We start from the raw sequence: 57,163 nt of genomic DNA, 5'->3' as shown, positions 1-57,163 counted from the left end.
GGCCTGGAATAATGGGGAGGGTGAAATAGACCGGAAGCAATACGAGAAAAGCAAAAACATAGCTTTTGCAAGCGGCTGTGCGTTATGGATTAGCAAAAAAGTAATTGAAGATATTGGTTTGTTTGATGAATCATACTTTTGTTATTATGAAGATGTGGATTTTTCAATGCGTGCAAGAAGGAACGGATTCTCAATATCATACATACCTGAAGCTGTCGTCTATCATAAATCCGGGGTTAGCTCTGGGGGAAATAAAAAAGCGATGTATAGAAGTGCCTTGGCTGACCTGTTGACTTTGAGAAACAGAATTATATTTACGAATAAATATGTGCGAAATAGAATTATAGTTACTTATTCTTCATTATTTGTTTCTTTTTTACTAAGGATATTACGGAAAAAAACAAAACGAGCTAGGTTAATTCTGAAATTTATGTGGTTTGGACTTAAAGGAAACGGAAAATTAATTAGAGAATACCCGATTACATCAATTATGACTTATAAAGATTGAATTTATTAGTCAATCGAAAATAAAGAATAGTTCAAAACAAAGGGTGAAATATACACGATGCGGATAATCTTTTTGCTGCCCGGAAGTAGCCATAAACCAATTGGTGGTTTTAAGGTTGTTTTTGAGTATGCTAATAGATTGATAAAAAATGGACATAATGTTACTGTAATATGTCCAGCTATAAGCGATATTAATGCGTCGATGGGGGAACGTTTAGTTAGATATTTATATTATATTTATCGTTGGCTTACAAAAACATATTTACCGAGCAAATGGTTTAATCTCGATCCCAATGTAAGGTTTCTCTGGGTGCCATCTCTCAATCCTTCTTGGTTTCCACAAGCAGATGTTATTATATCTACGGCGTGGAAGACTGTGGAATATATTAATAAATTTCCTTTCGAGCAGATCAAAAAAGTAATATTATTTATGGACTATGAATATTATAGGTCTGCTGATGATACCTTGAAAAAACGAATTAAATCTTCCTATCCGCTAAACGAAAAATATATATGTATATCATTAGTTATCAAGGAATTGTTACAGAGCTGGGGAATAAAAGAGGTTGCATATATTCCCGTTGGATTAGATTTTTCAATATTTTATAAAGAAATAGAAATTGATGCACCTGAAAGAGTATGGATAGGTTTTCCTACACGACCGGAATTATTTAAAAGAACGATTATGGCTATCGACGCAATAGATATTGTTAAAAATAAGTTTCCAAACCCAATATTTGTCTGGTCATATGGCGGGAATTCAAGAATAAAGATGCCTAACTGGATAAAATATTTTAAAAGACCAACCGATGCAAAATTAAGGACTTTATATAATCAAACAGCAATTTTTATAACACCTTCACAATTTGAAGGTTGGGGATTGCCGGGAGCTGAAGCCATGGCTTGTGGTTGTGCTCTAGTGTCGACAGATCATGGTGGCATCAATTCATATGCACTAAACGATAAAAACGCAATTATCTGTCATGAAGATACTACTTATCAGGTTGCTCAAAATATTATTAGCTTGCTAAAAGATAAAGAAAAGAGAATCACATTGGCCCAAAATGCCATAGAAGACATTAAGATATTTACGTGGGATAAGTCGGTTGCGTTGTTTGAATCAGTGTTGAAAAGTATATAAATATGGACAGGAAAGAAAAAAGCAAATATATTTCAGTTGTCATTTTAAATTGGAATAATTTGAGTGATACAATAGAATGCATAGATTCGCTTCTAAAAAATGTTCATCCAGTTAATAAAATAGTTATTGTTGATAATGGATCAACCGATGGTTCAGGCAAGATGTTGGCAGAAAAATATTCAAAGGATCAATTAATAGAATTATTTTTCAATGAAGTAAACGAGGGGTTTAGTAAGGGTGTTAACCTCGGAGTGAAAAAAGCTCTAAAAAGCAATCCGGATTATATCCTTTTGTTGAATAATGATACAGTTTTAGACCGTGACTGCATAAAAAAAATGGTAGATGCTTGTGATTTGAACAACAAGTGTGGTATTGCTGGCCCGAGAATATTCTATAACCATAAAAAGGAAATTGTCTGGCAGGGTGGCGGGTACTTTAATTATTACACCGGTGGGAATGTGGTCCCTGAAAAAAATAAAAAACCAAAGGTATATAAAACTAATTTTGTGTCCGCTACTTTTTTAACCGGGTGTATTATGTTAATAAAAACCGTAGTATTCGACAAAATAGGACTATTGGATGAAGATATATTCTTTTATGAAGAAGATGTAGATTTCTGTTTACGGGCAGTAAAATCCGGGTACAATTTACAATATGTCCCAAGTGCCGTTGCTTGGCATAAAGTGGAAGGCATCAGGTTGACACCGTTTGCCTTTTATAATAGAGCGAGAAGCAGGATAATTGTATTAAGGAAGAATTTCAATAAAATATATGTTGCCTATGGCATTTTGTCGCACTTTTTATTATTTACGCCATATAAAATATATCAATCAATTAATGCTGAGAAACCTTGGGAAACCTTGCGTGCCTGGTTCAAAGGAAGTATTGAGGGGCTTTTTGCGAAATTAGATTATAAAACCAACAAACCAAATTAGAAATCAAATGAACATCTTGCTATTAAATCCCCCGTTTCTGGCCAAATTCTCCCGGGAGCAGCGCAGCCCGGCCGTCACCAAGAGCGGCACCTTCTATTACCCCATGTGGCTGGCCTTTGCCGCCGAGGTGCTGGACCAGAAGGGCCACCAGGTCAAACTGCTGGATTGCCCGGCCTCGGGCATGGAGTGGGACCAGTTGGAGCCGATAATAAGGGAATTCTGCCCAAGCCTGGTGGCCATCGATACCAGCACCCCCAGCATCTTCAGTGATGTAGAGACCGGGGCCAAAATAAAGAAGCTGTTCCCCGATTCGTTCGTTATATTGGTCGGCCCGCACGTCTCGGCCCTGCCGGAGGAAAGCCTGGGGATCAATGATGCCATCGATGCCGTGGCTTTGCGGGAGTACGAGGATACTTTGGCCGAGCTGGCGGAAAAATTGGGCTCCGGGCATACCGCCCAGGGTGTCAGGGGACTGGTATTGCGGCAAAACGGGAAGATCATCAGCACCGGGGAAAGGGAATTGAGGGACGATGTCGATTCCCTGCCCTTCGTCAGCCGGGCCTACCGCAAGCACCTTGACTACAAGGATTATTTTTACGCCCACAGCCAGTATCCCATAATCACCATCATCACCGGCCGGGGCTGCCCCTACCAGTGCGTCTACTGCGTCTACCCCCAGGTGTTCTGCAGCCGCAAGCCCCGCCTGCGCTCCATCGCCAACGTGGCGGACGAGATAGAATACATCCTGGAAAACTTTCCCGACGTCGAGGAATTGATGTTCGAGGACGACACTTTGACCTTCGACAAGAAAAGGTGCCTGGAGTTTGCCGAAGAGATCATCCGGCGCGGCATCAAGATCAAGTGGTCGGCCAATTCCCGCTGCGATGTGGACCTGGAGACGATGCAAATGCTTAAAAAAGCCGGAGCCCGGCTGTTCTGCGTGGGGGTGGAGAGCGGCGACCAGGCGGTGTTGGATCAGATGAAAAAATCCATGAAGGTGGAGCGGGTCCGGCAGTTCTTCCGGGATGCCAAAAAGGCCGGCATCAAACTGCACGGCTGTTTTATGGTGGGCAACCCCGGCGAGACCAAGGATACCCTGGAGACCACCCTGAAATTCGCCAAGGAGCTCAATCCGGACACCGCCCAGTTCTTCCCGATAATGGTATACCCGGGGACCGAGGCCTACCAGTGGGCCAAGAGCAACGGCTACCTGACCACCAGCGATTTCCGGGAATGGCTGACGCCGGACGGCCTGCACAACAGCATCGTCAGCCGGCCGGGGCTTTCCAATACCGAGCTGGTGGAGTTCTGCGACCGGGCCCGAAAAGAATTTTACATCCGGCCGTCGTATATCCTCCGCAAATTGCTGGACGGCCTGACCGATCCCCGGGAGTTCAAGCGTCTGGCCAAAGGGGGGCTGACCCTGGGCAGGCATATATTTAGGGGCACATACGGGGGGGGCAAATAGTGAGGGCCTCGGTGATCATTCCGGCCTATAATGCTGAAAGGACCATCGGGCAATGTCTGGAGGCCTTGGCCAGCCAGACCATCGGCCGTTCCGATTACCAGATCCTGGTGGTGGACGACGGCTCCACCGATGGGACCTCCGGGATAGTTGGCAAATACCCCGGCATCAGGCTGATCAGGCAGGGGAATGCCGGCCCGGCGGCAGCCAGGAACAACGGCGTCACCCAGGCCGAGGCCCCGGTGGTCGTGTTCACCGATTCCGACTGCGTTCCCCAGCCGGACTGGCTGGAAAAGATGATCGGCCCTTTGGAGGCCGACCCGAATGTAACCGCGGTCAAGGGGGCCTACCGCACCAAACAGCATCAGATCGCCGCCAGGTTCGTTCAGCTGGAATATGAGGACAAGTACCAGCTTTTAAAGAAAAGACAAAATATCGATTTTATCGATACTTATTCGGCGGCCTTTCGTCGCGATATTTTCCTGCAATTCGGGGGATATGATACCAGTTTTAAAGTAGCCTGTGCCGAGGATGTCGAACTCTCATACCGGATGCACAATGCCGGCCATAGGATGATCTTCGCACCGCAGGCTTTGGTTTATCACCTCCATCCGGAAACCCTGGGGGCCTATTTCAGGAAAAAATATAAATTTGCCTACTGGCGGATGCTGGCGGTCAGGAAGAATCCCAACAAGCTGGTCTCCGATTCACACACCCCGCAGGTCATGAAGCTACAGCTGATGCTGGCTCCGATGGTGATCTTGCTTTTGAGCATGGGTTTATTCAACCGGCTTTTCTGGTACGTTTCCCTTGTGGCCGCCTTGGCATTTTTGATGATATCACTGCCTTTCACTATGAAGGCTTTGGCAAAGGATCCGGTGGTGGGATCTCTTGCGCCGCTTATATTGCTGGGGCGGGGGCTGGCCCAGTTTGCCGGGGTCTTTAGGGGGCTGATCGACTGGTATTTGGTGCGAAAATCCTAAGCAACAACAGATCAACGGGGTAATTGAACATGAACCGCAGATGGCAACTGACATATTCCGGGATGATCATGACCGCCGATGTATTGGTCATCGCACTGGCCTTCATCCTTTCCTTCTGGGTGCGGTTCGATTCCCATCTGTTTCCCATTCCTCTGGGCCGTCCGCCTTTCCGGCCGTATTTCGTCGGATCCCTGGTGGTGGCCTTTTTATGGGTCAGCATCTTCTGGCTGCTGGGGCTTTATGAGAACCGCAGCCGGTTCGCCCCCGACGAGGAGATCTACCGGGTGGCCAAGGGCACTTTTGTGGGGATCGTGGCCATCATGGCCTTTTCCTTTTTCTACCGGGAGGTGGTCTGGTCCCGGCTGGTGCTGGCCATGGCGACGGTGTTGTCCTTCTTCCTGCTCTCGGCCCAGCGGATCATGGCGGTAAGCATTTTCAGGCGGATCGTGGCCAAACATGGCGTCGGGCTGAAAAGGACCGCCATCATCGGCAGCGGGGACATCGCCCTTAAGATCATCGAACAGCTGAAATTCAATCCCGAGTACGGCTACGGGATAGAATGCCTGATCTCGGCCAACGGAGCCGACGAACCGGCCTTGGGCGAGACCTCGGTCAAGAAACTGGCGGTCAAAAAATACAGCGAAATATCCCGGCTGATAGACGAATACCGGCTGGATGCCCTGTTCATCGTCCTGCCGCATGACATGCAGTCCGACCTCAACGAGATAGTCAACTCCGCGGAACACCGGCCGGTGGAGGTAAAATTCGTGCCCGACCTGATGGATATGATCGGCCGGGACACCAGCATCTCCCAGCTGGGCAACATACCGGTGATCGGCCTGCGGGAGATCCCGCTGACGGAATGGGACCTGATCAATAAGAGGATCTTCGATCTGGCCGCTGCCACCCTGGGATTGGTGGTCCTTTCGCCGCTGTACCTGCTGCTGGCCGGGCTGATCAAGCTTACCTCCCCGGGGCCGGTATTCTACGCCCAGGAGCGGGTGGGATATGACGGGGAGACTTTTAACATGCTGAAATTCCGCTCCATGCGGCTGGGGGCCGAGGACCGGACCGGGCCGGTGTGGGCCAAGCCCAACGACGACCGCCGGACCCGGCTGGGCGCCTTTCTGCGCAAATACAGCCTGGACGAGCTGCCCCAGATCTTCAATGTCATCATGGGGGATATGAGCCTGGTGGGGCCTCGGCCGGAACGGCCGTTCTTCGTGGAGAAATTCAAGGCCCAGATCCCGCGCTATGCCTCCCGGCACAAGATGAAATCCGGCGTCACCGGCTGGGCCCAGGTCAACGGCTGGAGGGGGGATACCTCGATCGTGGAGCGCACCAAGTGCGACATCTACTACATCGAGAACTGGTCGCTGTTCCTGGACATCAAGATACTGATCCGGACCGTGCTGCAGGTGATCTTCCCCCGGAATGCCTATTGATAAACCTATAACGGAGGGCGCCATGGAAAACCCGAACGACCGGGAGCTAAAGGACCTGTGGCAACAGGTATTCCGGGGCTGGATGATCATCGGATCGGCCATGATCCTGGCCGCCCTGGCGGGGCTGCTGGTCTCATTAGCCTCCCCCAAAATATACCAGGCCGAAGTTTTGGCGGCCGTCCCGGAAAGCGGCAAACTGACGGCCATCTCCTCCGAATCCAAAGGAACCCTGTTCGTCCTGGTGAATGTGGGCGGGACCAGCCCCCTTAAATCGAAGCCCACCACGGTCTCTCTGGTCAACATCCCCGAGACCAAGGCCATGATAAACCAGCTATGGGGCCGCATCAAATCGGGCCCGCCGGGGCTGACGTTCCCCCTAGGCGAAGCTGCGATCATCGAGGGGATAAGGTGCGAGGAGATAAGGGGATCGGAGAATATCTTCAGGTTGATAGTGCAGACCAGCCAGCCGGGGCAGCCGGCTGAGAAGGCCTTGCTGGGGGCCGTCGCCTATTTAAATGACAACCAGTTCATCAAACTGAAGATCGAGGAAGAACGGAAGTCCCTGGACCAAAGCATCAGGGACACCGAAGAGAATCTGCAGAAGGCCCTGCTGATCAGGGACGGCCTGCAGAGATCCGGCAGTTTCCGGCAGAACCCCAACTTCAACCCGGCCGAGCTGGAGACCTCGATCAACGATCTCAAGGTGAAGATCAATAATCTTCGCAACAGCCTGGCAAACATCACCGGTTACCGGATCATTGAAAAGCCGGTGGCCGGGACGGACCCCATAAGGCCGAAAGTCCTTTCCAACATATTGATGTCTCTGGCTCTGGGTCTGATGCTGGGACTGCTGGCGGTATTCATCAAAGGGGCGGTCAGGGACCGATCTTGCTGAACCTGAGGTTTTGATAACGGAATGGGTTATTTTTTCAGCGATAATATCAATATCAAAAACTACGCCCGGGGAAAGTTCGCCGTCAACGTAGCCACCCTGATGACCGGGACCATAATCGCCCAAGCCATCCAGCTGGGCATCTCTCCGATACTGACCAGGATCTATTCGCCGTCGGAATTCGGGATGTTTGCCCTGTACATGTCCGTGGTCTCCCTGTTCAGCATTATCGCCACCGGCCGTTACGAGATGGCCATCATGCTTCCGGCCGGGGATGATGACGCCCTCAACATCATGGCCCTGTCGGGCCTGATCACCATCGCCGTAAGCGGGCTTTCCCTGCTGGCCGTGGTGTTGGCCAAAAACAGGATCGCCCTGGCTCTGGGGGACCTGAAGCTGGCTCCCTGGCTGTATCTGGTCCCCTGTTCCATAATGCTGACCGGGGCCTATCAGATATTCAATTACTGGTCGAACCGCAACAAACAGTACAAAAGGCTCTCGGCCTCCCGGGTGCTCCAATACGGATCATCCTCCCTGGCCAATATCGGAATGGGCCTGGGGGGGTGGGGGGTCGGAGGACTGATCGGAGGCGGGGTCCTGGGGCAAAGCGTGGCCACCGGGATATTGGGATACCAGACATGGAGGGATAAAAACCGCATCCCCGGCGCCATCAGCTGGGAAAAAATAAAATCCAACGCCAGGAGATACAAAGATTTCCCCCTGATCAATTCGCTGCACGCTTTCATGGATATGCTGCAGCTCTCCGGCACAAATTTTCTGATCACTTTTTATTTCGGCAGCGTCACCCTGGGGCTGTACACCCTGACGGTCAGGATCCTGCGGGCCCCGCTTACCCTGATGGGGGCTTCGCTGTCGCAGGTCTTTCTGCAGAAGGCGGCGGAAACCTATAACAGCGGTCAGGACCTGCAAAAACTGGTGGGGAGGACCATCGCCGGGCTGGTCCTGGCGGCCCTGCCGGTGTTTATCCTGATATATATCTTTTCTCCGGCGCTGTTCTCGATGGTTTTCGGCGGGCGTTGGCAGGCGGCCGGGGAGTACGCCCGGATATTATCCCCCTGGCTGTTCCTGAACTTTATCGTGTCGCCCCTGTCCCAGATCCCGATCATAGTGAACAAGCAGAAGGAGGTGCTGTATCTGGGGCTGTTCGGCAACCTGCTGTTGGTGCTGTCTGTTTTATACGGAGCGGTGGTGGCCCACAGCATCCAGGCCGGGCTGTACATGCTTTCGGCCACCCAGCTGGCCTATCTAAGCGGGGCCCTGGTGTGGCTCTATAAAATATCCGGAAAGAGATCGGAGGCCTATGGGTAACATAATCGGCCGGGTAAAGGCCCGGGTGATCTCGGAGATCAGCCGGCTGTATCAGCCCCAGATGGTGAGGATGAAGCGGGGGCCTGACCGGAAAGTGCTGCGGAACACCCGGGTCAGCAATACCGCGGTGATCGTTTCCCCGCGGGGGCTGGTGCTGGAGGACAACGTGTTCGTTTTCCATTATTCCATCCTGGATGCCTCCCACGGCCTGACCATCAAAGAGGGCTGCCAGATAGGAGGCTGGGTGGGGATATTCACCCATTCCAGCCATATCTCCATCAGGCTTTACGGGGAGAAATACAGCCAGCACCATCAGCTCAAAGGGTACATCACCGGGCCGGTCACCGTGGGAAAGTACAGTTTTATCGGGCCGCATTCGATACTGATGCCGAACACCCGCATTGGGAAGGGCTCGATCGTGGCCGCCCACAGCTACGTCCGGGGGGAGTTCCCGGATTTTGCCATCATCGGAGGCAACCCCGCCAAGGTCATCGGCGACACCAGGAAGACCGACCAGGCTTTCCTGAGGAAATACCCGGAGCTGGAGCCCCTGTATAGCCAATGGGCAGAAGGGAAGGATGATGCATAGCAGGATAATATCCACCGGCCACCACATCCCCGGAGCGGAGGTAAGAAATTCCGACCTGAAGCAGTTTCCGCCCAACGCCATCCCCCTGATCGAGCAGAAGACAGGAATAAAGGCCAGGCATTACGCGGCCCCGGAGCAGTGCACCTCCGACCTGGCCTATTTGGCCGCCCGGGAGTGTTTGGCCAAGGCCGGCCTCGATCCCGGCAAAGTGCAGGGGATAATTCTGGCCACCTCCTCCCCGGACCGGATCCAGCCCGCCACCGCTGCCAGGGTTCAGGCCCTGCTGGATGCCAACCAGGCATTCGCGGTCGATGTCAACAGCGTCTGCAGCGGAGGGATATATGCTTTGCATTTCGCCGACTGCCTGATAAGGTCCGGCCAATACGACAACATCCTGGTCATCGCCTCCGAGCTTTACTCGAAAATACTCAATCCCAGCGATTTCGCCACCTTTCCCTACTTCGGCGACGGGGCCGCGGCGGTCCTGCTGGGTGCGGAGCCCGTCTCGCCCGGCATCATCGGCTCGATAATCAAGACCGACGGCCGGGGGCACGATATCATCCAGGTCCCCGGCGGGGGGACCATGCTGCCGGGGCCCAAGATAAGCAACCCCCGGGACTGGTACTTCACCATGAAAGGGCGGGAGGTGTACGATTTTGCGGTGGCCCGGGGCAGCGAGATCATCGACGAGATATTGGCCAAATACCGGGTCGAAAGATCGCAGTTGAAGGCCGTGGTGCCCCATCAGGCCAATATCAGCATCATCGACGCCATAGCGGCGAATTCGGGCATCCCCCGCTCCAAATTCTATGTCAATCTTTACAATTACGGCAATACTGCCGGGGCTTCAGTGATGATAGCCCTGAGCGAGGTGGTGGCCAGCGGGTCGGCCGGCCCCGGGGATCTGGTGCTGCTGGTGGCCTTTGGCGGGGGCCTTTCCTGGGGGGCCGCCTTAATTAAATTATAGGAGGTTAAGATGGAGAAGATCAGAACTGCCCTGAGGAACGTTTTCCCCGAGCTGAAGGACGAACAGCTGACCGACGGGCTGAAGCTTTACGATATACCCGGGTGGGATTCGATGAATGTCATCAATCTGCAGCTGGAGCTGGAAACCATCCTGGGCCTCGACCTGAGCGCCTTCCAGATGACCGGGGACCTGACCCTGAAACAGCTGAGGGAAAAGCTGGCCCAGGCCGGGGCTTCCGGCATCTGATGTCCGCTCAGCGGCCATGAAAAGGGCCTATAACGCCATAGCGGCTTTTTTTGTCGGGGGCCTGTTTCTCCTGCCAAACATCAGCCTGGGCGGAGGTGTTCCTTTGCTGAGGTCCGAGGACCTGGCGGTGTATCTGATGACCCTGGTGTTGATATTCAACATCAAACGTCCTCTGCCGCTTTCCAAGGGATTGGCGGCCTATTTATTCTATATCAGCCTCTTTGCGGTATGGATTTTGGCCTGCATGCTGGGCAACGGCCGTTTTTTTGTCCTGAGGGATTATTTTGAATATTATAAACTCTTCAAGTATGCTGTTATTATCGTCTTCGTCTGCCTGCTGTTAAAGGACCAGGCCCCAAATGGATGGGAAAAACTGGCTGTGCCGATATTCGGGCTGCTGCTGGTCTTCAATGTTTTGAATTACCTCAACCTGTTCAATTTCAATAAATGGGTGATGCCATTTTATGCCGACAGCGCCCGGCTGGCCGGGTTCGGACTGGACAGTCTGGGACGCTCGGCCCCTAAAAGGCTGCTGGGGGTGATGGGCAATCCCAACAACAATGCCATCCTCTGGTCATTCTTCGCGGCTTATTTCCTGTCGGCCAAAAAAAACCTGTGGGTTTATCTTTTTTTTCTGGTCTCGGTGACGATGGTGATGCTGACCGGATCCAAGACGGCAGCCCTGGCGTTGCTGGCCATGTTGCTGGTCAATTGGCAGCTGCAGAGATTTTCCCTGAAAAGCGCGGCGATCGTGCTGACCTCAGGCGGGATGATGCTGGGAGCGGTGGCGTTGTTCAATATCAGCTATATTTCCAATCTATGGAACACAGACCTGGCGGGGAACCTGTCCTTGATGAAACGCCTGGAGATATGGGAGCACCTGGCCGAAATGATAAGGCGGTCCCCCTGGATAGGCTACGGGCCCAACAAGGATTACTTTTACCAGAACCATCTGTACTCCGAGAGCGAATATTTTCTGATGGCCTGGCGCTACGGACTGATTGGACTGGTCATGTACCTGGGCCAGGTGCTGATCCCGGTCATTCACGGTTGGCGTTACCGGAGCCTGCCATACCCCAAAATGCTGATTTTGTTCTCGGTCATCATCCTGCTGGCGGCTTTTTCCAACAACCCGCTGACCGATGCAAGGTTCTTAGCTCTATATGCAGCGCTCTGCGGACTGAGCTATCATCAGATCCGGGAACATTCTGATGGAGCGTTGCGCCAATGAAGAGCCTGCTGCTGGTTGGCGCCGACTCCTGCCATCTGTGGCGATTCTGCCGGATGGTCCGGGACCAGTTCGAAACGGTGGTGGTTGTCACCAACGGACCCTGGGGAGCGGGCGGATCCTGTGCGACGGAAACAGTGACGGCCGATTTTTCGGTCAGGAATCCCTTGTCCTTTCTGAAGACGGTAGGTGCCATTCGCCAGGTCTATAAAAAATACCGGCCGGATATAGTGCATATCATGCAGGCCAACACTACCGCCACCTCCGCTATCCTGGCCCTCGGACGATATAAGGTCCCCAAAGTTCTGACGGCGTTGGGAAGCGATATCCTGTCGACCCCCGAACAGGGGCTATTCTACCGGCAGATGGTAAGGTACAATATCTGCCGGGCGGATATCTGCACCTCCGATTCGCTGCATATGGCCCAGGCCATGGAGGTCCTGGCCGGGAGTAAACGGCTGAAGATAGTCATCGCCAACCTGGGGATAGGGGTTGAGCCTAACCGGGGGACACCAAAGGAGAACCTCATATATTCAAACCGCATGCATGGTAAATTGTATCGGATCGATAAGGTGATCGAACATTTCGCTGAATTTATGAACACTGCCAAAGAGGATTGGCGCCTGGTGATCGCCGGGCAGGGGCCGGAGACCGGAAATCTCAAGCAGCAGGTGCAGGATTTAGATCTGCAAGACAGGGTTGATTTTGTGGGGCTTTTGGGGTCCAGGGAAAACGCCGCTTATTACAACCGGGCCAGGATATTCATATCCCTTCCCCGGAGCGACGCCACCTCGGTGAGCCTGCTGGAGGCCATGGCCTGCGGCTGCCTTCCGGTGGTCTCGGACCTGCCGGCCAACCGGGAATGGATCAGCGACGGGGTCAACGGCAAGGTGGTCAGCGATGGGGAGAGCGGCGTGATCGATCAGGCCCTGTCGATCGATCCGGTGGCCGCGGCCAATATCAACCGGGAGATCATCGGCCGGAAAGCCACCGTTGGTGTCAGCCGGGGGATATTTGCCGGCATTTATGCCGAACTGCTGGAAGCCGGAAGGGCCGGCTGATGGTGATCTGCCACATAACCACCGTTCATAAGCCCACCGACGTGCGGATCTTTGAAAAGGAATGCAGCTGGCTGGCGGCCCAGGGCCACCGGGTGATCTTCATAGTATGGAAGGCCGTGAGCCAAAAGGCCAATGGCGTTGAGATCATCGGTCTGTCCGATGTCGACCTGCCGAGGATCAAGCGTTTCCTGATCGCCAACCTGGCCGCCTACCGGACGGCGATGGCCCAGGGGGCCGACATCTACCACTTCCACGACATCGAGTTCCTGCCGTTCGCCTGGCTGATGAGGCACCGGGGACGGAGGGTGATCTACGACGTGCATGAGGATATGCCCCGGGCCCTTTACGGCCGGTACTGGATAGCCAAACCGCTGCGTAAAATTCTTAGCCGGCTTATCGAATCATTTGAGGACCGGGCGGCCGCCAGAATGTCCGGGATCGTCACCGCCACCCCCCAGATCAACTACCGGTTCGCCCGGATAAACCAGAATGTCGTAAACGTCAACAATTACCCCAGCGGCATCGCTGACGGCCCCTATGCTGCCAATGATGAGATATGCTACATCGGGGGCATCTCTCAGATCCGGGGCAATACCGAACTGGTGACTGCCCTGGGGCTGGTAAACCGGGACATCCGGCTGAACCTGGCCGGAGAGTTCGATCCCCCGGAATACCGGCAGCAGCTGGAGGGGGTCGGGGGATGGGAAAAGGTGAATTACCTGGGGTGGTGCTCCCGGGAGGAGACCTCCAGGATCATGTCCCGCTCCTCGGCCGGGGTGGTCACCTTTCACCCGCTGCCCAATCATATCGATGCCCAGCCCAACAAGATATTCGAATACATGTCGGCCGGCCTGCCGCTGATCGCCTCCGATTTTCCCCTGTGGAGGAGCATTGTGGAGGGAAACAAATGCGGGTTATGCGTCGATCCGCTGGACCCCGCCGGGCTGGCCCGGGCCATCGAATATATCCTGGCAGATCCCGACCGGGCCAGGGAAATGGGGGCCAACGGAAGGGAGGCCGTGAAAAACAAATACAACTGGCCGGCCGAGGGCCTAAAACTAAGCGCTTTTTACCAGCATATCGGAAAGCATTGACGGTTGAATAAACGGATACCATCCCTGAACGGCAGCGACCGGAAATTAAACCTTGAGGACGGGCATCGGCGAACATGAAATTTTTGATACTGACCCAATATTACCCGCCGGAGGTGGGGGCGCCGCAGGTCCGTCTGCAGGCCATGGCCAGGGAGCTGGCGGCCAGGGGTCATCAGGTGGAGGTGGTAACGGCCATACCCAACCATCCGCTGGGGCGGTATTTTCCGGGATACAAGAGCCGGATGTATTTCTGGGAAGTATCTCAGGGGATAAAGATCCACCGGACCTGGATATATCCGGCGATCGGGGCGGGGTTGAAGCGGATATTCAATTATCTTTCTTTTACCCTGTCGTCCTTCTGGGGGATGATGAAAGCGGGAAGACCCGACTTTGTCTGGGTGGAGTCTCCGCCCCTGTTCCTGGGCTGGACGGCCATGGCCTATTCCCGCTTTCGCCGGGTGCCGTTCATCTTCAACATCGCCGACCTGTGGCCCGATTCCATAATCGAGCTGGGTCTGATGGGGAACGGTCTTGTGGCCCGAATGCTATATATGACCGAAAGGGCGATATATAACCGGGCCAAATATGTCATTGCCGTGACCCAGGGCATCCGGGACCGGCTGATCGATAGCAAAGGACTTCCGGCCCGGAAAATATTGTATCTTCCCAACGGGGTGGATACCGAGATGTTTCGCCCTTCACCGTTTGACATGCCGCTGGCGGCAGATCTGGGGCTGGCTGGGAAAGATATCATTCTATATTCCGGCACCCTGGGATTTGCCCAGGGCCTGGGCTCGGTGCTGGAGGCGTTCCAAATAATAAGGGACTCCCATCGGCAGATCACCCTGCTGATGGTGGGCAGCGGGTCGGAACGAAAAAAATTGCAGCAGATGGCCCAAGAACGAAGCCTGGATAACGTCAGGTTCCTTGACCCGGTGCCTCCCGAGATGATCAATAAGTATCTCTCCATCTCCCTGGCCGGGTTGGTCTGCTTGAAGGACCTGGAGCTTTTCCGGGGGGCCCGGCCGTCCAAAATGTTTCCCATTATGAGCTGCGGCAAGCCGGTCATCTTCTGCGGCCGGGGCGAGGGAGCCAGGCTGGTCCATGACTCAAAGGGAGGGGTGGTGGTTCCCCCCGAGGATCCCGAGGCCCTGGCCGCAGCGATAGCCGATCTGGCCGGGGATAGAGAAACCTCAAAGCAAATGGGGCTTAACGGCAGGGACTATGCCCTGAAATATCTCAGTTGGGAGAGGATGGTGGGAGAATGGTTGAGCCAACTCGAATCCCGCCAGAAAGACGGTGAGCATGAATGATAAGACTGTCCTGGTGCTGGACCGGATAACACAGGCATCGCTAGTGGGGTTTGTCGGCTCCATGCCGGTCTCCATAGCTTTTTGCCAGATATCGCTGGGAATCGGGTGGCTGGCGTTCCTGGCCAGATCGATCGCCACCAAGAGATGGCTGGGATACCGGACGGAACTGGATATCCCCTTTCTGGGGTTCTTTTTGCTATCGCTTTTGGTCTCGGCCTTTTCCCTTAAACCGGCGGAGAGTTTTATCAGTCTGAAGAAATTCTTTCTGCTTTCGGCGGTCTATCTGGTGGCTTTCAACACTGGCGGCATCAAGAGAATATTTGAGCTGGTTCAATTGCTGGCAGTGATGACGGCATTGACCGGCATATTCGGCCTGATCATGAATCTGGCCGGACTACAGTCCAGGCTGCTGGCCGTTCAGGGGATGGCCATGACCTCCGGGGGAATATTCATGATGGCCGGAATATTGTTCTTGCCGCTGGCGGCCTTTTATTTGAACCAGCCGGGCTTCAAACGATATCTATTCCCCGCTTTGTACGCCATAACTTTTATCAGCCTGGTCCTGACCAAGACGGTCAGCGCCTGGCTGGGCTGGGTGGCCGGGATAGTATCCATTCTGCTTTTCCAAAAACGCTATCTGATCATCGCCCTGCTGGCGGCCGCAACCCTGGGCGCAGGCCTGTTCGTTTTCAATCCCGTCTCGGACAGGTTTATGACCTACAAAAAGGACAACACCTGGGAGGCCAGGCTGACCATCTGGAGGATAGGGTGGCAGCTGATAAAAGAAAGGCCGGTGCTGGGCACCGGTTTGATCGATCTGGGCGAGTTGTACCAGGCCAAGCGTTCGCCGGAGGACATCAGGCAGCACGGGAACAATCGAAGGCTGGGCCATCTGCATAATAATTTCATCCACATCGCGGCCACCATGGGGCTGGCGGGACTGCTGTCGTTCCTCTTTTTATGGTGGATGGTGATGGGACAGATGATCGGCACCATAGCGAAATCACCGCCGGAACATAAATTGCTGGCCCTGGCCCTGCTGGCGGCGGTCATCGGATTTCTGACCAACGGCCTGGCAGAGTGGAATTTCGGCGATTCGGAGGTCATCACCATAATCTGGTTTCTGGTGGGCCTCTCGGTTGCGATGAGCGAAATATTTACACCAAAACCAAAACACAATATTTAATGGACAATGAATCGTCCCTGTGATATAATATTATCGGCTCTGGCAATTGTTATCTCATTGCCAGTGATGGTGTTATTGGCGGTGGTGATCGTCCTTGATTCCAGGGGGCCGGCCCTTTTCATGCAGGACCGGATAGGGCGAAACGGAAGGCCCTTCAAGATCTACAAGTTCCGCACCATGGTGCCCGATGCCGAAAACAAGGGCCCGTTGCTGGCGGTGAAGGGGGACCACAGGGTCACCCGGGCGGGCAGATTTTTGCGTCGCTGGAGCCTGGATGAGATACCGCAATTGTTCAACATCATCAAGGGGGACATGGCGGTGGTGGGCCCCCGCCCGGAGATACCGCCCCTGGTCAGGACCTACTCAGCCTGGCAGAAAAAGGTGCTGGAAGTCAAGCCGGGACTGACCGGGTTTCCCCAGGTGATGGGCCGGGATGAGCTGGATATGGACCGGAAGATCCGGCTGGATGTTTATTACATCAGAAGAAGAACCTTCTGCTTCGACCTGTGGATATTGTCCAGGACGATCAGTACGGTGATAAGCGGCAAAGGGGCATTTTGATCCAGCCCGCAAAAGATAGGGACGGCCGGTATGGATGAGGCGGCTCAAATAAAAAAAAGATACCAATCCCGGAAAAACTCCACCGGCGACCGGTACAGCCTGTTCAACCGGGGCAACCTGTTCATGCTGCAACAGCGGGAAAGGGTCCTGCTGAAACTTCTGGAGAAGAACGGCAAACGGAATTTCGGCGGTTATAAAATACTGGAGGTGGGCTGCGGGGAGGGATTCTGGCTGAGGGAGCTGATGAGATACGGGGCCGTCCCGGCCAATCTTTACGGGGTGGACCTTCTGTCCGAAAGGGTGGCCAGGGCCAGAGACCTGTACCCCAACATCAACATCACCCAGGGGAACTGCGAAACCCTGGCCTTTCCCGACCAGGAGTTCGACATCGTACTGCAGAGCACGGTATTCACCTCCATACTGTCGTCTCAGATGAAAAGGAACATCGCGGCCGAGATGCTCCGGGTGGTGCGCCGGGAGGGGATCATCCTGTGGTACGATTTCAGGTACGACAATCCAGTCAATCCCGACGTCAAGGGAATAAAAAGAAGCGAGATCGAAAATTTATTTCCCGGCTGTGGTTTTGATTTGAAAACCACCACCCTGGCCCCGCCCCTGTCACGCCGGCTGGCAGGATTCAGCTGGCCGCTGTGCGAAATGCTGTCCGGCATCGGGCCGCTGTGCACCCATCACCTGGCGGTGATCAAGCCCGGGCCCGGCCAGAACCACCAAGGATCGAAATGAGATATATAGAGAAAAAACGCCTGTGGATGCTTCTGGCGGACGTCCTGCTGCTGAACCTGTCGTTATGGCTGGCTTTCGGCCTCAGGTTCGACTGGACCATCCCCCAGTATTACCGGGCCGAGTATTTCCGGATCGCCCTGTTCATCACCATCCTAAGGGTCCTGCTGCTGTTCTTCTCCGGGATCTACCGGGGGGTCTGGAGATATATCGGGGTCAATGATCTGGTCAATATTTTCAAGGCAATCACCCTGGGCACTTTGCTTATAGCCGTTTCCTCATTTTTGGTGCGCCGGGTATATTTCGCCCGGGTGGTGATGGGCCTGGAATGGCTGGACGGATATCCCCTGAGCGTGATGGTGGCTGAATGGCTGGGCGACATCATCATGATCGGAGGGCTCCGCCTGGGATTGAGGATGTTCAATCAATATCAATCGGATGTCCATTCGAGAAACATAGAGCGCAAAAGGATCCTGATAGTCGGCGCCGGCGACGCCGGAGAGATGGTGGTCCGCCAGATGATGGCTCACCCGGAATACGGCTACCAGCCGGTGGGTTTCATCGACGATGACCCCAAGAAAAGCGGCCGGGAGATCCACCGGATCCCCATCCTGGGGGGGCGGGCGGACATCGACCGTCTGGCGGAGGAAAACAAGGTCCAGGAGATAATAATCGCCATTCCTTCGGCCCCGGGCTCGGTGGTCAGGGAGGTGGTCGAGCAGTGCCATTCGGCCAGGCTGAAGTTCAAGATCGTCCCGGGGATAAGGGAGATAATCGAAGGCGGGGTCAGCATCAACCAGATCCGGGATATCGAGCTGGAGGACCTGCTGCGGCGGCCCCCGGTGAATGTGGCGCTGGACGAGATCGCCGGCTATCTGACCGACAGGACCGTGGTGGTCACCGGGGCCGGGGGGTCGATCGGCTCGGAGCTTTGCCGCCAGATCGTTCTCTTAAACCCCAGGTCGCTGATCCTGCTGGGCAAGGGCGAGAACAGCCTTTATGAGATCGCCGCCGAACTTACCCGCAGCCACCCGGGGCAACATACCGAGACCCTGATCTGCGACGTGGCTGACGTCAAAAGGGTGGGTCATATATTCGCCAAATACAAGCCCCAGGTGGTTTTTCATGCTGCGGCCCACAAGCATGTCCCGATGATGGAACATAATCCCGGCGAGGCGGTCAAGAACAACATCTTCGGCACCAAGGCGGTGGCCGAGGCGGCGATGAAGCACCAAGCCGAGAGGTTCGTCCTGATCTCCACCGACAAGGCGGTCAATCCCTCCAGCGTGATGGGGGCCACCAAGCGCATCTCGGAAAAAGTGATAATGTCCCTGGTGGGCCGGGACCGCACCAAATTCATGGCGGTGCGTTTCGGCAACGTTCTGGGCAGCCGCGGCAGCGTGGTCCCCCTGTTCAAAAAACAGATCGCCGCCGGAGGGCCGGTCACGGTCACCCATCCGGATATGGAAAGGTATTTCATGACCATCCCCGAAGCCGTCCAGCTGGTTATCCAGGCCGGGGCCATGGGGAAGGGCGGGGAGGTGTTCGTGCTGGACATGGGCCAGCCGGTAAAGATAGTGGACCTGGCCCGGGACATGATCAAGCTCTCGGGGTTCGAACCCGATTCGGAGATCAAGATCGAATTCACCGGTCTGCGGCCGGGGGAGAAGCTCTACGAGGAGCTGTTGACGGCCGAGGAGGGGGTGGGAGCCACCAAGCATGCCCAGATCTTCATGGTCAGGGGGAAACATGCCAGGCTGAAGGAACTGTCGGAAATTTTGCCGGCCCTGCAGAGGGCCGCAGTATCGGGCGAACCTGACAAGGTGGTGGGATCCATCAGGAAGATATTACCCAACTTCAGGGATGACTAAAATGCAGGAAGAGAGATATTCTAACCGGCCCCGGCGGGAAACCATGCTGCCGTTCTCCCCGCCCGATATCGGACAGGAGGAGATAGATGAGGTGGTGGATTCCCTGCGCTCCGGGTGGATAACCACCGGACCCAAGACCGCCAGGTTCGAACAGGCGCTGGGGGGGTACCTGGGGTGCGAAAATGTCATAGCTTTGAACTCCGCCACCGCCGGACTGTTCCTGTGCCTGAAGACCCTGGGTATCGGCCCGGGCGATGAAGTGATAACCACCCCTTACACCTTTGCCGCCACCGTCAACGTGATCCTGCATGCCGGTGCGCTTCCTGTTCTGGCGGATGTCCGCCGGGAGGATTTCAACATTGATCCGGCAATGATCGAGAAAGCCGTAACTCCCAGAACCAGGGCGGTGATCCCGGTGCATTTTGCCGGCCGAAGCTGCGATATGGATGCCATCGGCGCCATCGCCCAAAAACATGATCTGGCGGTCATCGAGGATGCCGCCCACGCCATCGGTGCGGAATACCGGGGCCGGAAGATAGGCTCCATCAGCCGCTTCACGGTCTTCAGTTTCCATGCGGTCAAGAATCTCACCACCGGGGAGGGCGGGGCGGTGACCACCGACGATGGCGGAATGGCCGACCGGCTCCGGGCCATGGCCCTGCACGGGATGAACAAGGATGCCTGGAAAAGATTCGCCCCCGGGGGTAAGTGGCAGTACGATATCGTCGCCCCGGGCTATAAATATAACATGATGGACCTCCAGGCTGGCCTGGGTATTCACCAGTTGGGCAAATTGGAAGGCAACCTGGTCAAGCGGAAAAATATCGTGGATCGGTACCGTAACGGGCTGTCCGGTATCCCCCATATTGTCCTGCCCGGGGATCCCGTCGACGGCCGCCACTGCTGGCATCTTTTCCCGCTGCTGATAGATTTTGCCAAATTGAAGATCGGCCGGGACCGATTCATCGAACTGCTGCTGCAGGAGAACATCAGCAGTAACGTGCATTACCTGCCGGTGCATCTGTTCACCTACTACCGCGAACATCTGGGGTTCAAGCCCGGCGATCTCCCGGTGGCGGAGGAACTGTCGGCCCGAGAGGTCACCCTGCCGTTGTATACCCGGTTGACGCCGGACGATGTGGACGATGTCATCTGCGCCGTAAGAAAAATAATTTCCAATAACATAAAATAAAAGGTGCTTAAATGAGCGACTATTTTGTGCACGAGAGCGCATACGTGGACCAGCCGGCAGAGATCGGCAGCGGGACCAAGATATGGCATTTCAGCCATGTGTCGAAGGGGGCCAGGATCGGGCAGAACTGCTCGCTGGGCCAGAACGTCTACGTGGGCAGCCGGGTGGAGATCGGCCATAACTGCAAGATCCAGAACAACGTCTCGATCTACGACCTGGTGACCCTGGAGGACAACGTCTTCTGCGGGCCCTCCATGGTCTTCACCAATGACATGAACCCCCGGGCGGCCTTTCCCAAGGGCGGCAAATGGATCCCCACCCTGGTCAAGACCGGGGCCAGCCTGGGGGCCAACTGCACCATCGTCTGCGGCTACACCATAGGAAAGCATGCCTTTGTGGCGGCCGGCTCGGTGGCCCGTTTCGATGTTCCCGATTACGCCATCGTGGCCGGGGTGCCGGCCAAAATAATCGGCTGGATGTGCGAATGCGGGGGGCGGCTGGATTTCAAAAAATCGGACGAATGCACCTGCAGCGCCTGCCAGAGGCATTATAAAAAGCAGAACGAAACTCTAGTGGAAAAGATATAATGACCGATCTGGATAAAATTGACCAACCGCTGCTGGCCAGGCTGGACCCCTCCGGCATGGGAAAAATCATCGCAGATTTTCCCGGTCAATGCCGCCAGGCCGTAGAGATCGCCCGGAAAGCGGATGTCAAACTGCCCCGGGCCGGCTACCGCAATATCGTGATCTGCGGAATGGGCGGCTCGGCCATAGCCGGGGATGTCCTGGCTTCCTGCCTGGCCGAGACGCTGGCATTGGCGATCTTTGTCCAGCGAAACTACGGCCTGCCGGGGTGGGTGGGGACGGACGATCTGGTGGTAGCCAGCAGTTATTCCGGGGAGACCGAAGAGACCCTGTCTGATTTCGAGGAGGCCCTGAAGAGAAGATCCGCCGTGGCGGCCGTAACCTCCGGGGGAACATTAAAGGCAAGGTGCCTGTCTGGGGGTATCCCGTTCATAACCATTCCCGGCGGATTGCCTCCCCGGGGCGCCCTGGGCTACTCTTTTTTCAGCCTGCTGGGATTGCTCATATCCAACGGCCTGGTATCCGATCAGTCGGGAGCCCTGGATGAGACGATGGATATCCTGAAAAAGTTATCCGGTGATTATTCGGCCGACAAACCAGGCCGGGAGAATAAGGCCAAACAGATCGCCGGGGATATTTACGGCTGCCTGCCGGTGATTTACGCCTCCTCCGACCTGATGGCTCCGGTGGCCCGGCGCTGGGCCAACCAGCTGAACGAGAACGCCAAGATACTTTCCTATTGGGCGGCCATGCCGGAGCTGTGCCATAACGAGATCGTGGGGTGGGAGAAGCTGCCGGAGGTCGGGTCGAAGGCCAAGATATTGCTCCTGCAGGATTCCGGCGATCATCCCAGGAACCGCTTGCGTTTTGATGTGCTACAGGATATAATTACCACTGAGTCGGCCGGGATCATAAAAATTCAAAGCCAGGGCAGATCACCGCTGGCCCGGATGTTCTCCCTGTTGTATCTGGCTGATTTCATCAGCTATTATCTGGCGCTTTTAAATGAGGTGGATCCCATGCCGGTCAAGAGGATCGACCGTTTGAAATCGGTGCTCAAGGAAAGAAGATGAAGGTGATAATTCCGGTGGCCGGGGCCGGGACCCGCTTGCGGCCTCACACCCATACCATCCCCAAGGTCCTGATCTCGGTGGCTGGCAAGCCGATGATCGGCCATATCCTGGATCAATTGGTCGGCCTGCCGATAGACCAGATCGTGATGGTGGTGGGCCAGATGGGCGACCGGATCAAAGAATATGTGGACGGCCATTATAAATTCAAGGTAGAGTACATCGTTCAGCCGGAGGCCAAGGGCCTGGCCGACGCCATATACCTCTCCCGGGAGGCGGTTAAGAAGGACGACGCCCTGATAATCCTGGGCGATACCGTTTTCAGTACTGATTTTAAGAAGCTGTTATCCAAGAAGAACAGCCAGATAGGGGTCAAGGAGGTCAGCGATCCCCGGCGTTTCGGCGTGGTGGAGCACCAGCACGGCAAGATCACCAAACTGGTGGAGAAACCGGAGCATCCCAAAAGCAATCTGGCCATCGTCGGCATCTATCTGATCAAAGACATGCCGAAGCTTTACAGCGCCATCAGCACCCTGATGGAAAGGAACATCAGGACCAAGGGCGAATATCAGCTGACCGATGCCCTGCAACTGCTGCTCGACCGGGGCCAGACCATGGAGACCTTCGCCGTCGACGGTTGGTACGATTGCGGCAAGCCGGAGACCCTGCTGGACACCAACCGGCAGCTGCTTGACCTGCATCCCCAAAAATCCCTTAAAATCAAGGGGGTGGTCATCAACGACCCGGTGTCCATAGACCCCTCCGCCCGGATCGAAAAATCGGTGATCGGGCCCTATGTGTCGGTGGCCGCTGGGAGCCGTATAAAGAACGCCCTTATCAGCGACACCATCATCGGCCGGAACGTATGCCTGGACTCGATCATGCTGCAAAAATCCATCATAGGGGACAACGCCGTGGTCAGGGGCAAACAACGGAAACTGAGCGTGGGGGACGGCTCCGAAGTGGATCTATCATAAAAAAATATAAACCATAAAATTCAAGGAGCGTAAAATGACGGAGAGACACCTTTTGACTTCCGAGTCGGTGACCGAAGGGCATCCCGACAAGATGTGCGACCAGGTATCGGATGCGATACTGGATGCCATCCTGGATCAGGATATAAACGGCCGGGTGGCCTGCGAGACCCTGGTGACCACCGGGATGGTGCTGGTGGCGGGCGAGATATCGACCAATTGTTACATCGACATTCCCCGGCTGGTGCGGGAGACCATCAAGGATATCGGCTATACCGACGCCAAGAGCGGGTTCGATTACGAGACCTGCGCGGTGATCACCTCCATCCAGGAGCAGTCCTGCGACATCGCCATGGGGGTGGATACCGGCGGGGCCGGCGACCAGGGGATGATGTTCGGCTATGCCTGCAACGAGACCCCGGAGCTGATGCCGATGCCCATCAGCCTGGCCCACAAGCTGTGCAAGAGGCTGTCCGAGGTCCGCAAAAAGGGCGCCATGGACTACCTGCGCCCCGACGGCAAGTCCCAAGTGACCATCGAATACGTCAACGGCGTGCCCAAGAGGGTGGACACCATCGTGGTCTCCACCCAGCATGACGCCAATGTTTCCGAGGACAAGGTCAAGCGGGACATCATCAAGCATGTCATCAACCGGGTGGTGGACAGCAAGATGATGGACGACCGGACCAAGATCATGGTCAATCCCACCGGCCGGTTCGTGATCGGCGGGCCCCAGGGCGACACCGGGCTGACCGGGCGAAAGATCATCGTCGACACCTACGGCGGCATCGGACGCCACGGCGGCGGCTGCTTCTCCGGCAAGGACCCCACCAAGGTGGACCGCAGCGCGGCCTATGCCGCCAGGTACATCGCCAAGAACATTGTGGCCGCCGGCCTGGCCGCCCGCTGTGAGATCCAGCTGGCCTACGCCATCGGGGTGGCCGAGCCGGTGTCCATCATGGTGGAGACCTATGGCACCGGCAAGGTGGAGGATGCCAAACTGACCAAGCTGATCAGGCAGTACTTCGACCTGACCCCCCACGGGATCATCAACATGCTCAAACTGCGCCAGCCCATCTACCGCAAGACCGCCGCCTACGGCCATTTCGGGCGGGAGGATGAGGGCTTCCCCTGGGAGAAGACCGACCTGTCCGACAAACTTAAATCCGCAGCCAAGAAATAATTAGGAGAGATATATGAATTACGATATCAAGGACATCAAACTGGCCACCAAGGGCAAGAACCGGATAGAGTGGGCCGACAAATACATGCCGGTGCTGCAGACCATCCGGACCCGGTTTGAAAAGGACAAGCCGCTCAAGGGATACAAGATCTCGGCCTGCCTGCATGTCACCGCCGAGACCGCCAACCTGATGCGCACCCTCAAGGCCGGCGGGGCCGAGCTCCGGCTGTGCGCCTCCAATCCGCTGTCCACCCAGGATGACGTGGCCGCTTCGCTGGTCAAGGATTACGGCATCCAGACCTTCTCGGTCAAGGGCGAGGACAACAAGCTCTATTACAAGCACATCAACCAGGCCCTGGACCAGCGACCCCATATCACCATGGACGACGGGGCCGACCTGGTCTCCACCCTGCATACCACCCGTAAGGATCTTATCAAGAACATCATCGGCAGCACCGAGGAGACCACCACCGGCGTCATCCGCCTGCGCAGCATGCAGAAGGCCGGGACCCTGGCCTTTCCGGTGATCGCGGTCAACGATTCCCAGACCAAATACATGTTCGACAACCGCTACGGCACCGGGCAGAGCACCCTGGACGGCATCATCCGGGCTACCAATATCCTGCTGGCCGGCTCCACCGTGGTGGTGGCCGGCTACGGCTGGTGCGGCCGGGGGCTGGCCATGAGGGCCAGGGGGATGGGCTCCAACGTCATCATCACCGAGATAGATTCGGTCAAGGGGCTGGAGGCCGTGATGGACGGCTTCCGGGTGATGCCCATGTCCCAGGCCGCCAAGATCGGCGATGTCTTCGTGACCGTCACCGGCAATATCAACGTGGTCCGTCCGGAGCATTTCAAGGATATGAAGGACGGAGCCATCATCTGCAATTCCGGCCACTTCAACGTCGAGCTGGACATCGACGGCCTTAAAAAGATATCCCGGTCGGTCAGGACCACCCGGGAATTCGTGGAGGAGTACAGCCTCAAGAACGGCCGCAAGGTCATCATCCTGGGAGAGGGCCGGCTGATAAACCTGGCGGCGGCCGAGGGGCACCCGGCCAGCGTGATGGACATGAGCTTTGCCAATCAGGCCCTGGCTGCCGAGATGCTTATCAAGAAGGGCAAGGGCATGGATAAAAAGGTCTACGCCCTGCCGGTGGAGCTGGATAATAAGATCGCCCAGATCAAGCTGCAGGCCATGGGCACCAAGCTGGATGCCCTGACAGCCGAGCAGAAAAAATACTTGGCCTCCTGGGAGATGGGAACCTAAAATAACCAGTCATCAGAAATAATGCCTGACAGGCCGGAGCCTGTCAGGCATTACCTAAAAATTAGCGGAGCATATTTAACGACCGATCAACGTCAGCGGTAGCCACCGGAAGACCCTTTCAGTCCGGACCCCCAGGGCAATGTCTGTCCGGGGGCGGTGGTTATTGCCGGGCCGGATCGGTCTTTTTATTTGGGAGCCCGGTAGAGCAGGACGGCTCCGATGGCTCCGAATATGATGTTGGGCAGCCAGGCCGCCAGGATGGGCGAAAGTGTGGCGCTGTGCCCCAGGGCCCGGCCGGTCTGCAGCAATCCCCAAAAAACAAAACAGGTCAGCAACGATATGGCAAAGCCCGAGGCCGTGCTGCCTTTGCGGGAGTTGGAAAGCAGGGGAAGGCCGAACAGCAGGATGATAAAATTGGCGAAGGGGAATGACAGCTTGAGGTACAGGTCCACCACCGATTGCTGGACCGGGTTGCCGGATCTTTTAAGGCGGTCGATAAACTGGCGTAATTCGAGGAAACCCATCTCGTCGGGCAGCAGCTCGCGCTTGGAGAAGGAGGCCGGGGCCTCCTCATAGCCGGTGAGTTTCAACTGCTGCAGGCTGTCGGAGATCTCCGTGCCGTCGGGACGGAAATTCCGGATGATGACCTTTTGCAGCAGCCAGGCGTTTCCGGTCCAGACGCCTTTGGCCGCGTCTATCCGCTGCAAGATCCTGTTCTGCCGGTCGACCTGGAAAATGGAGACCGAATCCATCACCGCTTTTTCCACCTGGTATCTTTTGATGAAGAACTGGCGGCCCTGGCTGCCGTCGTACAGCAGGTTGAACCTGGTCTGGGGTTCCTGGGAGAGCTGCTTCTTTATCCGGACCCTCTCCAGGTTGCCTTTTTTCTGGTTGGTGACCGGCACGATGGTCTCGCCCACCGCCATCACCGCCAGGCTTATCAGCAGCCCCAATATGAACAGGGGGGCGAATATCCGGTAGAGGCTCAGCCCGGCGGCCTTCATGGCCACGATCTCGTGGTGGCGCGCCATCTGGCTGATGGTGGCCATGCTGGCCAGCAACATGGCCACCGGCAGGGTCAGGATCATGATATACGGTATCTGATAGATGTAGAACAGGGCCACCAGATGATAGGGCGCCCGGTGGTCGATGAACATATCCAGCTTTTCGAAGATATCCACCAGCACGAAGATCAGCACAAAGGCGGTCTGCGAAAAGATCAGCGATTTCAGGAATTCCCGGGTGAGGTATCTATCCAGTATTTTTATCGGCATATCGGTTCTTTTTGAATCTGAATTCATAATTCTTCCAGAACAGCAGGACCAGGCCGCAGCCTCCCAGCACCATGTTGGCGGCCCACATGGCCAGCACCGGGGAAAGGATCTGCCGGTCGGCCAGCTCCTCGCCGCCGATCAGGGCGATGTAATACAGGACGAAGAATCCCAGCGACAGCCCGAAGCTGACCCCTAGGTTTCCCTTGCGGGTGATGATGCCCAGGGGGGCCCCGATCAGGATGAACACCAGGCAGGCCGCCGGTATGGCCATCTTCTTCTGGATCTCCACCTGGTAGCGCCGGATCTCCGACACCCGGTTGTGGACCTCGGAGGACAGCTGGCTGAAACGGGGGGGCGGAAGATCGGAGCTGTCGGCCAGCTGGGCCTCCAGGGGCCTCAATTCCTTCCGGATATCGGCGATCACCTGATGCATCATGCCCGAGGACATCTCCCGGTCGCTGCGGTAGGTCCGCACCTGATGCTGGATCTGGGGGTCCATCGGCAGATACAGGATATGCTTTTTGAAACTGATGCGGTGGTAACGGGTCTGGTCCTCGGGGTCCAGCTGGTGGATCTCCCCGTCCATCAGCTCCAGCCTCAGCGAGGCGGCCTGGGGGGTCACCATCAGCCGCCCCCGGGATGCCAGGATGGTCCGGGGCTGGGAATTCCCCTTCTGCTCGTAGATGGTGATGTTGCCCAGATCCGAGGTTTTAGGGTCGATCCGCCGGATCAGGATATTATAATCGGGGAAGTCGGTGATGAAGATGTTCTCCTTGAGCTGCAGGGTGGGCTTGGTCTCGGAGATGTCCATCAGCAGGTTCTTGACCATGTGGTTGGTCTCGGGCATCAGGCGGTCGTTGAAAAAATACAGCCCGGCGGTCAGGATGATCCCGGCCAGGAAGGGGGCGATGACAAGCCTGATAAAGGGGGTCCCGCTGGACCTGATGGCCGTCAGCTCGTTGTCCTGGGCCAAGCGTCCGTAATTCATGATCACCGCCACCAGCACCGCCATGGGGATGGTCATGGTCAGCATGTAGGGGAGGCTCAGGAAGAACACCTTGCTGACCACCAGGATCGGCACCTTTTTCTGGATGATCATATTTATCAGCTCGAACAGCCGGTCCATCAGCAGAACGAAGGTCAGCACGGTCAGGGCCAGAAAAAACGGAAGGGCATGGCCCCTTATCAGATACCGGTCGATTATCTTCATAGACATATAATGTTATACGGTATTGGCGTAAAAAGCAAGAATTTTTATTGAAGTTGAAACATAAGCTGTGATAAACTAGCCATATGCTCCATAGAAAATCCAAAACATATCCGCTATCTTTAGCTGCCGTAATGGGGGCCCTGGCGTTGGCCGTGGCCGGGAAGGCCGGGGCCCAGGAATTCGGACCCCTGGAGGATATCACGGCGGATTATAATGCCGAAAGCTTCCGCAAAAGCGCCCAGACCAACAGCTATAGCATAGACTGCCGGCTGGGGCTGATGATGGAGCAGGAGCTTGTTTCCCAGCAGCCCTTTGCCATCCGGTATTACAGCTTGCCCGCCTTCTGGGAAAAACTGCGAACGGCCGGAACCGACAGCGTCTGGTCAAAGAATAATTATGCCTTTCTGTCAAAACCGCCCCAGGAGAGGACCGGGGAGGGGCTGATCCCCGATATCCAGATACCCATCCCGGGGCTGGGCAGGGCCTTCGGCTCCGGGGCCCAGATAAAGGTCAGCGGCAACCAGAAGATAACCGCCGGATACGACCGGACCACTTATAACCAGATCGGCCGGGACCTGGACGCCAATGCCACCACCGATGACAACAAGATAAACATCAAGCAGGAGCAGCGGGTGAACCTGGAGGGGGTGATCGGGGACCGGGTCCATGTTCTGATCGATTACGACAGCGAGGCCGAAATTGACAAGCGCAGCAAGGTCCGCCTGCGGTACGAGGGCAAGGAGGACGAGGTGCTGCAGAGCCTGGAGGCCGGCGACACCGAATTTTCCCTGAGCGGCTCCTCGCTGGTGGGCGGGCTGACCACGGTCCACAAGGGCCTGTTCGGGCTGAAGGGGGTGGCCCGGCTGGGGGGGTTCGAATTGACGGCCATCGCCAGCAAGGACGAGGGACAGAGCCAGACCAACACCTTCTCCGGCTCGAACGTAACGATCCCCGTATCTCATCTGGACAATGAATTCATGCAGTATACGGTATATGAGATCATTCCCGGCGGGTTGGCGGGTGATACCATCGAGGCGGTGAAGGTTTATATCAAGAATGATTATGTCACCACCAATGCCACCACCCATTATCTTAAAGATCGGAGCTGGCGGGATTTCAGGGGGATTGCCCGGGATACCATTTACGGCCCGGTTAAAATGGACATCAAGACCGAGATCACCGATTTCATCCTGGACGATGCCGTCAGCGGGCGGATAATCCTGACCAACAGCATCTATGACCAATCGGTGCTGGGGGTGGCCTACAAGACCAAAAACGGCGGCTATTATCCCAGCAAGCACGATTTCGACAATTCGGACACCCTGATGCTGGTGAAGCCGGCCAACTGCCAGCCCCCGGATTCCATAAACGGCTACTGCTGGAATTATGAAAAGAGAAATTATTATTCGCTGAACGGACGGGGCATCGATTTCTCCACCCTGAGCATGAAACTGCAATACCGCAAAGAGAACGAATGGGTGGACAATGATTCGGCCAGCCAGAAGACATTTCTGGAGCTGCTGGGCCTGGAGAACGCCGGGGCCCTGTACGATAATTATATCAACCAGGAGGAGGGCTATTTCTTCTTCCCCCAGGACCAGCCGTTCCTGTCCCCGGCCCTGCCGGACAGCTGTCCCGATATCTACCGGGTGAAGAATCTGACCAATTATTCCGCCAAATACCGCTTTGTGATCACCTACAAGTCCACCGTGGCCATGTATTCCCTGAATGCCCCGGGGCGCCTGCTGGAGGGCACGGTCAGCGTCACCCTGAACGGATCACCGGTCTCCTCCAGCGAATACACGGTGGACTACGAAATGGGCACCGTCACCTTCAACGACCGGATCAAGACCATCCTCCAGGGCAGCAGTGCCGACCTTAAGATAGATTACCAGTACCTGCCGTCGTTCGCTTTGGGGTCCAAGACCCTGGCCGGCCTGAGGGGCATCTATAAATTCGGGGATAACGGGCAGCTGGGCGGCACCTGGCTGTACCGCAGCGAGCAGACCCCGGACGAAAAGCCCCGGCTGGGCGAGGAGCCCCGCCGGATAATCGTGGCCGGGCTGGACGGAAGCTACCAGGCCGCCCCCGATTTTCTCACCAACTGGACCAATGCCCTGCCCCTGGTGGAGACCGAGGCCCCGTCAAACTTCAAGCTGACCGGAGAGATCGCCGGCAACTTCCCCAACCCCAACACCAAGGGCCAGGTGTACATTGACGATATGGACGGCAGCAAGGTGTCCGACGAGTTCAACCTGAGCCGTTCGGCCTGGGTGCGCTCCAGCGTCCCCCCGGGCAGGACCGATACCATGCTGGCCAAAACATATTACTGGTACAACCCCACCACCCAGGTCACCATGAAGGAGATCAACCCCGCCATCACCGATGAGACCCAGAGGAACGAAACCATCAGGACCTTGTTCCTGAAGTATGAAGCCGGACATCAGGACACCCTGAGCTCCTGGGCCGGGGTCACCCAGTTGTTGAGCAAGACCGGGCTGGACCTGAGCCAGAGCAAACTGCTGAACCTCTGGATAAGGGGCTTGAACAGCAAGGGAGTGGTCCATATAGATATCGGCCGGAACATCAGCGAGGATCAGGTTTGGTGGACCAGGAAGGGCTTGCATCCCCAGAACAATAAAGTGGACTGCGAGCCTTTGAACCTCAACCGGGAGCCGGTCTATACCGATGCCCACGACATCGGCCTGGACCGGGCAAGGGGGAATGACAGCACTTATTCGGCCTCATCGGGCGACGACGGGGCCGATGATTATGTGGTTGACATAACCAAACCGGATTACAGCAAAATAAACGGGACCGAGCGCAACGGGTATTACGATACCGAGGATCTCAAGATGAACGGCCTGGATTCCATGGATATACCCCAACTGGGCGATAATTATTACAGCTTCCGCTTCGACCTTTCCCAGAGCCAGGCCAACCAGTATGGCTGGCACCAGCTGTCAGCCCTGCTGGACACCGCCCAGCCGGTGGGCCCCCAGCTGGGTTGGAATTCCATCCAGTATGCCCGGATCTGGGTGGACAGCTGCCCGGCCAGCACCGCCTTCGAGATAGCCATGATAGAGGTCAGCGGCAACCGCTGGCAGGAGGAGGGGGTGTTCTCTGACGACACCCTCGACGCCGTCGACCCCTCCGAAAAATTCACCATCGAGGTGAAGAACAACCGGGATGACTCTCTTTATAGCAGCCCTCCCAATACCGAACAGAAGGACGACCAGGGAAGGGTGGAGTTCGAGCAGAGCCTGGTTTTCAACATCGACAGCCTGGGCTCCGGGCATTATGTCAAAGCCGGGAAAATACTGCGGGACAGGGAGAACAATTACACCGGATATAAGACCCTGAAGATCTGGGTCCACAGCAACGCCAGCACCCAGGTCAGGAAATCGTTCGCTTTGCGGCTGATCGGCAACGATCCCAACAGCTACTATCAATACCGGCAGGCCCTGTCCTCCGGCTGGCAGGAAATGACCATGGACATTCTATCCTTCAGCGACCTGAAAAAACTGCCGTTCCCGGCCGATACCGCCGACAAGATCAGGACCAGCGGCAGCTATTCCCTGAAGGGCAATCCCAGCCTGATCAGCCTGACCCGCATCGAACTGTGCGTTTTCAACGACGATACCGCCAGGATCTTCAGCGACGAGGTGTGGTTCGACGAACTGCGGCTGGACGATGTCCGCCGGGACCGGGGCACCGCCATAGTCTCCAGCGCCTCGATCAACTTTGCCGACCTGTTATCGCTCAACGCCGCATACAAAAAGACCGGAAGCCACTGGTACGGGATCAACACCAACGGCACCGGGAGCGGATCCCAGGATATCAGCTACAGCCTGAACGGCAGCTTCAACGCCCATAAACTGTATCTGGAACGGCTGGGGCTGGCCCTTCCCATCGGCTTCCGATACGATGAATCCCAGCAGTATGGCGAATACGGGGCCGACGATATCAGGCTTACCGAGGAGGAGAGCCGGGCCCAGAGGGCCTTCTCCCGGAATGCCGGGTTTGACGTTTCCTTCTCCAAGAGCATGACCCGCTGGTGGCTGACCAATCTTACCATCGACCGGATCTCGCCCCGGTTCAATTGGAGCCGCAGCGTCTCCGACAGCCGGACCACGGCGGACAGCACCACCTCCACCGGTCTGAGCCTGGGATATGGCTGGAGCCCGGGAGAGAAAAAATCCTTCAAGACCTGGCCGGGATGGCAATTCTATTATCTGCCCAGCTCCTTCGGTCTGGGATGGTCCCGCAGCCAAACGCAGCACTGGTATTGGGACAAGCTCACCGGTGTCAGGAACACCAACGGCAGCGGGGACACCCGAAACGGGCAGGGACAGCTCTCCTGGCAGCTGATGAACTCATTGAGCTACTCCTTCAACACCACCCGGAACCTGAAGGACCGGTTCTTTCAGGGGGAATGGGCCGGAAAGCTCGGCCTGGGGTCCGAGACCTCCCGTTCCCAGAGGGTGAACTACAGCACCACCCTGGGCTGGCTGAAGGTCATCAAGCCCAGCCTGGCCTTCTCCACCCAATACAGCGAGGGCCACAGCCTGGCCCCCCGGCCCAGCATGGTGGACACCTTTCACCTGCTGAACGTCAGCAATTCCAACAGCCTGTCCCTGAACAGCAGCCTGGAGGTGGGCAAATGGCTGGCCAAGGTGACCGGCTGGCGCAACAAGGCCCAGGACGATTCGGCCGAGGTGGGAAGCCCCCGCTGGCTGGTAAAAAAGATCGATTATCTGTTCAACAAGCTGGGGGGGGTCCAGGCCTCCTTCAGCCGCGATAACTCCAGCCAGGCATCGAACCTGCTGATGAGGCGCCCCGATCTGTTGTACCAGTTCGGCCTTAAGCAGCAGGTGGCGGATATCCCCCGGTATTTCCAGACCGGCGCCGACCGCAATACCATCCGCAACTCATATTCCCTGGGCACCAGCCTGGAGCTGATGAGGCTGTCGCTGAACCTTTCCTTCCGCCGCAGCGACGACACCATCATTGTGGGCGATGCCCAGAACTCCAGCCGCAGCGTCACCTGGCCTGAGCTGAGGGCCACCCTGGCCGGCCTGGAGAGATGGGGCCTGTGGAAAAAGGCCCTGAACAGCGCCAGCCTGACCTCCTCTTACAGCCGGACCATCGACAAGACCTGGGAGAACCAGAAGGCCCTGGTCAGGATCTCCACCAAGAACAATTTCAGCCCGATACTTTCCATGTCCGGGAGATGGAAGAAGAACATCAGCACCAGCCTGGCCTTTGATTACAGCAGCCAGAAGAACGACGACATCATCGGGCAGGGGCGGGACACCTACAACCAGACCTTTAAGACCAGCAGTTCCGTTTCCTATTCCTTCAGCGCCCCCAAGGGTTTCAAGCTCAACCTGTGGAAGCTGGGAAAAAAACGGATAAAATTCAACAGCGAGCTCGGCCTGCAATCACAATTCAGCTACTCCATCATCGGCGCCAGGAATGCCATTCCGGAAGGGGAGTTGGCCGCCCTGAAACAGCTGCTGGCCGAGACCAGCTATGAAAAGATAACCGAACTGGGATACACCTCGCTGGTCCACGAATTTGCCATGTCGCCCAGCGCCAGCTATAATTTCACCCGGAGCATCACCGGGTCGGCCTCGGTCGATTACAGCTTCACCAGCGACAAGATAGCCAAGAACAACAACCGCAACCGGACGGCCTTCAATGCCTCGGTGGAGATCAAGTTTTAACGCTTGATTGGTGGAAAATATGTTCGGGTTGACGCCGGATGAAAAAAAGGTGATAATCTTTTTTATGGCGGCCCTGGCCCTGGGCAATGCCGTGCTGCTCTACAAGAAAAGCCATCCCGGCGCCGCCCCGGAGCTTAAATACGGCGGGCCGGACCTGCCCCGGGCCATCGAACAGCCGGGATCATTTCCGGCCGCCCCGGAAGCTGCGGCAAAAAATCGATGGCCGGTCAAAAAGCTCCCGGCCGGAAAGATAGACCTCAACCGGGCCGGGCCGCGGGACCTGGAGAAGCTTCCGGCCATCGGTCCGGCCATGGCCAAAAGAATAATTGACTTCAGGAAGGAATCCGGCGATTTCCAAAAAATCGAGGACCTGATGAAGGTCAAGGGCATCGGCCATAAAAAATTCAACCGGCTCAGGGAGCATGTGTTTGTAGACCATTAAGGGCCATCAAGTTAAAAGACAAATTGCTTGACATTTGCAACTTGCATATGCTATATTGTTTCAAATTGAGGGAGATGCTATGGGATTGAAATTAGGCGACATGCTGGTGCAGTCCGGCCTGATCAGCAAAGATCAGCTGGACAAGGCCCTGGCCGAGCAAAAAAGCTCCGGAGCCAAGCTGGGCTCCAGCCTTATCAAGCTGGGATTTATGACCGAAGATTCCATCACCCAGTTCCTGGGCAAGCAGCTCAACCTTCCCACGGTCAATCTTTCCACCGCCGAACTGGATCCCCAGGTGCTGAAACTTATCCCCCCGGAAATAGCCCAGAAATTCCAGGTGATGCCTATCAAGCGGACCGGGCGGACCCTGTTCCTGGCCATGTCCAACGCCGCCGACGTGTTCACCATGGAGAATATCGCCTTCCTCACCGGGATGGAGGTCAAGCCGGTGGTTTGCGCCGAGACCTCGCTGGAGAAGGCTTTGGACAAGTATTACGGCAGCACCACCCGGGCCGAGGCCCTGAAGTCGGTGGAGCAGGAGATCGCCGCCGAGGACATGGAGCTGGTGGAGAAGGACATGGATGAGGTGGCCAGCCAGGCCGAGATCGAATCCACCCCGGTGGTGAAACTGGTCAACAGCATCGTCATCGACGCCATCAAGCGCGGGGCGTCGGACATCCACATAGAGCCCTACGAAAAGATCCTGAGGGTGCGCTACCGGATAGACGGGGTCCTCCAGGAGACCATGTCGCCGCCCCGCCGGATCTCGGCGGCCCTGGCCTCGCGCATCAAGGTGCTTTCCAAATTGAACCTCACCGAACGGCGCCTGCCGCAGGATGGAAGGTTCTCCATCAAACTTATCGACCGGACCGTGGATCTGCGGGTGTCCACCATGCCCATCAAATACGGCGAGAAGATCGTCATCCGGGTGCTGGAGCAGACCAGCCTGGGCGGCGACCTGACCCAGCTGGGCATCGAGGGCAAGGCCCTGGATGATATTCTGAAAGCCCTGACCCGGCCCACCGGCATGATACTGGTCACCGGTCCCACCGGTTCGGGCAAGACCCGCACCCTCTATTCCGGCATCTCCCGCCTGAACAAACCCGGGGTCAACATCGTCACCGCCGAGGATCCGGTGGAATACGACATTGTGGGGATCAACCAGGTCAACGTCCGCCCGGAGATCGGCTATACCTTTGCCAAGGCCCTGAAGGCCTTTTTGCGGCAGGACCCCAACATCGTGCTGGTGGGGGAGATCCGGGACCGGGAGACCGGCGAGATCGCCATGACCGCGGCCATGACCGGACATCTGGTGCTGTCCACCCTGCATACCAATGACGCCCCCAGCTCGCTGAACCGCCTGCTGGATATGGAGATCCCGCCCTTCCTGATAGCCGCCACGGTGAACCTGATCGAGGCCCAGCGCCTGGTCAGGCGCGTCTGCTCAAAATGCAAGGAGCCGGAGAAGATATCTTCGGAGGAGATGGTCAAGATGGGGATCGATCCCGCCAGCTTCCAGGGGGTGGAGCTGTTCAAGGGCAAGGGCTGCCTGGAGTGCAACAACACCGGATACAAGGGCCGGGTGGGGGTGTTTGAGGTGATGACCATCGGCCCCGAGATAAGAAGGCTGATAGTCTCCCGGGCCTCCACCGATGAGATCAGGGAGATGGCGGTCAAATTGGGGATGAAGACCCTGCGGGAGGATGCCCTGGACAAGGTCAGAAAGGGCATCACCACCTTGGAGGCGGCCATCGTGGAGACGGCCTCGGATTGAAATATCAACAGCTAAACTTTAAATAAGACATGACATGGCGTTAAAAGTCGGAGACATGCTCCTCAAGGCCGGGATGATCAGTGCGGAGCAGCTGGATCAGGCCCTCAAGGAACAGCAGACCTCGGGCCAGAGGCTGGGCTCCCTGCTGGTGAAAATGGGATTTGTCACCGAGGACGAGGTGGTGGCCTTCCTGAGCAAGCAGTTCAACGTCCCCTCGGTCAACCTGAACGATTACAAGATTGACGAGCCCATCCTCAAACTGATACCGCCCCATATAGCCCAGAAGTACGGACTGATCCCCCTGTCGCGCCTGGGGCGGAGCGTGACCGTGGCCATGGTCAACCCCAACGATGTCCTGGCCATGGAGGACATAAAATTCTCCACCGGTTTCGAGGTCCGCCCGGTGATAGCCTCCGAGGCCGCCATCTGGTCGGCCATCGACAAGCAATACGGCTCGGCCGGGATGCTGGAGGACGTGATGAAGGCCATGGATGAGGCCGAGGCCGACGTGGATGCCGGGGATCTGGAGGTCCTGGAGGAACAGCAGGAGTCGGGTGGAGATTCGGCCTCGGAGATGGCCGCGGCCATCGAGAGCAGTCCGGCGGCCAAGCTGGTCAACGGCCTGATAGCCGAGGCGGTCAAGCGCAATGCCACCGACATCCACATCGAGCCCTATGAGAAGGAGATCCGGGTCCGGATGTCGGTCTACGGCGTGCTGCACGAGGTGATGTCTCCCCCCTTAAGGATGAAGAGCTCCATCGCGGCCCGGATAAAGATCATCGCCAAATTGAAGATCGAGGAAAAGCGCTTTCCCCAGGACGGCCGCCTGCGGATGATCATCCAGGGCAAGCCGATAGACATCCGGGTGTCCATCATCCCCACCGCCTTCGGGGAGAAGGTGGCCCTGCGCATCCTGGACCGCAGCGCGGTGTCCTTCGACCTGCCCACCCTGGGGTTCGAGCCGGAGCCGCTGAAATATCTGTTGAAGGCCATCCAGACGCCCTTCGGGATCGTGCTGGTCACCGGGCCCACCGGCTCCGGCAAGACCACCACCATGTACGCCTGCCTGGAATCCATCAACCACCCGGACACCAATATCATGACCGCCGAGGAGCCGGTGGAGTACAGCCTGATGGGGGTCAATCAGGTGGCGGTGCACGAGGAGGGCGGCACCACCTTCACCGCCGCCCTGAAGGCTTTTTTAAGACAGGACCCCAACATCATCATGGTGGGGGAGATCCGCGACCGGCAGACGGCCGAGATCGCCATCCGGTCATCGCTCACCGGGCATCTGGTGCTGTCCACCGTCCACACCAACAGCGCCTCGCTGACCATCACCCGGCTGGTGGACATGGGGGTGGAGCCGTTCATGATCGCCTCTTCGCTGCTGCTGGTGGAATCCCAGCGGCTGGTCCGCAAGATCTGCTCCTACTGCAAGGAGCAGTACCAGCCGGAGGAAAAGATGCTGCGCGAATTTTTGGGCGACAAGGCGGATATAGCTAAATTCACCGCCTTCCGGGGCAAGGGCTGTTCGGAGTGCCGCAATACCGGATACAAGGGCCGGATCGGCCTGGCCGAGATCCTGCCGATCAGCCCGGCCATCAGGGACCTGATCCTGGAACGGGCCCCCACCTTCAAGATAGAGGCCCAGGCCGTGAAGGACGGGATGTCCACCCTGCGGATGGACGGCATCCACAAGGTCCGCAGCGGGATAACCACCATCGAAGAGGTCATCAAGGAGACCGTGGCCGCCGCCGATTAATTGAGATAATCAAACACATCACAGATCGATTGTTGATATATGGCGCAAAACATAGCCGACATGCTTTTGAAGATGGGGCTCCTGACCAAGGCCCAGTACGACCAGGCCTCCCTGGAGCAGAAGAACAGCAACGAGCCGCTGGCCGCCACCATGGTCCGGATGGGGATGGTCACCGAGAACGTGGCCATGCAGTTCATGTCCCGGCAGTTCACGGTGCCGGCCATGGACCTGAGCAATTTCCAGGTGGAGCCGGCGGTCATCAAGCTGATCCGGCCGGACATCGCCAACAAATTCATGGTGATCCCGATAAAACGCCTGGGCCGGGCCCTGACCCTGGCCATGATCGACCCCTCCGACATCTTCGCTTTGGAGGATATCAAATTCCTCACCGGGCTGGATGTCAAGCCGGTGGTGGCCAGCTATTCGGCCGTCAAGAAACTGCTGGAACAGCACTATCCGCTGGGCAAGGACGTCCAGGTGATCGCCTCCGGCGGCCAGCTGAGCCAGGTCAAGGACGAGGCCATCGAGAGCCTGCCGGATGAGGAGTCGGCCCTGGAGGGGCTGGGGGGCGACATCGAGATGGAGATGGTGGACGACCTGGAGCAGGACGAGGACCTGGCCGATGCCCAGCAGGCCGGCTCCTCCACTCCGGTGGTCAAGATGGTGAATTACATCATGACCGAGGCGGTCCGTCGCGGGGCCTCGGACATCCATGTGGAGCCCTATGAGAAGGTGTTCCGGATAAGACTGCGGCAGGACGGCGTGCTGCAGACCCTGATGGAGCCCCCCATGCGGATGAAGGCCCCGCTGGTCTCCCGCATCAAGATCATGTCCAAGCTGGATGTCACCGAGCGCCGCAAGCCCCAGGACGGCCGGATCGCCATCAAGGTGCTCAACAAGAAGATAGACCTCCGGGTCTCCACTCTGCCGGTACTGTTCGGGGAGAAGGTGGTGATGCGTATCCTGGACGCCGGATCGCTGACCCTGGACCTGGCCAACTTCGGTTTTACCGAGCTGGCCCTGAAGAATTTCATGAAGGCCATCCATGCCCCCTACGGCATAGTCCTGATCACCGGCCCCACCGGATCGGGAAAGACCACCACCCTGTATTCCGCCCTGTCCCAGCTGAACACCCCGGACCGGCACATCCTGACGGTGGAGGATCCCATCGAATACAACCTGAAAGGGGTCAACCAGGTCCAGGCCGAGCTGGGCATAGGCTTTACCTTTGAGGTGGCTCTCCGGGCCATGCTGCGGCAGGCCCCCAACATCATCATGCTGGGCGAGATCCGCGACGGCCCCACCGCCGCCATTGCGGTCAAGGCCGCCCTGACCGGACACCTGGTGCTGTCCACCCTGCATACCAACGACGCCCCGTCGTCGGTCAGCCGTCTGATCGACATGGGGATCGAGCCGTTCCTGGTGGCCTCGTCCACCGTGCTGATCCAGGCCCAGCGGCTGGTGCGTCGGATCTGCAAGGCTTGCAAGGAGCCGTTTCAGGTCAATCCCCAGTCCCTGATCGACATGGGGTTCAAGGCTGAGGAGGTGGCCGGGGTCACCTATTACAAGGGCCGGGGCTGCCCCATCTGCAACAACACCGGCTACAAGGGCCGGGTGGGGCTCTACGAGGTGATGCCCATCTCTCCCGACATCAGGGACCTGATACTGAACCGGGAGGCGGTGACCACCATCAGGGCCAAGGCGGTGGAGCAGGGCATGCTGACCCTGCGGATGGACGCCTGGGGCAAGGTCAAACAGGGCCTGACCACGGTGGAGGAGATGTTCCGCGAGACCGCCGAGGGATAGCTCAAATATAAAAACGTAAAAACCAAAACCTGAAAGGTTGATCCCGAATATTCCCCTGTTCCCGCGGTAAAATGAATATAAAATAAGGATGGGCAAAAGCATGTTGACTCTTACCCAACTCCTGGAGGAGATGATCCAGAAGAAGGGGAGCGATCTGCACCTGACGGTGGGCGTACCGCCGGTGATTCGGGTGGACGGCGAACTGATGCAGACCTCCCACGAGTCCCTCACTCCGCAAATGACAGAGCAGCTGGCCTACAGCATCCTGAAGGACACCCAGAAGAAACGCTTTGAGACCGAGCGGGAGCTGGACCTGTCCATCGGCATCCAGGGGCTGTCCCGTTTCCGGGGCAACATCTTCCTACAGCGGGGCTGCGTGGCCATGGCCATGCGGGTGATCCCCTGGGAGATCCGCTCCTTCCAGGCCCTGGGCCTGCCGCCCATCGCCGCCGCCCTGGCCGACAAACCCAAGGGGCTGGTGCTGGTCACCGGGCCCACCGGCTCGGGCAAATCCACCACCCTGGCCACCATGATCGACAAGATCAACAGCGAGCGTCGGGGGCACATCATCACCGTCGAGGATCCCATCGAGTACATCCATCATCATAAAAAATGCATCATCAACCAGCGGGAACTGGAATCGGACACCAAGAGCTTCAAGAACGCCCTGAAATACGCCCTGCGCCAGGACCCCGACGTGGTGCTGGTGGGCGAGATGCGGGACCTGGAGACCATAGAATCGGCCCTGCACATCTCCGAGACCGGCCACCTGACACTGGCCACCCTGCACACCAACTCGGCGGCCGAATCCATCCACCGCATAGTCGACGTTTTCCCCCCCTACCAGCAGCCCCAGGTGCGGGCCCAGCTGGCCTTCGTGCTGGAGGGGGTGATCACCCAGCAGCTGATCCCCATGACCCGGGGCGGTCGGGCCCTGTGCCTGGAGGTGATGGTCTGCACCCCGGCCATCAAGGCCCTGATCCGGGACGACAAGGTCCACCAGATATATTCCTCGATGCAGGCCGGGCAGAAATACGGCATGCAGACCATGAACCAGTCGCTGATGAACCTGTTCCTGGAGAAGAAGATCACCCTGGACACCGCCTTCGATTATACCTCCAACGTCGAGGAGCTGGACCAGATGATCAAGAAGCGCCAGGCGGTGGTGTAATCAAATTGACAATATATTTCCTTAGCGAAAAATAAATATTTACAAGGAGCGATAACGATGCCACTATATCTCTGGAAGGGGCGCGATTCCAAAGCCGGTTTGGTCTCCGGAGAGCTGACGGCCGAAAGCGAAGGCGCGGTCATCGAGGCGCTGCGCAAGAAAAATATAATCGTGTCCTCGGTGCGGATCAAGCCCAAGGAGCTCAAGCTCAGTTTCATGCAGCCCAAGGTCAGCAACAAGGACCTGTCGATCTTCACCCGGCAGTTCGCCACCATGATCAACGCCGGCCTGCCTTTGGTGTCCTGCCTGGAGATCCAGGCCCAGCAGCAGGAGAACCCCACCTTCAAGAAGGTGCTGGAGACCATCAAGACCGATGTGGAGGGCGGCTCCACCCTGGCCGAGGCCCTGAACCGGCAGAAGAACGTGTTCAGCGAGCTGTATATCAACATGGCGGCGGCCGGCGAGGCCGGCGGTATCCTGGACAACATCCTGATGCGCCTGGCCATCTACCTGGAGAAGGCCGAGGCCCTGGTGTCCAAGGTCAAAAGGGCCATGATCATGCCGGTGATCCTGACCTCGGTGGCGGTGGGGGCCGCGGCGGTGCTGCTGATCTTCGTGATCCCCATCTTCGAGAAGATGTTCGCCGGGATGGGGGCCAAGCTGCCGGCCCCCACCCTGTTCGTGGTGGGCCTTTCCAAGTTCCTGCAGAAGTTCATCATCCCCATCATCATCGTGGTGACCGCCATAATCATCTCCCTGCAGCGCTGGTACAAGACCGACAAGGGCCAGCTGTATCTGGACACCCTGATGCTTAAGATCCCCATCCTGGGCAACCTGCAGCAGAAATCGGCCGTGGCCCGGTTCGCCCGGACCCTGGGGACCCTGCTGTCCAGCGGCGTGGCCATCCTGGACGCCCTGGAGATCACCGCCAAGACCGCCGGCAACCGGGTGGTGCAGGACGCCATCATGTCGGCCCGCAAATCCATCGGCGGCGGCGAGACCATCTCGGCCCCCTTGAAGACCATGAAGATCTTTCCGCCCATGGTGGTGCAGATGATCGCGGTGGGCGAGGCCACCGGCGGCCTGGACGAGATGCTCAACAAGATCGCCGACTTCTACGACGAGGAGGTGGACGGGGCGGTGGAGGGGCTGACCGCCGCCATGGAGCCCATCATCATGGTGGTGCTGGGCCTGGGCATCGGCGGCATGGTGATCGCCATGTACCTGCCCATCTTCAGCATGACCTCGGCCCTGATGGGCGGCAAGTGATCGGCCAATTGTTGGCAAGCTGATGGGAGTAAACCTCCTGAAGGATAACCCGGTCCTGCTGTGGGGCCGGGTGACGATCGCGGCCCTGATGACGGGAAGCGCTTTGGTGCTGAAGGCACTGGGGGCGCTTCCCCTTTCTTTTTCGGCCATCATCCTGCTGTCGGTCATGTACCTGCTGCTGACCATTCTGGCCAGGTATCTGAATTACAAATGGCCCGGCTGGCGGTGGGATTATGCCCAAATGGTGCTGGACATCGGCTGGATCGCCATCTTCATCCACAGGACCGGCGGGGCCGAGAACCCCTTCACCCTGTTGTTCTTCCTGGCCATCATCGCCGCCGCCAACGCCCGGTTCGCCCGGGGGGCCATCATCACCGCCACCCTGTCCAGCCTGACCCTGGCCTTTTTGATCTATCTGGATTACCGCAGCCTGAGGACCGGCCTGCTGCTGGGCCGGGACCAGGAATTTGTGACCGCCTTCACCACCGAATTTGTTTTCCGGGGATACCTCTATGCCATCTGCTTCTACCTGGTGGCGGCCTTCTCCGGCTACCTGGCCGAAAGGCTGAGGCTGAAGGGCCGGCAGCTGGAGGATACTACCCGGGCCCTGGAGGAGTTCAAGCTATCCACCGGCGACATCCTGGAGAAGATGGGCAGCGGCCTGCTGACCATCAATGAAAAAGGGCAGATCGTATACTGCAACCTTTCCGGCCTGCAGATACTGGGGCTGGAAAAAAAGGACATCATCGGCCGCCATGTCTCCCAGATAGCCGTTGAGGGGTTGGAGCCCCTGGGGGGCGTGCTGAACCCGGAGAATAGCCTGCCGGGGAACCGCTCCCAGCGGATGGAGATAAAGATATCGCGGGGCCGGGAGGATGGCATCCCGGTGGGGGTCAGCACCACCTCGGTCTACGGCAGCCAGGGGAGGCTGGAGGGCGTCATCGCCATCTTTCAGGACCTTAGCGCGGTCAAATCCCTGGAGAACCGGATGATCGAGATGGAACAGCTGGAGACCTCCAAGGAGCTGACCAAATCCCTGCTGAAACTGCTGCATCCCTATCTCTCCGAGATAAACGCCACCATCTCCGAACTGATGAGGGAAAACGAGGTGGACCCGGTCATCATCTCCAAGATCTCCCGGGTGAAGGAGAAGACCGAGTACATCCGCAAGACCATCGACGATTTCATCCGGTTTGCCCATATCGAGATCCCCGGGGCCCATAAGGCCGAACAGGCCGGCCGGGAATACGACAGCCGGATAATAGGCCGGTCCCCCAACTTCGTCGAGATCATGAACATGGTCCAGCAGGTGGCCCCCACCGACAGCACGGTGCTGATCAGCGGGGAGTCCGGCACCGGCAAGGAGCTGCTGGCCCGGGAGCTGCATCGCCTGAGCGGCCGGGGGCAGGGGCCTTTCGTCAGCATCAACTGCGCCGCTTTGCCGGAGACCCTGCTGGAATCGGAGCTGTTCGGCCACGTCAAGGGATCGTTCACCGGGGCCATGCGCGACAAGGACGGCCTGTTCCGGGTGGCCTCCGGCGGCACCTTTTTCCTGGACGAGGTGTCCGAGACCTCGCCGGCCATCCAGGTGAAGCTGCTGCGGGTGCTGCAGGAGCGGGAGATCGTTCCGGTGGGCGGCACCCGTCCCATCAAGGTGGACGTCCGGGTGATCTCGGCCACCAACAGCGACCTGGCCAAGGCGGTGGAGAATAATAGGTTCAGGATGGACCTGTTCTACCGGCTCAACGTCATCCAGATAACCATCCCCCCCTTAAGGGACCGCAAGGACGACGTGCTGCTGCTGGCCGAGGAGATCATTGACAATTACTGCCGGAAGCAGAACCTTCCGGTAAAACTGCTGTCGGCCGCCACCAGGGATGCTTTGATGCAGTACGGCTGGCCGGGCAACGTCCGGGAGCTGGAGAATGTCCTGGAGCGGGCCATCATCCTGGAGACCGGCCCGGTGATCGAGCGGTCCAGCCTTCCCGATGAGCTGCTGCGGCCCGGCCCTGAGGTGAAAAAGAAAGCCCCGGAGGAGGGAGGCAGTCTTAAGGACAAGGAAAAGCGGACCATACTTCGGGTATTGGAGGAATGCGGCAACAACAAATCCCTGGCGGCCAAAAAGCTGGGGATCCATTATGCCACCCTGTACCGCAAGCTGAAAAGTTATAACATTACGGATGAATAAAAGCAGGGCAGTCAGTATGGCGATAATAGTCATTGCGAGGTTGGCTGTATTTGATGCTTATGAAGCAATCTAAATAAAATGGATCGCTTCGTTTGTTTATCATGCTTGAATGCCTCGCGATGAGTGTGCGCCAAAATTCAACGAACGCGATCAAAGCCAACTTTGGCTTGGCTCCCGATTTTAGGCATGATAATTGCTTGTATTATATGACAATTCAATCAAAGGATAAGTATGGCTGAAAATAGAAGGCGGAAAATACTGGCTCACAAGGATATGCAGATCAGGATCGTAGCCCAGATCTTGGCCATGGTGGCCAGCGGGATATTGCTGGTGGGCGGGGCGGTCTATCTGATAATCTGGAACGGGATCACCGGCCCGGCTTATGCTTCCGGCCAAACATCGCTGATCAATATATTCGACCAGGTTCATAAAACGCTGTTCATCGTCATTCCGGTTCTTATTTTAATAATGGGCTGGATATCCATAGTTATCTCCCATCGTATAGCGGGACCTTTGGTAAGGTTGAATAACGGCATGAAGTCTTTGGAGAAGGGCGACTGGCCTAAGCACCCCATGAAATTCCGCAAGAACGACGAGGGACACCATCTGGCCGAGCAGTTCAATGTAATGACCGAGAGCATCAGGAAGATGGTGGCCGGGGAGCAGGAGGCCGCCCGATCGGTGCTCTCGGAGCTGGAGGTATACACCCGCAAACTAAAGGAGGAGCAGAAGGTGGACCGGGAGATCATCGAAAAGCTGAACCGGATCCAGGAGAAGGCCGCTAAAACATCCCAGAAGGGTTTCACCCTGATAGAGCTGATGATCGTGGTGGTCATAATCGGAGTGCTGGCCGCCATTTCAATTCCTAATTACCTTAGCATGAGGGACAGGGCGATAGAGGCTTCATTAAAAAGCAACATGCATACCCTGCAGTTGGTGGTGGAGGATTTCAATACCAGGACCGGTGGCTTTTATCCGGCTGATCTGACCGTAAGAATATCGGACATAACCGGAAACGACGTTCACAAATCAATAACCGAGGGTGCCACCAAGCCGCCCTTTCCACCCAACACTTTGATCTGTCCCTATATGAGCTATGCCAATCCCTTTAACCGGAATGACCATGCCGTGATATATCTTCCCAATGACGCGCCTGTCGGACCGTCAGGGGTGGTATATTTTACCGGGTACGATGCCGCAAATAATATTATACCAGAAGGTTCGGCCCTTGTTGCCGTAACATATAAAATAAGGGGGTTCGGAAAAGACCGGATATTGAATTTTAATTTATCTCCCGGAAACGCAATCTAGTATTGCATAATGCAATATAAATTATAATGCAATAGTGTTATTGCTTAAAATTTTAATAAGATAATACTTAATGGTCTGTCGGATAATTAGTTATATGAATCTATCAATTGGCATTTAACTTGCATTTATTTAATTGGTGCAGAGATAATTAATTAACAATCCCATTAATTTAAAAAAGGAGAACAAAATGTCCCGCAAAGGTTTTACCCTCATCGAGCTGATGATCGTGGTGGTCATCATCGGCATCCTGGCGGCCATCGCCATCCCCAACTTTATGTCCATGCAGGACCGGGCCAAGGAATCGGCTGTCAAGTCCAACATGCATACCGTTCAGCTGACCGCTGAGGATTTTGCCACCAGGAAAGACGGCATTTATCCCACCGATGGCACCACCACCTGCCCGGGCGCGGCCGGGGATATTGACTTCGATGCTATGATTGCGGCAGTGTCCTTAAAGAACCCCTTTGGCGGAGTGGCCACGGTTCTTGACGGCGTGCCGGTGAACCCTGGTGAGACCGGATATGAGGGCGCCACTGATGGGTATACCATCACCGCTTATGGCAAGAGCAACGCTTCCTTGTTGTCCCTGACCTTAAGACCAGGCACCGCCATCTAAAAATGCCATTGTAAAAATTGTAGGTAGGTTGTATTATTGACAACCTACCTATTTTAATTGCAAAAAAAGATGATCCATTTTTTAAATAAAATAAAAGATATTTTAAAAGGCGACAAGGGATTTTACCTCATTTTAGCCGGACTGGCCATAATACTTTTTTTACCGGCCATCGGGTTCAAGTACAGCTATTTTGACGATTATTATCTGATAGTTGTCAATCAAAAATACCTGGCTGACCCCGGCAACATATTTGACCTCTTCGGCTCGGACGTTTTCCGGGCTGATACCGTGGCCTACCGGCCGCTGCTGGTTGCCTCGTTCATGCTGGATGCCAAAATCGCCGGGATCTCCCCTTGGATCTATCACCTGACGAATCTTGTGATCCATTATATCTGTGCCGGCCTGCTGTTTTCACTGCTTAGGAAATTTGAGGTTGCCCCTATCCTGTCGTTTTTTCTCTCGGCCTTTTTCCTGGTGCATCCGTTGATGGTTCAAGCCGTGGCCTGGATCCCCGGCCGCAACGACACCTTGCTGGGATTGTGGATGCTGTGCTTTGTCATTTCCCTGGTCAACTACAGCCAGACCAGGGCTTGGTATTGGGTTGCAGGGAGCATGCTTTTCCTGGCCGTGGCGCTTTTTACCAAAGAATCCGCCGTCGGATTTCCGGTTGCCGGGCTCATTATTTTATTGGCCGCTAAAGGGAAGGGGAGCAGAGCCGCCCATAGCGTTTATATTGTCCTGGGCTGGCTGACCATAACCCTACTTTGGCTGTTCATCAGGAATTCGGTGATTACGGCCAATCCCGGTTCGGGCCAAATGGTGTTCAACAGCGCCTGGGAAAATATCCAGGGAATGCCGGGCTATGCCGGAAAGGTACTGTTTCCGTTCAACCTTTCGGTCCTGCCCATCCCTAAGCCCGCTATGTTATGGTACGGTCTGAGCGCCTTGGCCGTCCTGCTGTTTTTTGTCCGTTTTTGGGGTGTTAAAAACCGGCTTGTATTTTATTCTGGTTTATCGATAGCAGTGATATTTATTATGCCTCACTTGCTAAGAGGCACCGATTTTGCTTTCTATCACGAACACCGGATTTATGTTTCATTTATCGGCGCAATAATAATGCTCTCTCAAATGAACTGGCCGCAAAGGATCAAATTGGACAAGCCACTTTATTTTGCATTGTCATGGATCTTTATTGCTTTTTATGCTGTTATAACGATTGTGCGGCTTCCCGTTTATTATGATCAAGACAGTCTGTTGCTGAATTTAGTTGATAATGAACCGCAGGTTGCGTTATCATATACCCAATGGGGGTATATTTTTATTGAACAAGGGGAGTACGAAAGGGCCGGGTTGTATTATAAAAGGGCATTGCAATTGGACCCTGAGAACAAGGACATTTATCACGGTTTAGGCATAGTGTACGAGTCGCTGGGCCAATGGCAGAAGGCCGAGGATAGTTTTAAAAAAAGCTTGGAACTGGCGCCCCGCTCCTCATCTCTGAGATATAACCTGGCCTATCTTTACCACCAGAGGGGCGATACCGCCGGGGCGGAACGGCAGTACCAGCTGGCCATACTGAGCCGTCCCGAGAATATCGAGGCCCAGCTGAACCTGGGCATGCTGTACCACCAACAGGGTAAACTGGAGAAGGCCCGGCGGCAGTATCTAAGGACTTTGGATATCGATGGAAGGATCCCCGAGGCGCTGTTCAACCTGGGTATTTTATACAGGCAAAAGGGCTGGGAAGACAGTTCCCGGCTGTACCTGGGGCGGGCCTTAAAATTAAAGCCTGACCTGATAAAGCTTCTTGGTAAAAAATGAAAACACCGCCCAAGATCCTGCTGATCATCCCGGCCTTCAACGAGGCCGGGAATGTTGGCCGTGTGATCGAAGACCTGCGATCCTCCGGCCTGGAGGCCGATATCCTGGTGGTCAATGACGCCTCCTCCGACGATACCTCGGCCGTCGCCCGGGCCCATGGGGTCCGGGTGATAGACCTGCCGGTCAACCTGGGCATCGGGGGGGCGGTGCAGACTGGCTTCATCTATGCCCAAAGGAACGGCTACCATATCGCCGTCCAGTTCGACGGGGACGGCCAGCATCTGGCCGGTGAGATCCCGGCCCTGATCGCCCCGCTTCTGGCAGGGCAGGCCGAGGTGGTGATAGGGTCCAGATTTTTAACCAAGCCTTATGAGTACCAAGCAACATTTTTAAGACGCCTGGGCATGAGGATGATCCAACTGGTAAACTCCCTGCTGATCGGACAGCGGATCACCGACAACACCTCGGGCTTCCGGGCCTACAACCGCCGGGCCCTGGAATTTCTGGCCGGGGGGTACCCCGATGATTTTCCCGAGCCCGAGGCGGTGGTGCTGCTGGGCCGGAACGGCTTTGTAATGACCGAGGTGCCGGTGAAGATGGAACAGCGCCAGAAAGGCGTCTCCTCGCTGTCCGGCCTCATCGGACCCTATTACATGATAAAAGTGCTGCTGACCCTGGCCATGAATGCCATCCGGCCCAAAATAAGGAGGGAGTGATGTTCGCTTCGTTCGATCCGCACCGCATCCAGTTTTTAGCCATAGCCGGCAGCGTCGGACTGCTGCTGTTCATCCTGGAGCTGATCCGCCGGAAAAGGATCCGGGAGAACCATTCCCTGCTGTGGCTGTTCATCGGGACGGTCTTCCTGTTCTTCTCGATATGGCGCCGGGGCCTGGAGGTGCTGGCCAACCTGATGGGCATCGCCTACCCGCCCACCGCCTTCCTGCTGATACTGGTGATGGCCCTGTTCGTCATCCTGATCCAGTTCTCCATCATCACCTCGGATCTGGCCGAGAAGAACAAAAAAATGGCCCAGGAGATCGGCCTGCTCAAGGAAAAATTGAGGGAAATGCTGGAAGGCAAGTAGATGCTGATATCCATAGTCACCCCCAGCTACAATCTGGCCCGCTTTCTGCCCCTGACCATCGACTCGGTTCTTTCCCAGGCCGGTGATTTCGAGCTGGAATATCTGGTCATCGACGGCGGCTCCACCGACGGCACCCTGGAGATATTAAGAAAATATGAGGGCGATCTCAACTCGGGGCGGATCAAACCAGCCTGCGCCGGCCTGGCCTTCCGCTGGCTTTCGGAGAAGGACCGTGGCCAGTCCGACGCCATCAACCAGGGCCTGAGGATAGCCGGGGGGGAGGTGGCCGCCTACCTGAACGCGGATGATCTGCTGGCCCCGGGATGCCTGCAGGCGGTCAGCGATTTCTTCGAAAAACATCCGGATCAAAAGTTTCTGACCGGATACTGCCGGGTGATCAATGAACAGGGGCGGGAGATAAGGAAGGCCGTCACCCGTTATAAAAAGATCCTGCTGAGATTCCCGTCTTTCAATAATCTTTTAAAGGAGAACTTCATCTCCCAGCCGGCCACCTTCTGGCGCCGGGATGTTCACCGCGAAGTGGGATATTTTGATGAAAAACTCCATTATGTCATGGATTACGACCTGTGGTGCCGGCTGGCTTCCAAATACCGGATAAACGTGATCAGAGAACATCTGGCCGATTTCCGCTGGTACCGGCAGTCCAAGAGCGGCGGCGGTTTTGGCGCCCAATTTGACGAGGAATATCGGATCGCGCTGAGATATCTTGATAAAAGACCAATGCTTAGATTAATACACCGGTTTAACACGATCAAGACCACGGCTGTCTACCGGCTGTGGTCTCTGATCGGCGGCGGTTGAACCATGGCCCGGACCATTATATATCTGCATCCCCATTTCACCGCTTACGGCGGAGCCGGCCGGTTCGTGCTGGAATCGGGCCGCCGGCTGGCCCAGCGGGGCTACCGGGTCAGGGTCATCTCCATCAGGGCCGATCAGGCACTGGTGGGGGATTACCGCCAAGAAATTGATTTCATTGATATCGGCGGACCGCTGTCCTCCAGCCTGTGGTTCTGGATCCTATTCCCCTGGTCTTGCATCAAGATATCCCGGGTCCTCAATAAATTCGATGATTTTATTTTATTCTCCCAGGTCTTTCCGGCCAACTGGTGGGGAGGCTTTTACAAGCTGTTTCACAAGAAGATCCGCCTGGTGTGGATGTGCCAGGAGCCCTCGGCCTTCATCCACTCCCGGGAATGGATCGCCTCCATCAAAGATCCGCTGATGCGGCTGGGGGCCAGGCTGTTCAATCCCCTGCTCAAGGCCATTGATGGAAGATTTGCCGCCCTGCCAGACCGGGTGATCGCCAATTCGGAATACACCCGGAGATACGCCCAGGAGGTCTACGGCTATGCCGATGATATGATCAAGACGGTGTACATCGGGGTGGAGGCGCCCGGGGCGGTGGAAGTGAAGATCTTTGATGGCGGGGCGTTCACCATGATCACAGTCGGCCGGCTGACCAAATTCAAGAACATCGGGACGGTCATCAGGGCTTTGAAGATAATGTTGGATCAGGGACATCAGGTGAGACTGAACATTGTGGGCGACGGGGAAGAGAGAGGGGCTCTGGAACGGCTGGCCGGTCAACTCGGTCTGGAAACGCTGGTCAGTTTTTCGGGCAGTGTCAGCCGCCCCCAACTGGATCGGCTTTATGACGGATCGCATCTGTACGTCAGCGCCGCCCTCAACGAGCCTTTCGGCCTGGCCCCGCTGGAGGCCATGGCGCACGGACTGCCGGTGGTGGCGGTCAACTCCGGCGGCCCGGCCGAGACGGTCATTGACCAGAGCAGCGGATTTCTGATCCCCGGCAATGATGCCGGATCCTTGGCCTCAGCCGTGGTCAAACTTATTCAAGATCCCAGCCTCTATAAGCAGGCGATGAGCCGATCCGGAAAAAGGGCAGAATATTTTAATTGGACCAGCACTATGGACGGTTTGGTAGATGTATTTTCAGGTTATGACGGCTAACGGATCATGAAAAGAATATTAATGGCCTGTAGCCAATACTGGGGCAGCCCCCTCCGGGTCGGCAGCCATCAGATAGCCCGGATACTGGCCCAAGACGGATGGCAGGTGGCCTATGTCTCCTTTCCTATATCGCCGGCCCACCTTTTCGGGCCCCGGGACCAAACCAGGCTCAAGGACCGGTTTGCGGTTTATCGGGCAGGGGGGATCCATGCAGAAGGCGGCAATCTTTGGGCCTATGTCCCCGGCTCCGTTGCCGTCCCGGCCAACAAGCCGCTGCTTAAAAGCGGGTGGGTGCATAAGAACTGGCATCGCCTTGCCTTTCCGCCGATCCTGGACCGGATCCGGCAGAATGGCTTTGGCAGCGTGGATGTCATGTATTTCGATTCGGTTTATTTCAATTTCCTGCTTGACGGGATCGGGGCCCGCCAGGTAGTGTACCGCGCCGCCGACGACCCCAAGCTCAGGGATACCTACTGCCCGGCCGTGGGCCGCGAACAGGAAGCCCTGGTAAAGGCCGCCGATGTGGTTTTGTACCCCTCCCTGGGGGTTAAAAAAGGGATCGATCCCGGTGACCCGGAAAAGTTCAGATACTTTTCCAATGGCGTGGTCTTTGATGATTATGCCGCCCAGGCGGAACTGCCCCCCGAATATGCCCAGATCCCAAGACCGAGAGCGGTTTTCGCCGGGGCCATAGTGGAATGGCTTGATTTCCAGGCGCTCAACCAGGCGGCCGAAGCACTGCCCGGAGTATCCTTCGTTTACATCGGCCCCCTGCTGCCGCCGGCAAAAAAAATCGCCAGGCACCAAAACGTGTTTTTGCTTGGCGAAAAAGGCTATCACCAGCTGCCGGGGTATCTGCAGCACGCCGATGTGGGGCTGATGCCTTTCGACATGAATAAATACCCCGAGCTGGTGGGCGGGTTGAATCCGGCCAAACTCTACCAGTATTTTGCCTGCGGCAAACCGGTGGTGGCCAGCGATTGGCGGGAAATCAGAGAAATGGGTCTCCCGCTATTCCTTTCAAGAGACCCGGGCCACTTTGCCAACAGCATAAAAGCGGCCATCGCCAACCCCGGCGATCCCGAGAAATATATCCGCATTGCCCGGGCCAATGATTGGGGGTTGAAGGTAAGGGAATTGTTCCAGGGGCTGGGCCAGGTCCTTCAAGTTTAGTGACCGACCAGAGAGCCTATCAGATCCAGGAGGACCGCTTTGTTGTTCTCCGCACAAAATAGCCTGGCAGCTTTGTCGGAGTTGTGCTTGTATTCATCGATTTGGGCAGCGGAGAGCGTATTTAATAGTCCTGCCAGGTCGGCCGGGGCAAAGCTGGGGGATACCAATCCCAGCCCGTGCCGGGACACGATCCCCGCCATTTCTGGGGAAGGGCCTACGGCGATAGCCAGCCGGGCCTGGATGAATTCAAAAAATTTGTTGGGAAGTACGTGCTTCAGGTTAAAGGTGGTCGGTTTGAAATATGCCAGCCCGATATCAAACCGGGAAATAAAAGCGGGTATATTTTCCATCTCGACCGGCTCATGATAGACCACGTTGCTCAGCTGCCGGGTCATATTTTTCAGATGCCGGATGTACTTTTTATCGCTGTTGTGCGAGAACACCAGGTTCAATTCAAACCGGCCGTCAAGATGCTTGAGTATCTCGATGTTGTCCTCGATTTTGCGCGTCGGAATGGCCAGGCCGTGATGGACCAGCCTGATCCTTGACGGGTCGGTCGGGCGGGGTGTGATCGCGGCATGATCCGAAGCATTGGTGATGACCGTGGCCGGCATTTTGAAAATGCGCTCATATTCCCCGGCGATTCCATGGGACACGGTGGTGAAGGCATCGGTGCCAGGCAGAAAACGCCGGCACAGGTGGAGAAAGTACGGTTTAAAAGTAAGCTCCCAGATCAGGGTATTTTCCCTAGATCCCGGGTAATATTCATGGGCATCGAACAGTATTTTGGCCCCGCCGGCAGCAGCAACCGCCAAGGGCAGGCTGTTGATCTCATTGGCGATCAGCAGATCATATCGCCGGTTCTCCAGGAGCTTCAAACCGGTCTTGATGAAGCTTTGCCGCCAATAATGCTTTTCGTATTGCCGTCCGGCCAGCAGGAGAAAGGGGACCACTTTCTGCCTGGCGGTATGGTGTTTAAAAGGGCAATGCAGGTAGGTTATGCCCGCTATCCCGGGATCGCCGGACCCCAAAACGGTTATTTCATAACTATTCTTGAGAAATGATATCTGGCGTCTAACCCTCGGATCCCGGGCAATGTCGGTAAAGCAGATGATCAATATTTTTTTGGGCATATACTCTCACTTGATGTTCAAGCAAAATTACCAAAAATAACCCCAAAAGTCAAACATATAATATGTACGAAAAGAATTACTACGAAATACCGGAGTTTTGGGACCAGGATAGATATCTCAACAGCTCCTTCGACAGATTGCGTTTCGAAAAAGCGATGGAGCTGATGCCTGAAGGCATTGGTACGGTTGTTGACCTGGGCTGCGGCAACGGCTCATTCCTGCAGCTCCTGTCGGATAAAAAAATAACGGGGATCGGCCTGGAAAGGTCAAAGGCCGCCGCATCGCAAACAAAAGAACTTGCCGGGAGCTATACCATACTGGGAGATTTAGCCCAGCTACCATTTCGAAGCAGGTCCGTCCCCCTGGTTTCTTGTCTTGAAGTGTTGGAACATTTGCCGGCGGGAATATACAATACTTCATTGAATGAGATCTCCCGGGTGGCGGAACAATTCATCCTGATATCGGTGCCTTTTAAGGAGAAAAGAATCTTTCTGAAATGCCCTAATTGTGGCTGCCGTTTTAACCCCACTTATCATTTAAATGTTTTCGATGAAAATACCTTGGCAAAGCTTTTCCCCAATTTCACATTGGCGAAATACGCCGTTATAAGATCGGATGAAGTTTATTTTGCCAATTATTATGGCCTGGTCCGGGCCTATATGTGGCTGTTCAACAGGAAGGAATATAAGATGCCGGCCAGGCTGGGGAGCAGCTATTGCCCGGCTTGCGGTTTCAGGGGGAAGCCCGGGGTTATTGACAACCCCACGGCCGAAAAGCCTTCAACTGTTCCGGCAAAAATCAAGAAGTCATTATACGGGTTGCTGAAGCGTCTGCCGTTAAAAAAGTATACAGCTGTGATAGCCCTCTATCAAAAAAACTGACCGGTGCCGTTTGAATGCCATGCACAAAATAGATCCGCCCATAAAATACAATTTTGCCGGCCAGGTCATGACACTGGCCAGCGGGACCTTTATGGCCCAATTGGCGGGTTTTATTCTTATTCCGGTTTTTTCCAGGATATTCCTGCCGGAGCATTTCGGGGCGGCGGCGGTTTTTGATTCTCTGGCAAGCCTGCTGGGCGTGGTGATTTGCTTGCGATACGAATTGTCAATAATGCTTCCTCCGGACGAGAATGATGCGATTAGCATCATGGCGCTTTGCCTGCTGACGGCCCTGACATTGGCCCTGGTGATTACGATTGGTGTGGCGTTGAATCATCAAACAAACCTTATTCCGGTCAGGGCGGTTTTGGTAAAACCTTATTTGTGGCTGCTGCCGCTGGTCCTTTTATTAAAGGGGCTTTACCAAACCGTTTATTACTGGCTTTCTCGAAATCAAAAATATTTTTTAATGTCCGTTGCTGCCGTGACGGGTTCCGTCGTATCGGGGCTGATAATCCTGGGATTTGTCTGGGGCGGCCTTATCAATACCGGGGCCCTGATCGTCGGGTCCGTGGGCGGCTATTTGGCAATGAGCGCTCTGCTGACGGGCTATTTTATAAAGGTTGATTTTAAAAAAGCGGTTAATAATTTCAAGTGGGCGGACATACGCCGAAATGCCCTGCGATATAAAAAATTCCCGTTGGTGGATGCCTGGAGCAGCTTGCTGAACACTCTTAACTATCAGTTGCCGATCCTTTTAATTTCAACATTCTTCGCCCAGTCGATAGTCGGGCAATATTCGGTGGTATACCGGCTGATGCAGCTGCCCATGGGTTTGATAGTGGCATCGATTGCCCAAGTGTTTTATCAAAGGATATCCGAGCAGGTAAGGAACAATGCCGACTATGCCGATGAAATTACAAAAGTAGTGAAAGTGCTTTTTATGGTCGGTGTTTTCCCCTGCATCATAGCCTTGTTATTCGGGCAGGAACTGATGACGGTATTTTTGGGCGCCAAATGGCTAGAGGCCGGAAAATATTTGCAGATCCTGGGGATTTATGCTTTCATTAAGTTTTGCACATCGCCGGTAAGCTCGGTATTATTGGCGTTGGAAAAGCAGGGAATATTGTTGATCTTCAATGTCATTTCAATAATTGCAACAGCAGTTTGCCTTTTTATAGGCGGTTATATGATAAAGAATATCTATTTGGCTCTGTTGTTGTTTTCATTGACCGGTGTTGTTTTATATTCAGGTCTACTGACATATATATACATAATATCTCCGAAGGTAACGGTCAAGGATTTTCTGGGGATAATCAATAAAATCGTCTACGCCCTTCCGTTCACTTTGATTTTGGTAATGATGAAATATTTCATTAAATTTAAGGATATATACATTACTGTGAGCGCTGTGATTTCATTGGCGATATATTATTTAGTGCTTATTAGAAAAAAAGAAATTATCCTTCCAGTCGGGAATTCCGTCAAATGAAAAAACATTCATATTTTATTGGCATTCCTGCGGTAATTTTTATTGCAGTACTGGCCATTTATTTTAATAGTTACCAATTCCCCTTCCATTTGGACGATTCTCATGCCTTAGTGGAGAACCATGGCATCCGGTCGCTTTCGATCTATTCCCACTCGCTTCTAAGGGCCGTTCCCCGTTCGCTGGTGAATCTTTCCTTCGCCCTGAACTATCGTTTCGGCGGCCTGGAGACTGCCGGTTATCATGTTGTCAATGTGGCCATCCATGCCCTCAACGGCCTTTTGGTCTGCTGGCTGGCATTGCTGCTGCTGTCCAACCCGCTGGTCAGTTCCGGAGACAAGGACGGCAGGGCGAAGTACTGGCTGGCCCTGGGGGCGGGGTTGTTGTTTGTCAGCCATCCGGTGCAGACCCAGGCGGTAAGCTATATCGTCCAGAGATTGACCTCGATGGCAACGATGTTCTATTTGCTGGCGGTATGCTTGTACATCAAGGGGAGGTATATCCATACCTCGGGAGAGGGGAGAAGACCTCTCTGGTATTATGCCGGCACGGTGTTATCCGGCCTGGCGGCATTTTTAAGCAAGGAGATCAGCTTCACCCTGCCGTTGATGCTGTTGATGGTGGAGTTCTTTTTCATCCGGCGGGATGACCGGATCAATAAAAGACTGATCATCTTCGGGCTTTCCGGTCTGGTGCTGGCAATCGCCATTGGACTGATATTCAGACTGGCCCCCACCCGGGAGACCGCTGACATCGGCCGGTGGCAGTATCTTATCACCCAGTTCCGGGTCATTGTGACCTATATCCGCCTGCTGGCGGTTCCGGTGAACCAGAACCTGGATTACGACTTTGCCCTGAGCCGAAGTTTATGGGAGACCAAGACCCTGCTGAGCGGGGTATTGCTTTTAGGCCTGCTGTCTTTGGGGGTCTGGCTATACCGCAGGTTCCGGCTGATATCCTTCGGGATCTGGTGGTTCTTTCTGGCCCTGAGCGTGGAGTCGGGCATCATCCCCATCCGGGATGTGATCTTCGAGCACCGGATGTACCTGCCCCTGGCGGGTTATTGTCTGGTGCTGGCCGGGATCTTCCATTACCTAAAAGACAGGATCAAGCCGCGGATCGCGGTCATCATCTGGGCGGCCCTGATCATCGGCCTGGGGGCCTCGGCCTATGCCCGCAACCAGGTCTGGCGGGACGACCTGCTGTTA

The 57,163-nt window shown here is 55.9% G+C and carries 46 protein-coding genes; 43 read left to right on the top strand and 3 right to left on the bottom strand.

The features are described from left to right. The 25 genes from RDU76_10075 to ahcY all read left to right on the top strand — a co-directional run. The coding region (locus RDU76_10075) for a glycosyltransferase family 2 protein (protein MDQ7799270.1) at positions 1-508 on the top strand (508 nt) is incomplete at its 5' end. Between the two features lie 72 nt (positions 509-580). After that, positions 581-1,648 carry a glycosyltransferase family 4 protein gene (locus RDU76_10070; GenBank protein ID MDQ7799269.1) on the top strand — a complete coding sequence of 356 codons (1,068 nt, stop codon included), beginning with the start codon at positions 581-583 and terminating at the stop codon, positions 1,646-1,648. A gap of 2 nt (positions 1,649-1,650) precedes the next feature. Further along, positions 1,651-2,583 (top strand): glycosyltransferase family 2 protein, encoded by a 933-nt coding sequence (locus RDU76_10065; GenBank protein MDQ7799268.1) that lies wholly within the window; start codon positions 1,651-1,653, stop codon positions 2,581-2,583. Positions 2,584-2,590: 7 nt separating this feature from the next. Then, the gene (locus RDU76_10060) at positions 2,591-4,051 is read left to right on the top strand and encodes a radical SAM protein (protein MDQ7799267.1); all 1,461 of its coding nucleotides are present in this window, start codon (positions 2,591-2,593) and stop codon (positions 4,049-4,051) included. Beyond that, entirely contained in the window at positions 4,051-5,031 is a 981-nt protein-coding gene (locus RDU76_10055) for a glycosyltransferase (protein MDQ7799266.1), read from the top strand. The genes RDU76_10060 and RDU76_10055 overlap by 1 nt, the downstream gene beginning before the upstream one ends. Positions 5,032-5,060: 29 nt before the next feature. After that, positions 5,061-6,476, top strand: coding sequence for an undecaprenyl-phosphate glucose phosphotransferase (locus tag RDU76_10050; protein MDQ7799265.1), 1,416 nt, complete (start codon positions 5,061-5,063; stop codon positions 6,474-6,476). Positions 6,477-6,498: 22 nt separating this feature from the next. Beyond that, positions 6,499-7,371: a Wzz/FepE/Etk N-terminal domain-containing protein gene (locus RDU76_10045; GenBank protein ID MDQ7799264.1), complete on the top strand. Its 873-nt coding sequence runs from the start codon at positions 6,499-6,501 to the stop codon at positions 7,369-7,371. A gap of 21 nt (positions 7,372-7,392) precedes the next feature. After that, positions 7,393-8,697: a lipopolysaccharide biosynthesis protein gene (locus RDU76_10040; protein ID MDQ7799263.1), complete on the top strand. Its 1,305-nt coding sequence runs from the start codon at positions 7,393-7,395 to the stop codon at positions 8,695-8,697. Then, a complete protein-coding gene (locus RDU76_10035; protein MDQ7799262.1) occupies positions 8,690-9,286 on the top strand; it encodes an acyltransferase in 597 nt (198 codons plus the stop codon). The genes RDU76_10040 and RDU76_10035 overlap by 8 nt, the downstream gene beginning before the upstream one ends. Then, positions 9,276-10,253: a beta-ketoacyl-ACP synthase III gene (locus tag RDU76_10030; protein MDQ7799261.1), complete on the top strand. Its 978-nt coding sequence runs from the start codon at positions 9,276-9,278 to the stop codon at positions 10,251-10,253. Before RDU76_10035 ends, RDU76_10030 begins: the two co-directional genes overlap by 11 nt. Before the next feature lie 9 nt (positions 10,254-10,262). Continuing rightward, a complete protein-coding gene (locus tag RDU76_10025; protein MDQ7799260.1) occupies positions 10,263-10,499 on the top strand; it encodes a hypothetical protein in 237 nt (78 codons plus the stop codon). Positions 10,500-10,515: 16 nt separating this feature from the next. Next, the gene (locus RDU76_10020) at positions 10,516-11,730 is read left to right on the top strand and encodes an O-antigen ligase family protein (protein ID MDQ7799259.1); all 1,215 of its coding nucleotides are present in this window, start codon (positions 10,516-10,518) and stop codon (positions 11,728-11,730) included. Next, positions 11,727-12,788, top strand: a complete 1,062-nt coding sequence (locus RDU76_10015) for a glycosyltransferase (GenBank protein MDQ7799258.1) — start codon at positions 11,727-11,729, stop codon at positions 12,786-12,788. Before RDU76_10020 ends, RDU76_10015 begins: the two co-directional genes overlap by 4 nt. After that, positions 12,788-13,882, top strand: coding sequence for a glycosyltransferase family 4 protein (locus RDU76_10010; GenBank protein MDQ7799257.1), 1,095 nt, complete (start codon positions 12,788-12,790; stop codon positions 13,880-13,882). The genes RDU76_10015 and RDU76_10010 overlap by 1 nt, the downstream gene beginning before the upstream one ends. Before the next feature lie 74 nt (positions 13,883-13,956). Next, entirely contained in the window at positions 13,957-15,195 is a 1,239-nt protein-coding gene (locus tag RDU76_10005; GenBank protein MDQ7799256.1) for a glycosyltransferase family 4 protein, read from the top strand. Continuing rightward, a complete protein-coding gene (locus RDU76_10000) occupies positions 15,188-16,381 on the top strand; it encodes an O-antigen ligase family protein (GenBank protein MDQ7799255.1) in 1,194 nt (397 codons plus the stop codon). The genes RDU76_10005 and RDU76_10000 overlap by 8 nt, the downstream gene beginning before the upstream one ends. Before the next feature lie 6 nt (positions 16,382-16,387). Then, positions 16,388-16,942 (top strand): sugar transferase, encoded by a 555-nt coding sequence (locus RDU76_09995; protein MDQ7799254.1) that lies wholly within the window; start codon positions 16,388-16,390, stop codon positions 16,940-16,942. A gap of 30 nt (positions 16,943-16,972) precedes the next feature. Further along, positions 16,973-17,686, top strand: coding sequence for a class I SAM-dependent methyltransferase (locus RDU76_09990; protein ID MDQ7799253.1), 714 nt, complete (start codon positions 16,973-16,975; stop codon positions 17,684-17,686). Further along, positions 17,683-19,554, top strand: a complete 1,872-nt coding sequence (locus RDU76_09985; GenBank protein ID MDQ7799252.1) for a nucleoside-diphosphate sugar epimerase/dehydratase — start codon at positions 17,683-17,685, stop codon at positions 19,552-19,554. The genes RDU76_09990 and RDU76_09985 overlap by 4 nt, the downstream gene beginning before the upstream one ends. A 1-nt stretch (position 19,555) precedes the next feature. Continuing rightward, positions 19,556-20,746 carry a DegT/DnrJ/EryC1/StrS aminotransferase family protein gene (locus RDU76_09980; protein ID MDQ7799251.1) on the top strand — a complete coding sequence of 397 codons (1,191 nt, stop codon included), beginning with the start codon at positions 19,556-19,558 and terminating at the stop codon, positions 20,744-20,746. A gap of 11 nt (positions 20,747-20,757) precedes the next feature. Further along, entirely contained in the window at positions 20,758-21,333 is a 576-nt protein-coding gene (locus tag RDU76_09975; GenBank protein MDQ7799250.1) for an acyltransferase, read from the top strand. After that, the gene (locus RDU76_09970; GenBank protein MDQ7799249.1) at positions 21,333-22,406 is read left to right on the top strand and encodes a bifunctional phosphoglucose/phosphomannose isomerase; all 1,074 of its coding nucleotides are present in this window, start codon (positions 21,333-21,335) and stop codon (positions 22,404-22,406) included. Before RDU76_09975 ends, RDU76_09970 begins: the two co-directional genes overlap by 1 nt. Next, positions 22,403-23,380: a sugar phosphate nucleotidyltransferase gene (locus tag RDU76_09965; GenBank protein MDQ7799248.1), complete on the top strand. Its 978-nt coding sequence runs from the start codon at positions 22,403-22,405 to the stop codon at positions 23,378-23,380. The genes RDU76_09970 and RDU76_09965 overlap by 4 nt, the downstream gene beginning before the upstream one ends. 34 nt (positions 23,381-23,414) lie before the next feature. Further along, on the top strand, positions 23,415-24,560 hold the full coding sequence (gene metK, locus RDU76_09960; GenBank protein ID MDQ7799247.1) for a methionine adenosyltransferase: 1,146 nt from the start codon (positions 23,415-23,417) through the stop codon (positions 24,558-24,560). Between the two features lie 13 nt (positions 24,561-24,573). After that, positions 24,574-25,830, top strand: coding sequence for an adenosylhomocysteinase (gene ahcY, locus RDU76_09955; GenBank protein MDQ7799246.1), 1,257 nt, complete (start codon positions 24,574-24,576; stop codon positions 25,828-25,830). 185 nt (positions 25,831-26,015) lie between these two features. Here ahcY and lptG read toward each other — a convergent pair whose 3' ends face one another. Both lptG and RDU76_09945 read right to left on the bottom strand, forming a co-directional pair. Beyond that, entirely contained in the window at positions 26,016-27,104 is a 1,089-nt protein-coding gene (lptG, locus tag RDU76_09950; GenBank protein ID MDQ7799245.1) for an LPS export ABC transporter permease LptG, read from the bottom strand. Further along, positions 27,082-28,314 (bottom strand): LptF/LptG family permease, encoded by a 1,233-nt coding sequence (locus RDU76_09945; protein ID MDQ7799244.1) that lies wholly within the window; start codon positions 28,312-28,314, stop codon positions 27,082-27,084. The genes lptG and RDU76_09945 overlap by 23 nt, the downstream gene beginning before the upstream one ends. Positions 28,315-28,397: 83 nt before the next feature. On the opposite strand from RDU76_09945, the gene RDU76_09940 reads away from it, so the two are divergent. The 16 genes from RDU76_09940 to RDU76_09865 all read left to right on the top strand — a co-directional run bounded on the left by RDU76_09940 (position 28,398) and on the right by RDU76_09865 (position 52,452). After that, a complete protein-coding gene (locus RDU76_09940; protein MDQ7799243.1) occupies positions 28,398-34,043 on the top strand; it encodes a hypothetical protein in 5,646 nt (1,881 codons plus the stop codon). A 19-nt stretch (positions 34,044-34,062) separates the two neighbouring features. Beyond that, the gene (locus RDU76_09935) at positions 34,063-34,485 is read left to right on the top strand and encodes a helix-hairpin-helix domain-containing protein (GenBank protein ID MDQ7799242.1); all 423 of its coding nucleotides are present in this window, start codon (positions 34,063-34,065) and stop codon (positions 34,483-34,485) included. A 79-nt stretch (positions 34,486-34,564) separates the two neighbouring features. Further along, on the top strand, positions 34,565-36,259 hold the full coding sequence (pilB, locus tag RDU76_09930) for a type IV-A pilus assembly ATPase PilB (protein MDQ7799241.1): 1,695 nt from the start codon (positions 34,565-34,567) through the stop codon (positions 36,257-36,259). A gap of 34 nt (positions 36,260-36,293) precedes the next feature. Further along, the gene (locus RDU76_09925) at positions 36,294-38,021 is read left to right on the top strand and encodes an ATPase, T2SS/T4P/T4SS family (GenBank protein MDQ7799240.1); all 1,728 of its coding nucleotides are present in this window, start codon (positions 36,294-36,296) and stop codon (positions 38,019-38,021) included. 39 nt (positions 38,022-38,060) lie between these two features. Continuing rightward, positions 38,061-39,827, top strand: a complete 1,767-nt coding sequence (locus tag RDU76_09920; protein MDQ7799239.1) for an ATPase, T2SS/T4P/T4SS family — start codon at positions 38,061-38,063, stop codon at positions 39,825-39,827. 100 nt (positions 39,828-39,927) lie between these two features. Continuing rightward, the gene (locus tag RDU76_09915; protein MDQ7799238.1) at positions 39,928-40,998 is read left to right on the top strand and encodes a type IV pilus twitching motility protein PilT; all 1,071 of its coding nucleotides are present in this window, start codon (positions 39,928-39,930) and stop codon (positions 40,996-40,998) included. A 57-nt stretch (positions 40,999-41,055) separates the two neighbouring features. Then, positions 41,056-42,267 (top strand): type II secretion system F family protein, encoded by a 1,212-nt coding sequence (locus RDU76_09910; GenBank protein MDQ7799237.1) that lies wholly within the window; start codon positions 41,056-41,058, stop codon positions 42,265-42,267. Positions 42,268-42,289: 22 nt separating this feature from the next. After that, complete coding sequence (locus RDU76_09905; GenBank protein MDQ7799236.1) at positions 42,290-44,455, top strand: sigma 54-interacting transcriptional regulator; 2,166 nt, start codon at positions 42,290-42,292, stop codon at positions 44,453-44,455. A gap of 231 nt (positions 44,456-44,686) precedes the next feature. Beyond that, a complete protein-coding gene (locus tag RDU76_09900) occupies positions 44,687-45,766 on the top strand; it encodes a prepilin-type N-terminal cleavage/methylation domain-containing protein (protein MDQ7799235.1) in 1,080 nt (359 codons plus the stop codon). 187 nt (positions 45,767-45,953) lie between these two features. After that, positions 45,954-46,382 carry a prepilin-type N-terminal cleavage/methylation domain-containing protein gene (locus RDU76_09895; protein ID MDQ7799234.1) on the top strand — a complete coding sequence of 143 codons (429 nt, stop codon included), beginning with the start codon at positions 45,954-45,956 and terminating at the stop codon, positions 46,380-46,382. Between the two features lie 69 nt (positions 46,383-46,451). Next, on the top strand, positions 46,452-48,203 hold the full coding sequence (locus RDU76_09890; protein MDQ7799233.1) for a tetratricopeptide repeat protein: 1,752 nt from the start codon (positions 46,452-46,454) through the stop codon (positions 48,201-48,203). Beyond that, entirely contained in the window at positions 48,200-48,919 is a 720-nt protein-coding gene (locus tag RDU76_09885) for a glycosyltransferase family 2 protein (GenBank protein MDQ7799232.1), read from the top strand. The genes RDU76_09890 and RDU76_09885 overlap by 4 nt, the downstream gene beginning before the upstream one ends. Beyond that, positions 48,919-49,287 (top strand): DUF2304 domain-containing protein, encoded by a 369-nt coding sequence (locus tag RDU76_09880; protein MDQ7799231.1) that lies wholly within the window; start codon positions 48,919-48,921, stop codon positions 49,285-49,287. The genes RDU76_09885 and RDU76_09880 overlap by 1 nt, the downstream gene beginning before the upstream one ends. After that, complete coding sequence (locus RDU76_09875; protein ID MDQ7799230.1) at positions 49,288-50,109, top strand: glycosyltransferase family 2 protein; 822 nt, start codon at positions 49,288-49,290, stop codon at positions 50,107-50,109. A gap of 3 nt (positions 50,110-50,112) precedes the next feature. Next, positions 50,113-51,279 carry a glycosyltransferase family 4 protein gene (locus RDU76_09870; GenBank protein ID MDQ7799229.1) on the top strand — a complete coding sequence of 389 codons (1,167 nt, stop codon included), beginning with the start codon at positions 50,113-50,115 and terminating at the stop codon, positions 51,277-51,279. 6 nt (positions 51,280-51,285) lie between these two features. Further along, complete coding sequence (locus RDU76_09865; GenBank protein ID MDQ7799228.1) at positions 51,286-52,452, top strand: glycosyltransferase; 1,167 nt, start codon at positions 51,286-51,288, stop codon at positions 52,450-52,452. On the opposite strand, the gene RDU76_09860 is transcribed toward RDU76_09865, so the two are convergent. Continuing rightward, a complete protein-coding gene (locus tag RDU76_09860) occupies positions 52,449-53,585 on the bottom strand; it encodes a glycosyltransferase (protein ID MDQ7799227.1) in 1,137 nt (378 codons plus the stop codon). The two genes, RDU76_09865 and RDU76_09860, sit on opposite strands and share 4 nt — an antisense overlap. Before the next feature lie 62 nt (positions 53,586-53,647). On the opposite strand from RDU76_09860, the gene RDU76_09855 reads away from it, so the two are divergent. Beyond that, positions 53,648-54,466 (top strand): methyltransferase domain-containing protein, encoded by an 819-nt coding sequence (locus RDU76_09855; GenBank protein ID MDQ7799226.1) that lies wholly within the window; start codon positions 53,648-53,650, stop codon positions 54,464-54,466. Positions 54,467-54,485: 19 nt separating this feature from the next. After that, positions 54,486-55,958: an oligosaccharide flippase family protein gene (locus RDU76_09850; protein ID MDQ7799225.1), complete on the top strand. Its 1,473-nt coding sequence runs from the start codon at positions 54,486-54,488 to the stop codon at positions 55,956-55,958. Positions 55,959-57,163: the final 1,205 nt, after the last annotated feature.

The sequence above is a fragment of the Candidatus Edwardsbacteria bacterium genome, from assembly GCA_031082425.1.
Lineage (GTDB): Bacteria > Edwardsbacteria > AC1 > AC1 > EtOH8 > UBA2226.
This window is presented reverse-complemented; position numbering and strand designations above follow the sequence as displayed.

What these genes read in the sequence shown, in the direction of transcription:
- RDU76_10065 (MDQ7799268.1), top strand. Translation starts at nt 1,651, where the DNA reads ATGGACAGGAAAGAAAAAAGCAAATATATTTCAGTTGTCATTTTAAAT.
- RDU76_10060 (MDQ7799267.1), top strand. Translation starts at nt 2,591, where the DNA reads ATGAACATCTTGCTATTAAATCCCCCGTTTCTGGCCAAATTCTCCCGG.
- RDU76_10050 (MDQ7799265.1), top strand. Translation starts at nt 5,061, where the DNA reads ATGAACCGCAGATGGCAACTGACATATTCCGGGATGATCATGACCGCC.
- RDU76_10045 (MDQ7799264.1), top strand. Translation starts at nt 6,499, where the DNA reads ATGGAAAACCCGAACGACCGGGAGCTAAAGGACCTGTGGCAACAGGTA.
- RDU76_10040 (MDQ7799263.1), top strand. Translation starts at nt 7,393, where the DNA reads ATGGGTTATTTTTTCAGCGATAATATCAATATCAAAAACTACGCCCGG.
- RDU76_10035 (MDQ7799262.1), top strand. Translation starts at nt 8,690, where the DNA reads ATGGGTAACATAATCGGCCGGGTAAAGGCCCGGGTGATCTCGGAGATC.
- RDU76_10030 (MDQ7799261.1), top strand. Translation starts at nt 9,276, where the DNA reads ATGATGCATAGCAGGATAATATCCACCGGCCACCACATCCCCGGAGCG.
- RDU76_10025 (MDQ7799260.1), top strand. Translation starts at nt 10,263, where the DNA reads ATGGAGAAGATCAGAACTGCCCTGAGGAACGTTTTCCCCGAGCTGAAG.
- RDU76_10020 (MDQ7799259.1), top strand. Translation starts at nt 10,516, where the DNA reads ATGAAAAGGGCCTATAACGCCATAGCGGCTTTTTTTGTCGGGGGCCTG.
- RDU76_10015 (MDQ7799258.1), top strand. Translation starts at nt 11,727, where the DNA reads ATGAAGAGCCTGCTGCTGGTTGGCGCCGACTCCTGCCATCTGTGGCGA.
- RDU76_10010 (MDQ7799257.1), top strand. Translation starts at nt 12,788, where the DNA reads ATGGTGATCTGCCACATAACCACCGTTCATAAGCCCACCGACGTGCGG.
- RDU76_10005 (MDQ7799256.1), top strand. Translation starts at nt 13,957, where the DNA reads ATGAAATTTTTGATACTGACCCAATATTACCCGCCGGAGGTGGGGGCG.
- RDU76_10000 (MDQ7799255.1), top strand. Translation starts at nt 15,188, where the DNA reads ATGAATGATAAGACTGTCCTGGTGCTGGACCGGATAACACAGGCATCG.
- RDU76_09995 (MDQ7799254.1), top strand. Translation starts at nt 16,388, where the DNA reads ATGAATCGTCCCTGTGATATAATATTATCGGCTCTGGCAATTGTTATC.
- RDU76_09990 (MDQ7799253.1), top strand. Translation starts at nt 16,973, where the DNA reads ATGGATGAGGCGGCTCAAATAAAAAAAAGATACCAATCCCGGAAAAAC.
- RDU76_09985 (MDQ7799252.1), top strand. Translation starts at nt 17,683, where the DNA reads ATGAGATATATAGAGAAAAAACGCCTGTGGATGCTTCTGGCGGACGTC.
- RDU76_09980 (MDQ7799251.1), top strand. Translation starts at nt 19,556, where the DNA reads ATGCAGGAAGAGAGATATTCTAACCGGCCCCGGCGGGAAACCATGCTG.
- RDU76_09975 (MDQ7799250.1), top strand. Translation starts at nt 20,758, where the DNA reads ATGAGCGACTATTTTGTGCACGAGAGCGCATACGTGGACCAGCCGGCA.
- RDU76_09970 (MDQ7799249.1), top strand. Translation starts at nt 21,333, where the DNA reads ATGACCGATCTGGATAAAATTGACCAACCGCTGCTGGCCAGGCTGGAC.
- RDU76_09965 (MDQ7799248.1), top strand. Translation starts at nt 22,403, where the DNA reads ATGAAGGTGATAATTCCGGTGGCCGGGGCCGGGACCCGCTTGCGGCCT.
- metK (MDQ7799247.1), top strand. Translation starts at nt 23,415, where the DNA reads ATGACGGAGAGACACCTTTTGACTTCCGAGTCGGTGACCGAAGGGCAT.
- ahcY (MDQ7799246.1), top strand. Translation starts at nt 24,574, where the DNA reads ATGAATTACGATATCAAGGACATCAAACTGGCCACCAAGGGCAAGAAC.
- lptG (MDQ7799245.1), bottom strand. Translation starts at nt 27,104, where the DNA reads ATGCCGATAAAAATACTGGATAGATACCTCACCCGGGAATTCCTGAAA.
- RDU76_09945 (MDQ7799244.1), bottom strand. Translation starts at nt 28,314, where the DNA reads ATGAAGATAATCGACCGGTATCTGATAAGGGGCCATGCCCTTCCGTTT.
- RDU76_09940 (MDQ7799243.1), top strand. Translation starts at nt 28,398, where the DNA reads ATGCTCCATAGAAAATCCAAAACATATCCGCTATCTTTAGCTGCCGTA.
- RDU76_09935 (MDQ7799242.1), top strand. Translation starts at nt 34,063, where the DNA reads ATGTTCGGGTTGACGCCGGATGAAAAAAAGGTGATAATCTTTTTTATG.
- pilB (MDQ7799241.1), top strand. Translation starts at nt 34,565, where the DNA reads ATGGGATTGAAATTAGGCGACATGCTGGTGCAGTCCGGCCTGATCAGC.
- RDU76_09925 (MDQ7799240.1), top strand. Translation starts at nt 36,294, where the DNA reads ATGGCGTTAAAAGTCGGAGACATGCTCCTCAAGGCCGGGATGATCAGT.
- RDU76_09920 (MDQ7799239.1), top strand. Translation starts at nt 38,061, where the DNA reads ATGGCGCAAAACATAGCCGACATGCTTTTGAAGATGGGGCTCCTGACC.
- RDU76_09915 (MDQ7799238.1), top strand. Translation starts at nt 39,928, where the DNA reads ATGTTGACTCTTACCCAACTCCTGGAGGAGATGATCCAGAAGAAGGGG.
- RDU76_09910 (MDQ7799237.1), top strand. Translation starts at nt 41,056, where the DNA reads ATGCCACTATATCTCTGGAAGGGGCGCGATTCCAAAGCCGGTTTGGTC.
- RDU76_09905 (MDQ7799236.1), top strand. Translation starts at nt 42,290, where the DNA reads ATGGGAGTAAACCTCCTGAAGGATAACCCGGTCCTGCTGTGGGGCCGG.
- RDU76_09900 (MDQ7799235.1), top strand. Translation starts at nt 44,687, where the DNA reads ATGGCTGAAAATAGAAGGCGGAAAATACTGGCTCACAAGGATATGCAG.
- RDU76_09895 (MDQ7799234.1), top strand. Translation starts at nt 45,954, where the DNA reads ATGTCCCGCAAAGGTTTTACCCTCATCGAGCTGATGATCGTGGTGGTC.
- RDU76_09890 (MDQ7799233.1), top strand. Translation starts at nt 46,452, where the DNA reads ATGATCCATTTTTTAAATAAAATAAAAGATATTTTAAAAGGCGACAAG.
- RDU76_09885 (MDQ7799232.1), top strand. Translation starts at nt 48,200, where the DNA reads ATGAAAACACCGCCCAAGATCCTGCTGATCATCCCGGCCTTCAACGAG.
- RDU76_09880 (MDQ7799231.1), top strand. Translation starts at nt 48,919, where the DNA reads ATGTTCGCTTCGTTCGATCCGCACCGCATCCAGTTTTTAGCCATAGCC.
- RDU76_09875 (MDQ7799230.1), top strand. Translation starts at nt 49,288, where the DNA reads ATGCTGATATCCATAGTCACCCCCAGCTACAATCTGGCCCGCTTTCTG.
- RDU76_09870 (MDQ7799229.1), top strand. Translation starts at nt 50,113, where the DNA reads ATGGCCCGGACCATTATATATCTGCATCCCCATTTCACCGCTTACGGC.
- RDU76_09865 (MDQ7799228.1), top strand. Translation starts at nt 51,286, where the DNA reads ATGAAAAGAATATTAATGGCCTGTAGCCAATACTGGGGCAGCCCCCTC.
- RDU76_09860 (MDQ7799227.1), bottom strand. Translation starts at nt 53,585, where the DNA reads ATGCCCAAAAAAATATTGATCATCTGCTTTACCGACATTGCCCGGGAT.
- RDU76_09855 (MDQ7799226.1), top strand. Translation starts at nt 53,648, where the DNA reads ATGTACGAAAAGAATTACTACGAAATACCGGAGTTTTGGGACCAGGAT.
- RDU76_09850 (MDQ7799225.1), top strand. Translation starts at nt 54,486, where the DNA reads ATGCACAAAATAGATCCGCCCATAAAATACAATTTTGCCGGCCAGGTC.